Origin of the sequence: Paenibacillus sp. 8b26 (genome assembly GCF_050626875.1) — a bacterium.
Lineage (GTDB): Bacteria > Bacillota > Bacilli > Paenibacillales > Paenibacillaceae > Paenibacillus.
The window spans coordinates 807,401-865,071 of the sequence record NZ_CP192445.1 but is presented as its reverse complement, the minus strand read 5'-3'; the positions used below and the strand labels follow the sequence as shown (position 1 = coordinate 865,071).

Sequence of the window (57,671 nt, the reverse complement as noted above, 5' to 3'; positions counted from 1 at the left end):
GTGATTTTCCGAAATATGTCGAAACGGATGGCAGAAACCTTCAAAGAGGAAATGGAGTATATGGGACCGGTACGGCTGCGTGATGTGGAAGAAGCGCAGACTCGCATCGTATCGACGATCCGCAGATTGGAAGAGGCCGGTGAGATTATAATCGCACGCGGCGGAGGAGATGACATCATTGTCTAACTTGATCAAATCTTTCCAATATGTGCCTGTTGAAGCTTTGAAAACCATTGATGTGGCACATTCGTATGCGCCTGAAACGTCGGAAGAGGAAGTCACAACTGAACATATGGAGCCGGAACCACAGAGAGATTACGAGACTGAACGGCTCCGGGATGAGATGCTGAATGATGCCAAGGATTTTGCTGAACGGCAGGTTCGTGAGGCGGCTGAAGAAGCGGAACGGATGCTTCAGGAGGCGCAGCAGCAGATAGAAGCCTGGTGGCAGGAACGCCGTGAGCAGGACGAGCAGTTAACAGAGTCCTTAAAGGCTGACGGGTTTCAGCAAGGCTATGAGGAAGGTCAGAAATTGGCTGAGGCTGAGCTTCAGGCGAAATCGGAACAGATGATGGTAGAGGCGCAGGACATTTTGCGTCAGGCCTATGAGACCAAGGAACAACTGATTCAGGAGGCTGAGCCTTTTCTGGTCGAGCTGAGTAGTGCTATTGCTGAGAAAGTCATTGAAAAACAGCTTAGCATGGAGCCGGAATATACAATTGAGCTCATTCGTAATAATCTGGCTCGTAAGCGGGAAAAAGGAACAATTACGTTGTGTGTGTCGCCTCAGCATTTCGCATTTGTGCAAGGAGCGCGCGAAGAATTGTCATTAACTGTCGATTCGCAGGCAGAACTGCAAATTATTCCTGATGGTACTGTGAAGGATCGCGGCTGTGTCATTCGTTCTTCCTTTGGAAGTGTGGATGCGCGGATAGATACACAGCTGGCTGAGATCAAAAAGGAACTGCTGCGTCTGGCACACGAGAACGAGGAGCGAAGACATGATGGGGCTTAATGCGCAGCGCTACATGGATCATTTGCGACAACTGGACCCGGTTCGGGTAAACGGCAAGGTGACACAGGTTATCGGTTTGATGGTGGAATCGGAAGGTCCAGACGCCAGTATAGGGGATGTCTGTTACATTTATCCGGGTAAAACAGCTAAGCCACTGCAAGCGGAGGTCGTAGGCTTTAGAGATAACAAGGTACTTTTGATGCCGCTTGGAGAACTGCAATCCATTGGACCCGGTTGTGATGTCGTAGGGACAGGGAAGCCATTGAACGTACAGGTGGGATCGGAGCTGTTGGGCAAAGTGCTGGACGGTTTGGGCCAACCTCTGGACGGCTCGTTGATTCCCTCACGGATGGCGAGATACTCGACCTTCAACATTCCATCCAATCCACTGAGTCGCCCACGTGTACAGGAGCCGATCAGTATCGGTGTACGGGCCATCGATGGATTGCTTACTATCGGTAAAGGACAGCGGGTCGGTATTTTCGCCGGCTCTGGTGTAGGTAAGAGTACCCTGATGGGAATGATTGCCCGTAATACGGAAGCAGATGTGAACGTAATCGCTCTGATCGGGGAACGTGGACGCGAGGTGCTGGACTTTATTGAACGGGATTTGGGTCCTGAAGGGCTTGAACGTTCAGTAGTCATCGTAGCCACTTCCGACCAACCTGCATTGATCCGCATTAAAGGTGCGCTCATTGCAACGACAATCGCTGAATACTTTCGGGACCGCGGCTTGAACGTCATGCTGATGATGGACTCGGTTACCCGGTATGCAATGGCGCAGCGTGAAGTAGGACTGGCTGTCGGGGAGCCACCAGCGATGAGGGGTTATACCCCTTCCGTGTTCGCCAGTTTACCCAAGTTGCTGGAACGTGCGGGAACCGGGCCAACCGGCTCTATAACCGCCTTTTATACGGTACTGGTTGATGGTGACGACATGAATGAACCCATCGCGGATGCGGTGCGCGGGATCTTGGATGGACACATTGTGCTCAACCGGGGAATTGCGAATAAGGGACATTTTCCTGCGATTGATGTGTTAGCCAGCATTAGCCGGGTCATGAAGGACATTGCACCACGTGATCAGATTGACGCTGCCGAAAATATTAAGCGCCTGATGGCGGTTTATAAAGATTCAGAGGACCTGATTAACATCGGGGCTTATCAGCAGGGTTCGAATGCAGAAATTGACGAATCCATGGAGCGTATACGGGATATATGGGATTTTACAAGGCAAAGAACAGATGAAAAGGCTGAGCTGGACGAGGTACGTGAGCGTTTGATTTCTGAATTTACGAGGAGATGAAGGTTGAACGATGAGATTTCAGTATTCCTTTCAGAAAGTTGTAGACTTGAAAACCAACGAAAAGTCACAGGCCGAATGGTTGCTTTCCAGTGCTGTTGGACAATTGCAGGTTGAGGAGCAGACATTGGCACAGCTTGTAGGCGAAAGGAATCGGGTCATATCAGCCATTCAAAAGGCTGCCGAGGATTGCGCGCCGCTCTCTACCATTCAGGAATTACAGGCTTACGTCAACCATCTGGATCAATGTATTACACGCAAGCATAGAGATGTTCAATATGCGCAGCAAAATGTGCAAAGCAAACAAACCGTTTTGACCGATAAAATGCTGGATGAACAAGTTTGGCTGAAAGCGAGAGAGAAGGCCAACGTGAAATTCCAACAGGAAATGCTCCTGCGCGAGCAGAACGAGCTGGATGAAATGGCTTCCGTGAGATTTGCCATGAGAGCCCGGTAAGCGGAAAGTCACAGGATACGCATATCAGCTGCCTGAGGAGGAAGACGATGGCACGGAATTTAGCAGAAAATGAACTGGATATGGATTTGGAAAAAGAGTCAGGTGGGGGATTTGAACGGTTTATGTTTTTCCTGATTCCGATTGTTTTTACAATCGTTCTGGTGGGGGTCCTGCTTACGCTGTTCAACGTGGATTTCAGAAGTGAAATGATTTCATTGGGAAACAAGATTCCAATTGTGAAGAATTGGATTCCCGAACCGAAAGACAAGGTTGCCAAGAGCAAAGAGGCAGATCAGAAAGCCCAGTCCGTAAGCTCTGAAGCAACCATCCAGCAGCTTAAGACAGATTTGGCCAAGCAGTCGGAGGAACTCAAAAAGGCTACCGCTGCCAGAACAACTCAGGATAAAAAGGTTACAGAACTGCAAAATCAGGTCAATACGCTACAAACGCAAACGCAACAACAGTCGCAGGACAGTCAGCAGGGACAGCCGGGTACACAAGCGGCAAGCGGAACAGCGAATGAAGACCCATATGTAAAACAGGCTAAAGACCTTGCTTCCATGTATGAAGGAATGACTGCAAGTAAGGCAGCACCGATTATGGCAAACTTGACAACCGAAGAAACGGTGCAACTGCTAAGCTATATGGACCCTGCAAACAGCGCGAAAATTTTACAAAAGATGGATGCTAAAAAAGCAGCCGATATCACTATGGCTTTGAAAAACGTGACACCATCTACTGATTTGTCAGTGGCTGCGTTGCAGTCCCGTCTGAAAAAGGATCAAAGCACTGCAGCGGGGACAACGAGCAAAAGTCTGCAAAACACTCAGATTAGCAGCACATTTGCTTCCATGGACAAGAAAAGCGGTGCCGAACTGATTTTACAAACTTACAAAATCAGTCCGGACAAAGCATTAAACATATTAAATACAGTAGATGATTCGACACGTGCTTCTTTACTGCAAAATATGTCTGCGAAGGACGCTGCACAAACGGCGAAAATTTTAAACAAGCTGATGGGCAGCAAGTGATTTAAATGAAGGGAGGTGAAAAAATAAATGACACTTATTTCTCAAAGTGTATCTCTCAGCAGTTCCAGTCAGACCGCTGGTAGCACAGCTAGTACAGCGACAACCTCAACAGCAGGGACGGCAGCAGCAGGAGCCACAGGCGGTGCTTTTAATCAGACGCTTACGCAAATGATGACTGGCGGGCAAACGGGCTCTACAAGCACAGATGCTGGGAAATCTCCATTAGTTATGGTGATGCCGCTGATTACTGCCGGAGAATCGACAGAAGCTTCAACAGAGCCGCTTGTTGAGACGTTGGCTCCATTACTGCAAAACCTTGAAAAGTTGGATGATCAGGTAGCGTCTGACCCTGCCTTGTTCGCAGCTCTGCAATCGTGGGTCCAGCAAGTACAGCAGTTATTACAAGGTGACAGTGGTGCACAGGAGCAAACAGACGGTGGGGAAACGAATGCGGCGACAGGCTTAACGGCTTTGGCAGCACATCCGGCTACCATTCGGTTTGCATTACAGGATGCTTTGTCACAGCTTGTAAATGTAGCGAATCAGGCTACCGGAGACCAAAAGGCCCAGATTACACAGTTGCTACAATCGCTTCAAAATACGACGGCTGGTACGGGAGCTATTTCCGATGAGCAGTGGACCGGCGTACTGAAAGCGGTGGAGCTTGCTGATGGCGCAGATCCACAAGCAGTTCAGCCTTCCACGAATCGGGCGAATGGCACTCAGACATTAACGGCTGTTTCTACAGATAAACAGATTGTTGCTACTGAGCAGCAGACGAGTCAAGGCGGGACAAACCAACAAGGTGCAGAAGGACAACGTTCATCAGCTAATGTTCATGTTCAAGCTGCAGTTAAAGCAACTCCAACGGATGAAACCGGTGCAGTAGTGGACGTAACCGAGCAGGCTGATCCGTCATCGACCGACAGTCAAACTCCTGTGATTACGACCGCAGGCCAGCTTTCGGTGCAGACGCAAGGCACAACTCCTTCGGCTCCGGCGCAGCCTGTCGTACATGTGCGACAATTTGCTAAGGAAATGACGGACTTTGTAGTGCAAAAGCTGGATATCGTGAAGCATTCTGGATTAACAGAAGCGACTATTATGCTTCGTCCAGATCATTTGGGACAGCTTGAAGTCAAACTGACGATGCAGAATGGGCACTTGGTCGCCCAGTTCATGACTGAGCACAGCGGAGCTAAAGATTTGCTCGAACAGCAAATGTCACAGTTGCGTGCAAGTCTTCAAAGTCAGGGAATTCAGGTAGATAAGGTGGAAGTAACGCAAAATGAATCACTTTCTTCCCACATGTATCAGGATGGCCGTGGATCAGGTGCAAATCAGCAGCAACAATCCGAGCAACGTTCCAAGACGCGGAGCAGAGAAGAAGCCGATGATGCTCTAAAGGTAGCTGAAATGGCGGAAGAACTCCGCAACTGGACAGCAGAACAACGCACAGATGATGTAAATCGGACAGGCTCCTTTACAGCACAAGCGTAGCATGGAGGTGAGAACACAATGACGACTGCGGACAATAATGTATCCACTAGTAACGTCTGGCCGAATTACAACGTGAATAATGTCAAAACGGCAAGCGCTAAGGATACCAAAACGATGGGTAAGGATCAATTTTTGAAAATTTTGATTACCCAGCTCCAAAACCAGGACCCAATGCAGCCTCTGGAAGATAAGGAATTTATCGCGCAAATGGCGCAATTTTCTTCCGTAGAGCAGTTGATGAATATTTCTACCCAGTTGAATACATTGGGACAGTCTTTAGGAATATCCTCCGGTTTGATTGGAAAGGAAGTCAGTTGGATTGAGGCTGGTAAAAAGGATTCGCTTACGGGTGAAACGGGCGCAGGTGCAGTGAAAAGTGGAATCGTGGATTCCATCGTTATTCGTGACGGTGTACAGTATGCCAAAATCGGAAAGTCAGAGGTAGCCCTGAAAGATGTGACATCGGTAAGCCAGGCTCAAACAGCAGCTTCCTCGGCAGGGACATCGGATACTACAATTTCTTCCTCTACTGGAAGTGGTGAGACACATGAATGACCGGATAACGGTCGGACGTCTTTTTCCCGCCAATGTTCCTCCGGCAGCAATCTCGCAGAACCGGGTAAATCCGGTACCGAAGGATGGTAGGCCATTCGGACAGGTGTTGCAGGATCAAGTACTCAAGCTGAGCAATCATGCAGCAAAGCGTTTGGAGCAGCGGGGGATAGAGCTGAGAAGTGACCAGATGGCGAAGATTAACTCCGCTGTGGATAAAGCAGCTGCCAAAGGCGCTAAGGAATCATTGATTTTAATGCAGGATATGGCGTTGATCGTAAGTGTGCCCAACCGGACAGTAGTTACCGCGATGGATAAGCAATCCATGCAGGATAACGTATTTACGCAAATTGATAGTGCCGTTATTATTTCATAGAAAATTTAGCAAGAAGTGGCTGGCCCGAGCAGGAAAGCCATGAAGAAGCCGCGGATCGACTGATGCGGTTAATCGAGCAAGCATTCAGAGGAGGATTTATACTCAATGTTGAGATCAATGTATTCGGGTGTATCGGGTATGAAGGGCTTTCAAACAAAGCTGGACGTTATCGGTAACAACATTGCAAACGTAAATACAACAGGCTTCAAGTCCAGCCGCGTCATGTTCAAAGATATTTTGAGCCAAACGAGTTCGGGCGCAAGTGCACCGGACGGAACGACAACTGCGGGACAAAATGCCAAGCAGGTCGGTTTAGGGGTATCGGTCAGTTCGATTGATACACTTCATCTTCCAGGTAGTGCCATGACTACGAATAATCCGACAGATTTGCGGATTAACGGTGACGGATTTTTCCTGGTCAAAATGAATGATGCACAGGAAGTTCCTTATCTGACTCGCGCGGGTGATTTTCACGTGGACGCAAACCGGAATTTGGTTACCTCAGATGGCTTTTTCGTAGGAGATGCGGGTGGAGATCCAATCACACTGGCTGACAATGTGACATCGTTCTCTATCTCGCAGGACGGTACGATTGTACAGCAATTGGATGATGGCACCGTAGACAATGGCACGCAAATTGGTATAGCCAGAGTGACAAACCCCGAAGGCTTGGAGAAAATCGGAGGTAGCTTGTACCGTACCACGGTTAACTCCAACATTGATGCACTTGAGCCTGGAGTAGCTAATTCGGAGGGCCGGGGCGCTATCATCGCGGGTCAACTGGAAATGTCCAACGTCGATTTGACAGGTGAATTTACCGAAATGATCGTAGCACAGCGCGGTTTCCAGGCGAACTCGCGTATCATTACGACCTCGGATGAAGTGCTTCAGGAAGTTGTAAACTTGAAACGATAATCGCATCTAAACGCGGGGGAGTAAAGGCTCCCCCGTACCTATCAGGAGGATGGTGTTACGATGATCCCGTTAACGCGGCTAAACGGCTCGCCTATGTGGCTTAATGCTCTGCTCATTGAGACTGTGGAGGAAACGCCGGATACATACGTCACTTTAGTGACGGGGAAACGGTTGATTGTATTGGAAAAAGCGGCAGATGTCGTCTCCTTGATCAAGGGTTACAGCCGTGAAATCGGCATACATGCCGCCACGATAAAAGTGCAACAAATGGAGGAAGACGAATGAAAAAGATGCTGCCATGGCTCATTACAATTTTACTCGCGATCACTTTGATTGCAGGTGCGGCCTTTGTACTTGTACCAGCGCTTAGCGGAAAAAAGTCGGAAGCCACTCCAAATGCGCAAGCCGCTCAAGCAGAACAGCTTCCCCGACTGTCAGCAGATGAATTGGTGGAAGTGAGTTCTGAAATTACTGGTATCAAAACCAATCTGGCAGACGCCGATTATATTGTGCAGATGAATCTTGCTTTTCAATTAAACGATGCCAAAGCAAAGGAATCTTTTGAAAAAATCAAGGACATCAGTATTAAGCCAATCGTTATTCAATTACTTGCAGATACCAAGCCTGATGAGCTCAGAACAGCTAAAGGCCGGGACCAGTTCAGTGACAAGCTGACGGATCTCATCAACAAGTCGCTCCCTGAAGGTCACCTGGGGAACGCCAAAATTACAGACTTTTTGCTGGCAGCCATTTGATTCCAGGTGAACTTGTCAGAACATGTAAGGGGGTGAATAACATTGGTGGATGTAATGTCGCAAGGGGAAATTGATGCCCTTTTAGCAGCTCTCTCGTCCGGTGAAATGGATGCGGAAGAACTTAAAAAGGAAGATACCCAAAAGAAAGTTCGCGCTTACGACTTCAAAAGAGCGCTTCGGTTTTCTAAGGATCACATTCGGAGTCTGACGCGGATACACGAAAATTTTGCACGGTATCTGACCACTTATTTTTCAGCACAGCTCCGGACGTTTGTCCAAATTAATGTCGTTCAGGTGGAGCAGCTTCCTTATGATGAATTCATTCGCTCCATTCCGAAAATGACCATTTTGAACATTTTTGAAGCCGAGCCGCTGGAAGGACGTATGGTGCTTGAGGTTCACCCGAACGTAGCTTTTGCAATGCTGGACAGGCTTCTCGGAGGGACCGGATCAGCGCCGTCTAAGGTTAACGCATTGACAGAAATTGAGACGACAATCATGGAGCGGATTTTTAGTCGTACCTTTGACAGCCTGCAAGAGGCCTGGAAAACGGTATTGGATATTGAACCGCGTTTGGAGGCAATGGAAACTAATCCGCAGTTTATGCAGATTGTTTCACCCAATGAAACGATTGCCCTAATCTCGCTTAGTACTAAAATTGGCGATACCACAGGGATGATTAACCTTTGTATCCCGCACGTGGTATTGGAACCGATTATGGCTAGGCTGTCGACGCACCAGTGGTTTACATCCGAAAAGAAATCAAGGGCGCCTGAAGAGATTGACGCCTTGAGATTACGGGTCACGAAAGCACAGCTTCCCATTATTGCCGAGCTAGGTGAATCCCGAATAAATGTGTCCGAGTTTTTAGGCCTTTCGGTGGGGGATGTCATTTCATTGAACAAACCCGTCAAGGAAGGGCTCTCCATCCGGGTGGGCGAAAAACTGAAATTTTTGGGAAGTCCCGGCATGGTAAAAGATCGTGTTGCCGTACAGATTGATGAAATTGTCAGCGAAGGAGTTGAAGAAATTGACGAGTAAAGACTATTTGTCCCAGGAGGAAATTGATGCCCTGCTGAAACAGTCGGAAGCGGGCACGGATTCTACTCCCGCCAACAAGACCGTTGACGATTTTCTGACTCCTCTGGAGCAGGATGCTCTCGGGGAGATCGGTAATATTACGTTCGGCAGCGCAGCGACAGCTCTTTCCACACTGCTCGGTCAAAAGGTTGATATTACGACCCCTAAAGTTTCAATTATTACCCGCTCTGAATTCGAAACAACTTTTCCTAAGCCGCACGTAGCGGTACATGTGAATTATGTAGATGGATTTGAGGGTATTAACTCGCTCGTGATCAAAAAGCGTGATGCGCAGGTCATAGCGGATTTGATGCTTGGCGGTGAAGGAAATCCGGTAGATGAAGAATTAAATGAAATTCATATCAGCGCTGTGCAGGAAGCGATGAACCAGATGATGGGCTCGTCGGCAACCTCAATGTCTACCATGTTTAACCGTTTTGTTAATATTTCTCCGCCTGGAATTGATATTTTGGATCCAATGCATGGTGACGGAGTATCCAGCCTGCCAGATGAACAGACGCTGATTACAGTATCCTTCCGTTTGTTGATCGGTGACCTGATTGACTCTACATTGATGCAACTGTTGCCTGTGCATTTCGCCAAAAAGATGGTGAGCATTCTAATGAATGGCGGAGAGGATGACGAGCAACCGCAAGCGTCCGCACAGCAAGTAGCAGCAACGGCTGCTCCAGAAGTACCACAACAAACCGAGATTCCGCAACAGCAACCCGCATCAACGTATCAACAGCCACCGGTAGCCGCACAGGTGCCCGTACAGCCGTCGCAGGATGCAGGTTCAGGTTATGGACAGCAATCGCCTATGTACCCTCAAGACCCGGGATACGGTCAGCAGGGAGCGCCAGGTTATGGAATGCCTGGAGGTGTACCACCACAGGCCCCTTATGGAGCGCCTCATCATTATGGTTCGATACCGGGACGAAATGTAAATGTGCAGCCTGTACAATTTTCAAACTTGCAGTCCGGTGCATTTGCGCAAGTGGATGAAAACAATTTAAATTTATTGATGGACATTCCCCTTAGAGTCACCGTAGAATTAGGAAGGACCCAAAAGCAAATTAAAGATATTCTAGAGCTCTCACAAGGTTCAATTATTGAACTGGACAAGCTTGCCGGGGAGCCAGTGGACATTCTGGTCAACAACAAACTGATTGCCAAGGGCGAGGTTGTCGTAATCGACGAGAACTTCGGCGTGCGTGTGACGGATATTGTAAGCCAATGGGACCGTATTCAGAAATTACAATAATAGCATAATTTAGGGAGGATTTATTTCAGATGGCAAACCGTATTTTGATCGTGGACGATGCTGCATTTATGAGAATGATGATTCGGGACATCCTGTCCAAAAATGGATATGAAGTAGTAGGAGAGGCCCAGGATGGATCACAGGCTATTGAAAAATTCAAGGAGCTTCGTCCGGACCTGATTACGATGGATATTACGATGCCCGAAATGGACGGCATTGCCGCTCTGAAGGAAATCAAAAAAATTGACGCGAACGCAAAGGTCATCATGTGCTCCGCGATGGGTCAGCAAGCAATGGTTATTGATGCCATCCAAGCAGGCGCAAAAGATTTTATCGTTAAGCCTTTCCAATCGGATCGGGTTATCGAAGCCATCAACAAAACATTGGGTGTGTAAGGCGCATCCGCTATGGATACAAAACAGGGTGCCTCTGACGCATTGAGTACATCCAGCAATATAGGCAACATTGCCTGGGTCCTTTTCGTGCTGATCTTTATCATCGTACTGATCGTGTACTTGATACGGTTTTTGAGTAAAAGAAATCAGAGCTGGTTCAGCAACCGCTCCGTTCGCATACTGGGAGGCGTGGGGCTGGGCCCTAACAAATCCCTTCAGCTTGTTGAAGTTGGTAGCAGTGTGTATCTCATTGGTGTGGGAGAAGATATCCGGCTTGTTGACAAAGTATCCGATCCTGAAGAAGTGGAGCAAATTTTGGCCGCACTGGAGCAGGAAGCTTCTCTGCAGCGCGGCCCGATTGCCCCGCTATTCGCTAAAATTGCGGGTAAGCTTCGCCGGAACACCGCGGCACAGCAGCAGCCTGAAGAGGAAACGTCTTTTCACGAGATGTTCGAATCCAAGCTTCGGCAGATGCCGAATCGCAAGGATAAACTCGAAAAGCTGCGCAATGAGGAGAATACTACAGATCGGTCGGGAGATTCATGAGAAAAAAGATTATACTTGCATGTTTGCTGCTCGTCTTGTTCAGCTTCATTTCGGTGACGGCGGCCTCTGCGGAACCGATTCCGAACATTGATATACAAGTCGGCAACTCGGACAAAGGACAGCCCGGTGCCACCTCGCTGTCTATTATTTTACTTATTACTGTCGTCAGCGTAGCGCCCGCTTTGCTTGTGCTTATGACGAGCTTTACGCGAATCGTGATCGTGCTGGGCTTTGTTCGCACCTCGCTGGGGACCCAGCAGATGCCGCCTAACCAGGTGCTTGTCGGACTGGCCTTGTTTCTTACCTTATTTATAATGGCCCCGACGTTCTCCGCTATGAACGAGACTGCGCTCCAGCCGTATCTCAAGGGGGATTTAACGCAATCTCAGGCGCTGGACAAGGCTGCGGTACCCATCAAGACCTTTATGTTCTCTCATACACGGGAGAAGGACCTACTGCTCTTTATGAAATACACCAAGATGGAAAAACCGAAAGACTATCAGGATATCCCATTAACGGTGATGGTTCCGGCTTACGCTATCAGTGAGTTAAAGACAGCATTTCAGATGGGCTTCATGATATTTATACCGTTTTTGGTCATTGACATTGTGGTGGCGAGTACGCTCATGGCTATGGGGATGATGATGCTGCCGCCGGTGATGATTTCGCTTCCTTTTAAAATACTGCTGTTTGTGCTCGTAGACGGTTGGTATCTGGTCGTCAAATCATTGCTTCTAAGCTTTAACACATGAATATTTCCCACAGGGACAGCAATCAAGGAGGACGGCAATGACTTCGGAGTTTATTATTTCCCTTGCCGGACAAGCGGTGTACACAGTGCTTAAAGTTAGCGCTCCGATGCTGATTTTGGGACTGGTCGTCGGTTTGATTATCAGTATTTTTCAGGCGACAACCCAAATTCAGGAGCAGACTTTGGCATTTGTTCCGAAGATTGTCGCCGTATTACTGGCATTGCTCTTGTTCGGACCATGGATATTGACGACATTAGTGGATTTTACGTTTAACATTCTGGACAATTTGTACAAATATATAGGTTAGGCTGAAGTTATGGACATGTTGTTACAGAGTTTTCCTGTTTTTTTGCTGATTTTTTGTCGGATTACCTCGTTTTTTGTAGTAGCGCCTATTTTTTCAACCCGAGGAGTACCTAATATCTTTAAGGTTGGTATATCGGGATTTCTCGCATTGATCGTGTATCTCACTTATGGTACGCATCAGCAAGTACCGACGGATGCAGCGTATGTGCTGTTGGTGGGTCGCGAGGTGTTGATTGGGTTGTTGCTGGGTTTTACCGCTTATTTATTCATGACAGCGATCCAAACCGCAGGTTCCTTTATTGACCTTCAGGTAGGTTTCGGGATGGCCAGTGTGTTTGACCCGATGACAGGAGCTTCGTCGCCTTTAACGGGAAATTTCAAGTTTGCGATAGCCGTGTTGCTCTTTTTAAGCTTAAACGGGCATCATCACCTGATAAACGCTATTTTATACAGCTATGATTGGGTGCCGCTGACGAATGATTTTTTTGTAAAGCTGTATGGAGGCAGTGTGACGGAATTTCTGATCCGTTCCTTTGCTGAATCTTTTATGCTGGCTTTTCAAATTGCTGCTCCTATAGTAGTAGCTACTTTTTTAACGGATGTGGGACTCGGGTTTTTGGCTAAAACGGCTCCGCAGTTTAACATTTTTGTCATTGGTGTGCCGCTCAAAATTATTGTGGGACTGTTCATGTTATTGCTTCTTATGCCGAGTTTTGCTTTTATCTTTGAAAAATTGTTTACTGTGATGTTCGAATCCATGCGCAACTTGTTGGATATTATGGGTAACCGTCCTTAATGTCTGGTTTGGGGGAACGTAGTTTGTCATTTAAATATGCTATGAACCTGCAGTTGTTCTCAGGGGAAAAAACGGAAAAAGCCACACCCAAAAAGAAACAGGATGCCAGGCAAAAAGGGCAGGTTGCCAAAAGTATGGAGTTGCCCGCAGCAGGTGTCCTACTGGTCACGTTTTTCTGTCTTATGATTTTCGGCGGGTATTTCAAGGATCATGCGGTTCGCTTGTTTCGGGATATTTTTGTAAACCGGTTATCGATGGAGGTAACGCCGAACACGACAATGCTGATGATGGGTGAGTATGGCGTGCAAATCATGATTATGCTGGCGCCTATTTTTATTGGGGCCATTGTCATTGGGGTAGCTGCGAATTACATGCAGATCGGTTTCTTGTTAACTGGAGAGGGGATTACGCCCAAGTTTAGCAAGATTGACCCGATTAAAGGATTTAAAAATATTTTTTCCATGCGGTCACTGGTTGAATTCCTGAAATCTGTTTTAAAAATGACCGTGATCGGTTATCTGGTGTACAGCGTGCTGTGGAAAACAAAAGCAGACTTACCCAAGCTGGCCGAAATGTCCGGTGACCAAATGTTGAGCTTTACGGCTTCATTAACAATGGAGCTGGGACTCAAAATTGGTGTAGTGCTGTTCGTTTTAGCAGTATTGGATTATATGTATCAACGCTATGAGCATGAGAAAAATCTGAAAATGTCCAAACAGGACATCAAGGATGAATACAAGAAAATGGAGGGTGACCCGCTGATCAAAGGGAAAATTCGCGAACGGCAGCGCCGAATGGCTATGCAGCGCATGATGCAGGAAGTTCCCAATGCAGATGTCATCATTACCAACCCTACGCACTTTGCTGTGGCTTTGAAATATGACGGTTCGGAGATGGAGGCGCCGCAGATTATTGCGAAAGGGCAAGATTACGTAGCGCTCCGAATTAAGGAAATTGCCAAGCAAAACGGCGTTATAACGATGGAAAACAAGCCGCTGGCACGGGCGCTGTTTCAAAGAGCCGAAATCGGGGATGCGATTCCAGCCGATCTGTTCCAGGCTGTTGCCGAAGTGCTGGCGTATGTATATAAATTAAAAGGTAAAGTGAAATAAAGGGATCGGAGGCCAAGAGACCCGTGAAAATAAAAGAAATAACCGTCCTTGCAGGCGTCATCGGCATCGTTCTTATGATGATTCTACCGATCCCTTCATGGTTGCTCGACATTTTGCTCGTGATTAACATATCGATTGCTTTGATGATTCTACTCGTTTCTATGAACACGAAGGAAGCTTTACAGTTTTCTATTTTTCCTTCATTGCTGCTCATCACAACGTTGTTTCGTCTGGCGCTTAACATTTCTACGACCAAGCTCATTTTAGGTGAGGGACATGCCGGAGAAGTCGTGGCTACGTTTGGTAGTTGGATTGCAGGCGGACAAATTGCGGTTGGTTTTGTTGTCTTCCTGATTCTCGTGGTTGTGCAGTTTATCGTGATCACCAAGGGCTCCGAGCGGGTTGCTGAGGTAGGCGCAAGGTTTACGCTGGACGCGATGCCGGGTAAACAAATGAGTATTGATGCCGACCTGAATGCAGGTCTGATCAACGAACAGCAAGCCCGTGAACGACGTAGTAAAATCGAACGGGAAGCGGATTTTTACGGAGCAATGGACGGTGCCAGTAAATTTGTAAAAGGTGACGCCATTGCGAGTATTATCATTTTGATTATCAACCTGGTCGGCGGTTTCATTATTGGTATGGCTGTTCAGGGTAAAGGATTTCAGGAGGCGCTGTCGACTTACTCCGTTCTGACCATTGGTGATGGACTGGTTAGCCAGATCCCCGCATTGCTCATATCCACGGCGTCAGGCTTGATCGTTACACGAGCTACGTCTGATGGAAACTTGGCGGATGATTTGACGGGTCAGCTCTTTTCATATCCAAAGCTAATTTACATTGTGGCTGCCACGATTGCTTTGTTGGGCTTGTTTACTCCTATTCATATCATTACGACCCTTCCACTGGCTGTTCTGCTGTTTTTTGCGGCCCGAAGAATGCAGGGCAATATGGAACGTAAGCAGATTGCTGATGAGCAGATGGAAGAAGAGCAACAGATCGAAGAGGTTCGCAGTCCGGAAAGTGTTATTAATTTGCTTCAGGTGGACCCAATCGAATTCGAGTTTGGATACGGGCTGATTCCACTGGCTGATACACAGCAGGGCGGGGATTTGCTAGATCGGATTATTATGATCCGTCGTCAATGTGCGCTGGAGCTGGGATTGGTTGTGCCGGTCATTCGCATACGGGACAATATCCAGCTCAAGCCAAACGAGTATGTAATCAAAATTAAAGGCAATACGGTAGGCGGCGGGGAATTGCTGTTGAACCATTATCTGGCGATGAGCCCAGGATACGACGACGATTCCATTACGGGTATTGAAACGACAGAACCAGCCTTCGGATTGCCTGCGCTCTGGATTGATGAGAATACCAAGGATGTTGCGGAGCTGTCCGGTTATACGGTTGTGGACCCTCCTTCGGTCGTAGCTACTCATTTGACAGAGACGATCAAGAAACACGCCCACGAGTTGCTTGGCAGACAAGAAACGCGGTCGCTGGTCGATAATCTCAAGGAAAATTATCCAGTGCTTGTGGACGATCTTATTCCTTCCGTATTGGCGATTGGAGATGTACAAAAAGTGCTGGCCAAGCTGTTAAAAGAAAAAATCTCCATCCGCGATATGGTGACCATTTTTGAAACACTGGCTGATTACGGCACTTATACAAAAGATCCGGACGTGCTGACTGAATATGTCCGTCAGGCGTTGTCCCGCCAGATTACGCAGCAGTTCGCCCAGCAGGGAGAGACACTACGTGTCATTACCGTGGGACCAGGGCTGGAGAAGAAAATTGCCGAAAGCGTGCAACAGTCGGAGCAGGGCAGCTATCTGGCTCTTGATCCGGTATCAACGCAGACGGTGTATCAAAGGATGATGGAGCAAATCAACCGTCTCATTCAATCTGGGCAGCAGCCTATCGTATTAACGTCACCGACGATTCGTATGTATTTGCGGCAAGTGATGGAACGGACGATGCAGGATGTCCCGGTACTGTCGTACAGTGAGCTAGAGCCGAACGTTGAAATTCAAAGTGTCGGGGTGGTGAACTTATGAGAGTGAAACGATATGTAGTGGATACAATGCCGGAAGCTATGATGCAAATCAGAGGTGACTTTGGAACGGATGCCGTCATTTTGAGCACCAAGGAAATGAAGATCGGCGGATTTATGGGTATGTTCGGTAAAAAGAAAATCGAAGTCGTCGCTGCGGTAGAGGAGCAGCAGCTTCAAAAACCACGACGGACTCAACCGTCGCAGGAACCGTATGTTGAGGCTTTTCCACCCATGAATGCTCCTGAGCAGCAGGAAGCACCGTCGTCACCAGTGGTTCCCAGACAAGCCGCTCCAGAAGCCTATCGACGGGTAACGCAGATGACGAACGGTTCCAAAGAGGGATTGGCTGATTTGATGGCTGCGGCCGAACAAGTTGCCCCAGGCACAGAACGTTCTTCATACGGAGCAGGTTTTAGTGTGGAAGCTGAAAATGAAGCTTTTAACAACAAAGCAGCAGTTCCGAAAAAGGTAACATCCAACGAGTTGTTTAAGCAAGCGTCGGAGGCAAGCATTCCAGACAAGATGGGGGCAGAGGAAAATCAATCCCTGCTTTATGAATTACGGGAAATGAAAGCCATGATGACTCGAATTTCCCGCAATTCTGCGATGGAAAACACTTGGCCGGAACCGTTACAAGAGATTTGTGAGCGTATGCTGGAGCAAGAAGTGGAACGCGATTTGCTGGAGCATTGGCTGGAACGGGTATATGAGCGCCGAAGTGAGCATCCGTCTGATCCTGAATCTTTTGATTGGGAGCAGGCCCTTCGTGCAGAAGTGACCGGATTCATTCGGGAAAGGTTGGACAAGGGCATCTCGAAAGATACCAAAATTGTCTATGTGGCAGGTCCAACCGGAGTAGGAAAAACGACGACCATTGCGAAGTTGGCAGCGGAACAGTTGTTTAAGCATCACCGCAAAGTCGGATTTATTACCTCGGACACGTACCGTATCTCGGCCGTCGAGCAGTTGCGTACATATGCTACGATTTTGAATGTGCCGCTTGAAGTTGTGCAATCTCCCGGAGATGTTCACAGAGCCATTCAACGTCTGGAGCATTGTGACTTGATCCTGATGGATACCGCAGGACGAAATTATCGTAATGAGCTACTCGTTTCCGAATTGCAAAGTCTGCTTTCACCTATTAAGGAAAGTGAGACGTATCTGGTGCTTAGCCTAACATCCAAAAGCAAAGATATGCTCAACATAACTGGACATTTCAGTAAGTTTGGCCTTGGTAAGGTTGTATTTACCAAAATGGATGAGACAGGTAGTTGCGGCGGTTTGTTTAATCTGTTGCACCAGTTTCCAATGCAGTTGGCCTATATTACGAACGGTCAAAATGTGCCTGACGATCTGCTGCATCCAGATACAGAAATGGTGACAAGCCTGCTGTTCGGAGCCACAGAATCGTCAGGAGATACCGGGGATTCTGTATGAGTGACCAAGCCCAATCTCTTAGACAAATGGCTTCTGCCCTGGATAAGTATCGACTACCTGCACGTAATCGCCATGCGAAAATCGTGACAGTCACCAGTGGTAAGGGCGGTGTGGGCAAATCCAATTTCACCCTTAATTTTGCTTTGGCCTTGCAATCGCTTGGGCGAAAGGTACTCGTATTTGATGCTGATATCGGTATGGCCAATATTGATGTGTTGATGGGTGCCAACTCAAGATACAATCTTCTTCATCTGTTAAAACGTGAAAAATCAATGGCCGAAATTGTTCAAACGGGCTTGGGAGGCTTGCCTTATATTGCTGGAGGATCTGGCCTGAGCGAGCTGTTCTCGTTATCCGATGACGATCTGAATTACTTTGCCGATGAGGTGGAGAAAATTGCGGCAGATATGGATTATGTTTTGTTTGACACTGGCGCGGGGTTATCTAAAGAAAACCTGAAATTCATAACATCCGCTGACGAGTGTATGGTCGTAACTACGCCAGAGCCGACGTCTTTGACGGATGCTTATGCGCTGATCAAAGTCGTCAGTGGATTGCAAAAGGATACAGTATTCAAAATTATAGTCAATCGTGCCGATAACGATAATGAGGCCCGTCAAGTTGCCGATAAGATAGCTCTGGTTGCGCGACGCTTTTTGGAGATCGACATTCCGTTGCTGGGACATATCAGTGATGATACGCATGTCATGCAGGCAGTCAAAAGGCAGGTGCCTTTTTCAATTGCTTATCCGGGATGTACGGCATCCAGAGATGTGTTGAATCTGGCGCACCGTTTTGCAGCGATGCCACAGACTCCGCAATCAGGTACTTTGAGCGGAATCAAAGGGTTTATGCAAAAATGGTTGCGGCGTTCGGCACATTGATTTTGACTGAAAGGAAACAGAGGTGTTTAACATGTGTGCTTACCGGGTGCTGGTTGTGGATGATTCGGCCTTTATGCGCAAAATTATTTCAGATTTAATTGTAAAAGATGAGTCGTTCGACATCGCAGGTACAGCCGCCAACGGCAAAGAGGCTGTAGAGAAAGTGAAGGAGTTACAGCCTGACCTAGTCACAATGGATGTCGAGATGCCTGAAATGAATGGCCTTGAAGCGCTTCCTCTTATTATGGCAGCCCATCCGCTTCCGGTCATTATGCTCTCTGGTATTAATGAACAGGGTATGAAGGAGACCATTATGGCTCTGGAAGCAGGAGCTTTCGATTTTATACGGAAGCCCTCCATCTCTCACGCGCAGGATATCAAGCAGGTGGGCAAGGCGCTACTGGAGCAGATGCACACCGCTATGCTAGCAGTCCGCAGCCGATTGGAGCGCAAGGAAGCTAACGAACGAAAAGCAGCGCTGGAGCAGACTACGGAAGGACAAGCTTTAGCTGACATGGGAACGGAAGGTAAAGAAGCTACAGGCAAGGCTCCTATTGCAACTGCTGCACCGGTTCCGCCGAAGCGGGATGCTGGCAAGTCCGTTCCGGAAGCCAAGCCGGAACAGAAACGGCCACAGACGGGCAGCTCTGTGCCTGACAGCCGTTTAAGTAAGCCGGTCGCCCAGCCACGGAAGACGGCGCAAGCGCCTGCTACGCAGAAGAAGGAGGAGCCATCTAAGGCAACTGAACGTACGCCAGGGCAACTGAATATTTCCGATACGACTGCAGCCAAATCGCTGCACGCCACGGATAAGGGAGGGCTAATCAAGCCGGAGCCTCGAAAAACGGTGTCTACGCCGGTTCCTTCGGCTTCAGTTGCTTCTATGGCTGCTACGCCCCCAGTGACGGCACCAATAGTTCCAGCAGCGCCTAAGGGGTTCTCTCTTAAAAAAGGAGGAGTATATTCGCCCAACTTTCGCAAGCTGGTGGCGGTCGGATGTTCTACGGGGGGGCCGCGTGCGCTCAAGACGTTGCTGGAACACATTCCCGGGGATTTTCCCGCCCCGATTGTCATCGTGCAGCATATGCCGCCAAACTTTACCCGTTCGCTGGCACAGCGTCTGAATACGTTGAGTCCGCTCCGAGTGGTTGAAGCTGAGCAGGGGATGACGTTGGAGACCGGAACAGCTTATATTGCTCCGGGAGGATATCAATTGAGAATTGTGCCGGGAGCCAGTGGTAAATACACCGTATCACTGAAGACGGAAGAAGCTCGTAACGGTCACCGTCCTTCTGTTGACACGATGTTCGAATCGTTACTCCCGTTAACCTCTCTGGAACGGCATCTGGTGTTGCTGACTGGCATGGGAAGCGACGGGGCTAAGATGATGAAAAAGCTTTATGATGCAGGGGTACAATCCACATTTGCTGAAAATGAGGAAACTTGCGTAGTGTACGGAATGCCCCGCTCGGCTGTAGAGTTAAAATGTGTGCGCCACCTTCTGCCGATGCAGGAGATCGCCCCCAAGCTTGTACAAGTTGTGAAATAATCGGAGTGTAACTCATGGAGGAGGTGTCTCACAATGGACATGAACCAATATTTAAACATGTTTATTGATGAGTCGAATGATCATCTGCAATCTCTTAACGAAAAAATGCTTCAACTGGAAAGTAATCCTACCGATCTGGGCATCGTTCAGGTGATTTTCCGGTCTGCCCATACCCTCAAAGGAATGGCTGCTACAATGGGTTTTGAAGACCTGGCATCGCTCACTCACCAAATGGAAAACGTTCTTGATCTGGTACGTAACAACAAGCTTGCGATGCAGGAATTTATATTCGATACCTTTTTCAAAGGGTTGGATGCGTTGGAGTCCATGGTACAGAACATTACAGAGGGTGGCGATGGAAAAGCGGATGTATCCTCTATTGTAGCTTCACTGCAATCCATCGTGCGTGGCGATTTCCAAAAATCCGGCACAGATACTGTTACTGAGGCGGTTACGCCGAAAAAAGCGGCTGATAGCGAAAGCGCGGGTCTTGTGCTGGATCAATTTCAGTATTCTGTACTGGAGCAATCTATTTCCGAAGGTCATCGGGTTCACTATATACAGGTAACGATTAGCTCAGAGAGCCAGCTGAAGGCTGCGCGTGCCTTTATGGTATTTAATACGCTGGAGAACACTGGTGAAATCGTAAAAGCTTATCCGTCTGTGCAGGATATTGAGCAGGAGAAATTCGAACAAAATTTCTCGTTATATTACATAACGCAGAAAGAGGTAGGAGAGCTGGAAAAGGAAATCGCCAGTATTTCCGAAATCGAGTCCGTCTCCGTTGTACAGCTGGATCAGGAATCGCTTAAGCAAATGAGCGAAGCCAATGCCGGACTGGCAGAAACTGCTGCGGCGCAGGAAGCCCCGGTAGCTGTACAACAACAGTCCGCTACATCCCAGCCGCAGTCTCCAACTGCGGCCTCCGGCACTAAGCCAGCCGAGGGTAAAGCTCCAGTAGCCAAGCCAGCAGCGCCTACGCACAACCGTACGATTCGTGTCGACATTGAACGTCTGGACGTATTGATGAATTTGTTCAGTGAATTGCTCATTGACCGTGTACGGTTGGAGCAACTGGCGAGTGAGGCTTCCAATCCGGCATTGACGGAAACGGTAGAGCATATGAGCCGTGTAAGCAGTGATCTGCAAAATGTCGTGCTTAAATTGCGGATGGTACCCGTGGACACGGTTTTCAATCGTTTCCCGCGTATGGTGCGCGACCTAGCCAAATCGCTGGATAAAAAGCTGGATTTGGTTATTACTGGCGCGGACACCGAAATGGACCGTACCGTTATTGACGAGATCGGTGATCCGTTAGTGCATTTACTGCGTAACTCTGTGGATCACGGCATCGAGCCAGTAGCGACCCGTATTGCGGCAGGCAAACCGGAGACAGGAACAGTTCATTTACGTGCTTTCCACAGCGGCAATAACGTGTTCATTGAGATTGAAGATGATGGTAGCGGCATTAATCGCGAGAAGGTACTGAAAAGTGCCATTTCCAAAGGGATTATGACGGAGGAACAAGCAGCTGCAATGACCGATGAAGAGGCCCACCAGGTGCTATTCGCTCCGGGATTCAGCACAGCCGAGGTCATTTCGGACGTTTCAGGACGCGGCGTTGGACTCGATGTAGTTAAATCTAAAATCACTTCCCTTGGCGGTAACGTTACGATTCATTCTGTTCTGGGCAAAGGAACCAATTTTTCTGTACAGTTGCCACTGACACTATCCATTATTGCGGCCATGATGATACAGATCGGTTCCGAAAAATATGCGATTCCATTGTCTTCTATTGTGGAGACCGCGATCGTCAAACGGACACAAATCCGTTCTGTTCATGGCAATAAAATGATCGCTTTCCGCGAATCCCATATTCCGCTTATCTCCTTGAGTCAGTTGTTTGAAGTGCCAGACTTCAATGAGGATGAAGAAGAAGAGACAGAGGTTGTTGTTATTCGCAAGGGTGACCGTTTGGCAGCCCTTTCTGTTCAGGACTTTTTGGGACAAAGTGAAATTGTTCTTAAAAACCTGGGCAAATACCTTCCGAACATCCAGGGAATTTCAGGCGCCACGATTTTGGGTGACGGTCAGGTTGCTTTGATCATCGACCCTAATGTTTTCATTAAATAATGTCTTCATTAAATGAAAGAAATGTGAAATTGCTGACATCCATAAGGAGGGTTTTTAGACATGGGAGAAGAAATTAAAGTTATCGTATTTAAACTTGGTGAAGAAGAATACGGTGTCGAAGTAGAAAAGGTCCAATCCATTGAGCGCATGGTGCCGATTACACGTGTTCCAAGAACATACGATTTTGTCAAAGGCGTATTCAATATGAGAGGCGTGGTCATTCCCGTTATTGATCTGCGGGGTCGCTTTGGATTGTCTGAGGCGGAATACACCGATCAAACCCGGATTATCATCGTTGCAGTGGGTGAGATGCAAGTCGGCTTTATCGTTGATTCGGCGAACGACGTAATTGACCTGAATACCGACAACATTGAGACACCACCGGAAGTCGTTGGCGGAGTCAAGGCTAAATATTTGCGTGGAGTCGCTAAAATCGGTGAAGAGCGCTTGCTCATCATGCTGAATTTGTCTGAGGTGCTGAATCGGAGTGAAATGAACCAACTGGAAGGCTTAGAGGATTAGTTTATGGAAAATCTTGAGAATCTTGAAGATTTCAAGTTGGATGTTTTGAAGGAAGTCGGTAACATTGGTTCGGGGAACGCTGCTACAGCGCTCTCCCGACTTCTGAATAAACCCGTTGATATGGGCGTACCTAAAGTACAGATGCTGCCTTTTGAGGAGATTGCCGAAAAGGTTGGCGGGAATGAGCAACTTGTCGTTGCGATATTTTTCAGAGTCGAGGGCGAAGCTCCAGGCAATCTCTTTTTCATATTGCAACCTCATGCGGCAAAAAGCCTGCTTTCCCGGCTGGCGAATATTCCCTCGGATGATGAGCACAGCTTTAACGAAATGGAGCATTCCGCTCTGTCCGAAATCGGAAATATTTTAGCGGGTTCATACTTGTCCTCATTGGCCGATTTCACCCGGTTGTCCATGTATCCGACTGTTCCTGCACTAGCTTTGGATATGGCCGGTGCCATTCTCAGCTACGGATTGTTACAATTTGGTCAGATGGGGGATGCAGCCCTGTTGATTGACACATCGTTTCTGGAGGGGCAGAATCAGATTGAGGGTCAATTTTTCCTGATTCCGGATCCGGAATCGTTTGGTAAAATATTCAGGTCGTTAGGAGTCCCGATGAACGATGATTGAGGATAAAAGCATCATCAAAGTGGGCATGGCAGACTTGAACGTAACCAGCAATCCAAACTCCATTCGCACGACAGGACTTGGTTCCTGCGTCGGGTTGACCCTCTACGATCCTCATTTAAAACTGGCTGGTATGGCACATGTAATGCTACCGTCATCGGACATTGCACGTGAAGGGCAACTTAACATTGCTAAATACGCCGATACCGCGTTGCCAGAGCTATTTGAGCGGATGCTGAAATTGGGAGCCGAACGCCGCAGACTGGTCGCCAAAATGGCAGGGGGAGCGCAAATGTTCGCCTTTGCTGGCAGCGGGGACACCATGCGAATTGGTCCGCGCAATGTGGAATCATGCAAGGAAATGCTCGTAGATCTTGGTATTCCACTGCTTGCGGAGGATACAGGCGGTAGTTATGGCCGAACGATTGAACTGGACTGTGAAACTGGCGTTTTGAATATTCGAAGCGTACAAAAAGGTGTAAAGGAATTATAATTATGTTATTTGGCAGCTTACGCATTAATCTTTGGTCTGGAGTAGTCGGATTTATTCTGACTTTTGTGTTGTCCACTGGCAGCAATCTGCTGACCACGAGCTTAATTCGTGGCTTGGTCGCTTTCGTTTTTTGGTTCCTGCTTGCATTTGTGCTGCGCTGGACACTGGGTGTCGTAGCGCGGCCAGATCTGGGTAATGCCCAAAGCCGGGCAAGCTCTCAGGTGGATGGCGTAGGGGGGAATCTGGACCTGACGACACCGGACGAAGATGAAAACCTAAATGAATTGTTGAAGCCGAAACCAGAGCAGACGGACGGGAAAAACACCGGTTTTGCGCCTTTAAACCCGCCTAAGCTGGTTTCAAACAAGGACCCTGAAGAATTGGCCAAGGCCGTTCGTCACCTGACAGACAAACAAGGAGGGTGAAGCCGATGAACGAGCGAAAAGCCGCTCATTTAAACCATTCCGAACTGTGGGAGCAATGGAAAGAACACGGTGACAAGGAAGCAAAAAAGCAGTTAATTGAAAAGTACCTTCATATTGTGGAGTATGTGTCGGGACGCCTTGCAGTAGGTTTACCTAAAAATGTATCCAAAGATGATCTGGCCAGTAACGGGGTCATGGGCTTGATTGATGCTCTTGAAAAGTTTGACTATGAACGTGGTTTGCAGTTTGAGACTTATGCTTCCTGGCGCGTTCGAGGAGCGATTTTGGATGGTCTTCGCCAAGGAGACTGGGTTCCACGTTCGGTCAGGGAAAAAGCGAAAAAAATTGAGGATGCCTATCAGCATCTGGAGCAGAGATACTTACGCACGGTAAGTGACGAAGAGATGAGCCATTATTTGGACGTCTCTGAAAAAGAGTTTCAAACCATGATCCAGGAGGTCGCCGTTATGTCGATCGTTTCACTGGAGGACCCGATCCGCGAAGAAGAGTCGGAGACACGACTTTCCCTTTTAGTCGATGAAAAAGCGAAAAATCCGGATCACAAGGTCAATGAATTTACACTTCGTGATGCCCTTGCACAAGGCATTGACAAATTGACTGAAAAAGAACGTATCGTTGTTTCTTTATTGTATTACGAGGATTTGTCACTCAGTGAAATCGCTGAGGTCATGTCGCTTTCACCCTCGCGAATTTCACAACTACATTCCAAAGCCATACTGCGGCTGAGAGCGACACTGGACAAACAGCGGGATCTGCTAATGCGTAAAGATTAAACGTACGGGAGGTTACAGTAACAGTTAGACGGAAGGAGCACCCCTGTGGAGAAGCAATATGCTTTGGACCAGTATTTAAAAGTGGTCGTCTCACCCGATAAACTTAGCGCTTATTTGGAGTTTGCCAAACGTGAAGAAGGCTTTTCCTGTTCTGTGGAAGAATTGGAGCGTTTCCTGAATAACCAAAAAATAAGTCATGGTTTGATTACTGATGCGATTCATACGTTTGTGGCAAGATCGGAAGATTATTTCTTCACCAAATTACTGATTGCTGAGGGAACACCGCCGATTCATGGCACGGACGGAAAAATTAATCTTGCTGAAGTTGTGACTGGTGAAGATGCACATAAGCCGCTCGAAACTGTGGATGGACGAGTGGACTATAAAGAATTAACCCGTTTAAAGAATGTAATGCGTGGACAACTGATTGCCGAGCGGGTTGATCCATTGCCGGGTGTACCTGGTATTGCTGTAACGGGAGAGGAAATCCCTTACCTTTCAGGCAAAGAGGCACGGTTTAAAATCGGGAAAAACGTAGTTGTTCATCCAGAGGGCGTTGCAATGTACGCAGCTATCGACGGACTGGTGACTACGACTGAAAAGGGTAAGCTCAATGTGTTTCCTGTATATGAAGTGAACGGTGATGTGGATTATAGCGTCGGCAACATTGACTTTGTTGGAACCGTCGTCATTCGGGGTAATGTCCTGACAGGTTTTCGTATTCGGGCGGCTGGCGACATTCGTGTCATAGGCGGCGTGGAAGGTGCTGAATTGGATGCGGGAGGCTCAGTCGACATCAGTGGCGGTATTATCGGTTACCACAAGGGGTATGTGAAAGCTGCACAAAATGTGAAATGTTCCTTTATCCAGGATGGTAACGTGATTGCGGGTGGCGAAATACTTGTATCCCAAAGCATCATGCACTCCCAGATCAAAGCCAGTAAGAATGTACTTTGCGGAGGGGCTAAAGGACTCATCGTAGGTGGTAGTGTACAAGCTGGCGAAAAGGTAGTGGCGCGCACCATCGGTAATACGATGTCCACGGCCACTATAATCGAAGTAGGTGTACTGCCAGAGTTGCGCGATGAGCTGACTGAACTCCGGGCACGTTTGAAGCAACAGACAGACAGCCAGGATAAGACCAATAAGGCCCTCACCATATTGGACCAGCTTGCTGCTGCCGGACAGCTTGCCCCTGATAGAATGGCGATGCGAATCAAGTTGACATCTACCAAAAAATCAAATGACAACGAGCTTCTGGAAACCAAATCAAGAATGCTTGAGATCGAACGAACCTTGGAAGATACTAGCCGCGCACGGGTAGAAGTCAAAAACGTTATTTACGGTGGCTCTAAAATAGTTATCGGCAGATATACAAAATTTATTAAAGATTCGGTGGAAAGAATGGCGTTTTATTATCATGAGGGTGATATCAGTATGTCCTCCTCCGTGTAATCTGGCACAGGGATAACGAGTTTCCTTATTCCTCGGAAAACAGATACGGATGCCCAATCGGAAAGGGTGTGGTCCAATGAGCCTGAAAGCTGTTGAATTACAAATCGCCGTACCTCGTACCAGTGAAGCGGGTAAGTACCAAAGCGAATACCAGCAACGTCCGATGAATGAGCAAGCGTTGTTAGGGCAAAAGACCGAGCAGGAGACAGAAAAGATTCGTCAGCGAAGCAGTGCGGTGGATGAATCTGCTGAAACATTCGTCGGTGAGAGGGAAACTGGAGGGCAGGGCAGTCATTCTTCTGGACAGAGCCGATCTCGGTCCAGTGAAAATGAACTGCCAAAGGAGCATCCTGCAGAGCATCCATACAAGGGACATCATATAGATTTTTCGCTCTGATCCGACAGGTTGAGAAGCGTTATAAAAGGAGACGATGGGCAGTGGATCAACCATGGATATATATTGTTCTGCTGGGTGCCGCAGCTGTTGTCTACGCCTGGCTGCTGCCCAAGCGGCAGTCAGGCCGGGGAACAGAAGAGGTCGTCGTCCAAAAGGTCGAGGCCACCTTGGAGCAATATATGGCCGATATTGAAAACGACAATGATGAGCTGATTGAGCTCGTATCCGGGATAAAGCAGGAGCATGCGGTTAAACAGGCCTCATTGCAGGAGCAAGTGGCTGAGCTTCGGAACCGGATTGTGGAGCTTGAACGCCAGGCTGCGCTTGCTTCAGTTTCTACACAGTCAGTGTCTGGATCTGAGGTACTACATACAGGTACCCCGCATCAGGTGGTGGCAGCTTATGGTCAGTTCCGCAATACCCAGTCTGCTATTCCCATGCAGGCAGAGCAGTCTGACACCTCTATTGTAGCTGTGGAAGAGCAGGCGCCGTTGCAAGAAGCTGAGCCGGAAGCTCAGCAGGAATCTATCCGTGAGCGATATCAGGAATTGTTCTCGCTGTATGAGCAGGGCAAATCGGTGGATTACATTGCTAAGCAATCAGGCATCCAACGGGGCGAGGTACAGCTCATATTACAACTGGCGGAACGGGAGGATCTGACGTGATCAAAAATCGTTCATTCATGCTGGGTATGGGCACCGGACTTATTACAGGCGCACTGTTGCTGCAACTGGCGATGATCGGTCAGGGTCAATCGCAGCCGTCTTCAGTAGACCCGAAAAACATGACTCGTGAGCAATTGGAGGAGGCGGCAGCCGGACTGAATCTTCAAATAAGTGATAGTTCTGATCCGAAGATGACAGAAGAGGAATGGCGTAACAAGGTGATCAAGGAAGGCAATAAAACACCGGTTGCTCCCAAAAAGGCAGAAGCGGCGCAAATTCCATCGACACCAAAGAAACCTGCAAGTAGCACACCTTCGGCTGCTTCTAAGCCTTCAGCAAGCACGTCTGCACTCCAAAGTCCGGATAAGCCGCAAACTAAAGGTTCGAGTGCTACGACTACTCCAGATATGCCTAAACACCCAGCCACTCCGCAAGTGCAATATAGCATTGCATCGGGAAGCAATCTGAGGAGTGTGGCATCTGGTTTGCAGAAGGCGGGCGTCGTATCGGATGCCAGCGCGTTTGAGGCAGAGGCTAAGGCTCAGAGAATCAATACCAAAATTCGTACCGGCACCTATGAGTTTACCAAGGGTGAGGATTTCGGTTCTATCATTACTAAAATTACAAAGAAGCCGTCCAACTGACCGTGATATCGGGAAGTGGGCGGTTTTTATTTTTCGCTAGAAAGCTCTACGGGCGGGAATAATCAGTCACATTTCGCGCTAATCCTGCTATTGTCGAAAAGTTGGTTGCAACGCTGCGGGTGTTATGGTATATTAATTGACGGTGTTAAAAACGCACGTCGATTAATTTTGTAAAGGGTGCTTTCCCAATGGAAAGTCTTTGCGAGAAATGATGTCGGCGGAGGACACACAAAAAACCAAACTTAGGAGGTGCGTGAAGATGGCAGTAATCTCCATGAAACAGCTTCTGGAAGCTGGGGTTCACTTTGGTCACCAAACACGTCGCTGGAACCCGAAAATGGATCGTTATATCTTCACTGAAAGAAACGGTATTTACATCATTGACTTGCAAAAGACAGTGAAAAAGGTTGAGGAAGCTTACAACTTCGTAAAAAGCATTGCAGCTGAGAATGGTACAATCCTGTTCGTAGGCACGAAGAAACAAGCACAAGATTCCGTTAAAGAAGAGGCAGCACGCGCTGGTCAATTCTATATCAACCAACGTTGGTTGGGCGGTACGCTGACTAACTTCCAAACCATTCAAAAACGTATTGATCGTTTGAAACAATTGGAAGCTTGGGAAGAAGACGGTACTTTCGCAGTTCTTCCTAAAAAAGAAGTTATCATTCTCCGTAAAGAGAAAGATCGTCTTGAAAAATTCTTGGGCGGTATCAAAAACATGAAGGGCCTTCCAAGCGCTCTGTTCATCATTGATCCACGCAAAGAACGCATCGCGGTTGCTGAAGCTCGCAAATTGGGTATCCCAATCGTGGGTATCGTTGATACAAACTGCGATCCAGATGAAATTGACTATGTTATCCCAGGTAATGACGACGCGATCCGCGCTGTTAAATTGCTGACAGGTAAAATGGCTGATGCAGTTATGGAAGCAAACCAAGGCGAAGAAACTACAGCATAATATTTCCTTACGGAAATACCTATATGAATTAAATGAAAAGGGTGGTTGGCAGGTGTATAACCTCTCACTGCCCTTTTTTTAAGGAATAAAGCTTGGGTACGCCACTGAAAATCAAATTTGGAGGGAAATAATATGGCAGTTAATGCTAGCGCAGTAAAAGAGCTTCGTGAAAAAACAGGCGCAGGAATGCTGGATTGTAAAAAAGCGCTTGAAGAAGCAAACGGTGATTTGACAAAAGCAGTTGAAGTTCTGCGTGAAAAAGGACTTGCGGCTGCAGCGAACAAAGCAGGCCGTATCGCTACTGAAGGCGTTGTTGAATCCTACATCCATGCTGGCGGCCGTATCGGCGTACTGGTAGAAGTAAACTGCGAAACAGACTTCGTAGCTAAAACAGACCAGTTCAGAGATTTTGTGCGTGACATCGCTATGCATATCGCTGCATCGAACCCTCGTTATGTTCGTCGCGAAGAAGTGCCACAGGAAGAGATCGAAAAAGAAAAAGAAATCCTGAAAGCACAAGCTTTGAACGAAGGAAAACCAGAAAAAATCGTTGAGAAAATGGTTGAAGGCCGCATCGGTAAATTCTATGAAGAGTTCTGCCTGTTGGAGCAATCTTTCATTAAAGATCCGGACAAAACAATCTCCACACTCATCAACGAAAAAATCAGCACCATTGGCGAAAATATTTCCCTGCGTCGTTTTGTTCGTTTTGAACTGGGTGAAGGTTTGGAGAAAAAAGAAGATAACTTCTACGAAGAAGTTATGTCTCAAGTGAAACAATAATTACCAACGAACGGTAATTGCATACGGAAAGAGCAAAGAATCGGAACACATCAGTGTTCCTTTTCTTGCAACAGGACATCTATCCTGTACATAATATATAGTCGATATTGGAGGGTGATCATTTGGAAAAACCTGTTTTTAAGCGTGTTGTTCTGAAAGTCAGCGGAGAGTCCCTGTCAGGCCCGAACGGTTACGGTATTGATGCGGATACAATTGCGTCGATCGCCGAGCAGGTCAAGGACGTTGTCGAACTGGGAGTAGAAGTTGCTATCGTGTGCGGAGGTGGCAACATTTGGCGGGGTATTGCCGGAAGCGCCAACGGAATTGACCGGGCAACAGCGGATTACATGGGGATGCTGGCAACGGTGATGAACTCACTGGCACTGCAGGATGCTTTGGAGCAAATTGAAGTTCCTACGCGTGTACAGACATCTATTGCAATGCAGCAAATTGCTGAGCCTTACATTCGTCGTAGAGCTATCCGCCATCTGGAAAAAGGCCGTGTTGTTATTTTTGCGGCAGGTACAGGGAATCCGTTCTTCTCAACCGATACTACGGCTGCTTTGCGTGCTGCCGAAATTGAGGCTGAAGTGATTCTGATGGCTAAAAATAAAGTGGACGGCGTGTATTCAGCTGATCCGTTTAAAGACAGCACAGCCGAGAAGTATGAGCAACTTACGTATTTGGATGTGCTCAACAAAAATCTCGGTGTCATGGACTCCACGGCTTCCTCGCTGTGCATGGATAACAATATTCCGTTGATTGTCTTTGCTATTACAGAGCAAGGTAACATTAAACGTGTCGTGTTGGGTGAGAAAATTGGCACGATCGTCAAAGGGAGTGTAAATTAATGCCACAATCTGTGAAAAAGAGCGCTGAAGAGCGCATGCATAAAGCAATTCAGTCGTTGCAACGTGACCTTGCATCTTTGCGCGCTGGTCGGGCGACGCCAGCTCTACTGGATCGCGTTCAGGTTGAGTACTACGGTGCAATGACTCCGGTCAATCAGTTAGCTAATGTAAATACACCGGACAGTAGGACTTTGATGATTCAGCCTTGGGATAAATCCTCCTTGGCCGACATTGAGCGTGCTATCCAAAAATCCGATCTGGGGTTGACTCCTTCCAATGACGGGAATACCATTCGCCTGAGTATTCCTGCTCTGACAGAAGAACGCAGAACGGATTTGGTGAAGCTGACGAAAAAGAACGGCGAAGAAGCGAAGGTCGCCATTCGTAACATTCGTCGCGATGCAAATGATGATATTAAAAAAATGGAGAAAACTGATATATCGGAGGATGAATCCCGTAAATATCAGGAAGAGATCCAGAAAACGACCGATAAATTTATCGCTGAAGTGGATAAAGTTTTGGCTGCAAAAGAAAAAGAAATTATGGAAGTATAAGAGACTGGTAGCCCCTCCCTTACGGTGGGGTTTGTCTCTTTTCAAGCCTGAGGCACATTTTCAGAGAATGCTGGAGGAACTGGAATGATCAAACGGGTTCGGTCTTGGTGGAACGGGGAACAAAAACAGCAAACACCGGCCATTTCAAAAGACAATATTCCGCAGCATGTTGCTGTCATCATGGATGGGAATGGCAGATGGGCCAAACGGATTGGAATGCCGCGGATTGTAGGGCATCAAAATGGAATGAAGGCAGTGAAGCGCACAGCAATTGCTGCGGATGAACTGGGCATTAAATATTTGACCTTATTTGCTTTTTCAACTGAAAATTGGTCGCGTCCCAAGGATGAAGTCGATTTTTTGATGCGGCTGCCGCAAGAATTTTTGGCTATTGAGCTTGACGAGCTGATTGAAAAAAATGTACAAGTACGTATGATGGGAAATAAGGAGCATTTGCCTTCTCATACTGTTGATGCGCTGACTGAAGCGACTCGGCGAACCGAAAATAATACCGGACTTGTTCTTAATTTTGCATTGAATTATGGAAGTCGGCTAGAAATCACTGAATGTATGCAAGCGTTGGGTCGTGAAATTGAGGATGGGAAGCTTAAACCCGGAGATATTACGCCCGAACTCATTGAGAACTCTTTGCTCTCCAGCGGTATGCCGGACCCTGATCTTCTGATTCGGACAAGTGGCGAGCTGAGACTCAGCAATTTTATGCTCTGGCAACTTGCTTACAGTGAGCTATGGTTTACTGATATTTATTGGCCTGAGTTTAAGAAAGAGCATTTATACGAAGCAGTGGTCGAATATCAGCGGAGATCACGGCGGTACGGCGGACTGAAGTAAATGGAGGATGAAAGCCGTTGAGACAGAGATTGATTACCGGTATTGTGGCAGGCGTATTTTTTTTGGCGATGGTCCTGTGGGGCGGCTTGGCCTACCATTTGCTCATTTTGGCCATGGCCCTAATCGGATTCTATGAATTCGCGCGAATGACCAGAGTATCTCCTTTCGGCGTTACGGCGTTAGTTGGCTATGCAGGAATATTAGCTTTTGTATTTCCTTATCAGCCCTTGGGTCTGCACTCACCATTACCGTCTATAAGTCTGCTTTGGCTGCTGATGATTATTTTTATGATCATTACGGTGGGAACGAAAAATAAAATCACAATTCAAACGGTGTCCATACTATTTCTCGGTACCGTTTATATAGGCTTTGGATTTTCGTATATTGCGGAATCACGCCATATGGAACATGGGCTTTTATGGACTTTTTTGTTGCTGGCTTGCATTTGGGCAAGTGATGCAGGGGCTTATTTTGTAGGTAAAATGGCGGGGAAGACAAAGCTATGGCCTGCGATCAGTCCAAATAAAACAGTCGAAGGGTCTATTGGTGGGATTGTTTTAGCGTTGGCTACAGCACTGGTATTTGCCGGATTGTCAGAAGGGCTGCTGCCATGGGACAAAGCTTTCGCTATCGGTTTATCTTGTGCAGTTGTGGGTCAACTGGGCGATTTAGTGCAATCTGCGTACAAACGGGTGTACGACATTAAAGATTCCGGTAATCTGCTGCCAGGGCACGGTGGTATATTAGACCGCTGCGACAGTTGGATTGTCGTTTTTCCATTTGTACATATGCTGATGCTGCTTCCATAACCCTTACCTGGTGGTTACAGATTATGTTCAGGTTAAAATTAGCTGCAGAGTAACGGTTATTTTCAAGATAGGAAGGTGCTTCATGAAAAGAATTACGGTACTCGGTTCAACCGGGTCTATTGGAACACAGACACTGGATGTCGTATCTATGCACCCGGATCAGTTTGCCGTAGAGGCTTTAGCAGGTGGCTCAAATATAAAGTTGCTTGTCGAGCAGGCAAATCTATACCAACCCAAGAAGGTGTCCGTTGGCACCAAGCAATTGGCGGAGGAAATCCGTCCTTTGTTGCCTTCCGGAATGGAACTGCATTGGGGGAATGAAGGACTCGTCGAGCTGGCTGCGAATACGGATGCAGATATGGTTGTGACAGCTGTAATGGGCAGTGTCGGATTGCACTCCACGCTGGCCGCGATTGAGGCTGGAAAACAGATCGGTTTGGCCAATAAGGAAACACTGGTTACCGCCGGTCATCTGGTCACAGAACGGGCCCGGGCGAAAGGAGTGCCGTTGCTGCCGATTGACAGTGAGCATTCAGCTATTTTTCAATGCTTGAATGGTGAGCGTATGAAAGATGTGGCACATATTACTCTCACAGCATCGGGTGGTTCTTTTCGTGATTTGACAAGGGAGCAGCTTCGTGAGGTTACGGTGGAAGATGCGCTCAAGCATCCCAATTGGTCGATGGGTGCCAAAATTACGATTGATTCGGCAACGATGGTAAACAAAGGGCTAGAGGTCATTGAGGCGCACTGGTTGTTCGGACTTGATTATGAGCGGATTCACGTGCTATTGCATCCTGAAAGTATCATTCATTCCTATGTAGAATTTGTGGATACCAGTATTGTCGCTCAACTAGGTAACCCTGATATGAAAGTTCCTATTCAATACGCCTTAACATATCCTGAACGGATGAAGTCTCCCGCCAAGCCGCTGTCATTGGCTGAGGTGGGAAAGCTCCATTTTAAGGAAATGAATTTTAATCGTTTTCCTTGTTTAAGGCTTGCCTTTGAATGTGGTAAAATGGGTGGTACAGCACCAACTGCATTTAATGCGGCTAATGAGATTGCTGTTGACCGTTTTCTGCGTGGAGAAATTCCTTTTCTGCATATCGAAGCCGTTATTGAGCGTGTATTGGAACGGCATGTCAATGTTACTAACCCCGATTTGGCTGCGATTGAAGCCTGTGATCGTGAGGTTCGCAGCATAGCTGCCGGGATATAGGCTGACTTTGGGTTCGGAAGTGAATTGTGATTCTCTTGTGTGGGATCGGAGAATAATGATAATCTAGGAAGACAAACTCGATCTCATTGAAAGGGGAACGGAAACGATTGGAAACGATTCGAATAGTTTTGATGACGGTGCTCATGTTTTTCGTCATAGTGACGGTGCATGAATGGGGGCATTATTATTTTGCCAAACGCGCCGGGATTCTGGTCCGGGAGTTTGCGATCGGTTTCGGTCCGAAACTGTTTTCTTATAAAAGAAACGAGACGCGATTTACACTACGTTTGCTGCCGTTTGGTGGTTTCGCTCGCATGGCGGGAGAAGATCCGGAAATCAATGAAATTGAAACCGGACAAACAATTGCTGTACGCGTAACGGACGGTGTCGTCAAAACCATTTATTTGGACCAGTTGGATAACCGCAAAAATGTGGTGCGCGGTGAAGTGCAGCACATTGATCTAGAGCAGGCGCTGACTGTAAAATTGGATGTGGATGGCGAAGATCAGCAATATACTGTACACCCACAAGCGATGATGGTAACCAAGGGACAATCCATCCAGATTGCGCCTAAGGATCGACAGTATGGCAGCAAAACAGTAGGACAGCGTGCGATGGCTATCTTTGCCGGACCGCTGATGAATTTTATTCTTGCCTTTGTGCTGTTTGGTCTGCATATTCAGATGGTCGGCGTACAAGTGGACAACCCAACTTTTGTTCAGATTAGTGACATTACAGCGGGGATGCCTGCTGCTGAAGCGGATTTGCATAAGGGCGATATCATTGAATCAGTCAACGGGGTTGCAATTGGTGCGAATGTTGAAAATATGATCAAACTGATTGCCGATTCCCAAGACAAGCCGATGAAATGGGTTGTTCGCCGGGATAATAAAACTTTTGATCTGACGATTACACCTCGTGCAATGGAAGGACAAAAGGGCGGTAAAGTGGGCATCGTGCCTGAACTTCCGACACGGCAAGCCGGAGTCGGGGAAACGTTTAAATTTGCCGGACAATCCATGGTACGAACGACGGACATTATTTTCCAGGGATTTAGTCAGCTTATCCAACGTTTCTCCATTAATGATCTGGGAGGTCCGGTACGTACTTTTGAAGTGACAGGACAAATTGCCAAGCAGGGCATTGAGCAGCTTACGTATTGGACTGCTATAATGAGTCTTTATTTGGGGATATTTAATCTATTGCCAATTCCGGCGCTGGATGGAAGCAGACTTGTTTTCCTCGGTGTAGAGGCGGTAAGAGGACGTCCGGTTGATCCGAGTAGGGAAGGTATGGTCCATTTCGTTGGTTTTGCCATGTTATTCCTGCTTATGATTGCGGTCACGTACAATGATATTTTACGATTAATTAACGGTTAATTAGAGACGGACTTATATAAAAGGGTCTGTATGGGAGGACATGCGTTTCTATGTCGAACGATAAACAGTTTGTCGAGGAAATTACGCCACAGAGCGAAGATTTTTCCCGATGGTATATTGATGTTATTAAAAAAGCTGAACTGATGGATTACTCCCCGGTTCGCGGATGTATTGTGTTCCGTCCCGACGGTTTTGAAATTTGGGAACATATCAAGGAAGCCATGGATGTACGTTTCAAAGAAACAGGTCATCGCAATGCCTATTTTCCGATGTTCATTCCTGAGAGCTTTTTCCAGAAGGAAAAAGAGCATGTCGAAGGGTTTAACCCGGAGCTTCCTTGGGTAACCGAGGCTGGCGGGGAAAAGCTGGAGGAGCGTCTTGCGATCCGTCCGACTTCAGAGACAATGATCGGTCATATGTACTCCAAATGGATTCAATCCTATCGTGATCTGCCAGTGCTTATCAACCAATGGGCTAACGTGGTTCGTTGGGAAAAACGTACGCTTCCTTTCTTGCGTACGAGTGAGTTTTTGTGGCAGGAAGGTCACACTGCTCATGAAAATGAAGAAGAAGCACGCGAAGAAACGATGAAAATGCTGGAAGTATACCGCGAGGTTATTGAGGAAGTGCTGGCTATCCCGGTTATTACCGGGCAAAAAACGCCTTCTGAAAAATTTGCAGGTGCGAAGGATACTTTCTCACTGGAAGCGATGATGAAGGATGGGCGTGCGGTGCAGGCGGGAACTTCCCACTACATGGGAACCAATTTTGCCGTTGCTTTTGATATTAAATACTTGAGCCGGGACAATAACCTGGAATACGCTCATACCACTTCATGGGGAACAAGCACGCGTCTGATTGGTGCGCTGATTATGGTTCATGGGGATGACCGTGGTTTGGCTTTGCCTCCTAAGGTTGCGCCTACACAGGTCATTATGGTGCCTATCGGGCCGCCTAAGAAGCGTGAAGCAGTTATTGCCCGTGCAGATGAACTGTTCGCTGAACTGAAACAGGTGGGCGTACGTGTGAAAATGGACGATCGCAGTGATGTGAGTCCAGGTTGGAAGTTTAACGAATATGAAATGCGCGGTGTACCGGTGCGTCTGGAAATCGGACCTCGTGATATGGAAAATGGCGTTTGTGTGCTCGTATCCCGTATCAGTGGCGAGAAAAAGATTGTACAGCAGGATAACCTTGTTGAGGAAGTCCATGCTATGCTGGCACAGGTACAGCAGGAAATGTTTGATCGTGCCAAGAGCTTTATGGATGAAAACTTCTATTCCGTAGATACGCTGGATGAAATGAAGGCGCTCATGGAAGAGAAACGCGGCTTTACTTTGGCAGGCTGGTGCGGATCTGAAGAATGTGAAGACAAGGTTAAAGAAGTGACAGGCGCTACAAGCCGCAATATACCTTTTAAAACTACCGAGCAAAAGACCACATGTCTGTGCTGCGGCAAACCAGCCAAGCATACTGTAGTGTTCGCACGGGCGTACTAATAAAGAAGTAAAGCTATACCACTATACTCACTTCACTTCTCTCCGCTAACGAGCATAATTGTAAGAGGTTGCTATGGCGAAGGATTGAGGGGGGCTACGAAAAGCTTTTGCGGTCGGAGATGTTTTAGACGCAGAAGCTTTTCATGTTTTCAGATGTAGATTTGGAATCCGGGGTACGATTAGAGTAGTTAAGTCAATGGAAAACGGGGGGAGAGCCATGGGCGGAGCTGAAGAAAAGAGAAAACGGCTGGAACTGCTGATGAAGCAGGTAGTGATGCCGGAGGGAGTGGTGGAACCTTATTTCCTGGACGGTTGGATTGAGCAGGTGGAAATAAGCCGTACCAACAAGGATTGGAATATTATTATCGCCAAGGAAACGCTGGTTCCCGCTCAGGTATATCGGGCCTTCTGTATTCAAGTGCAGGAGAAAATGAACCACATCGCTAAAATCACCTTTCGGTTTCATTATAGTGAGCAGGTTCAGTCTGCGGATATCATCAGTGAATACTGGAAGCTTTTTCTGGAATGGGTGCACCGTGAAATCCCATCCGTGAACGGCTGGATGACCCGGGCTGTACATGAGTGGGAGGACGGCTTGTTATTGCTGACGATGAGTGATAGCATGTCACTGGAGCTGGCACGTAAAAAACAGATTGACCAAGCAATCATCAAATTCTACGATAAATATTTTGGTCTCTCGATGCGTATCAAAATCCAGGTGGGTGAAAGTAATCAGGAGGCTTTGCAGCAGTTTCAAGAGAAAAAGATGCAGGAAGAACGTGAAGTTATTCAGCAGATGATGGAAAGCATGGAATCGGAAATGCCGCCAGTGGATGAAGAAGAGGGAGATGTAAGGCTTCAATTTGGCTATGACATCAAGGAACCGCCTGTTCCGATGCAGGACATTCAGGATGAAGAGAAGAAAGTCACATTACAGGGGACGATCTTCGGTCTGGATAGCAAAGAACTACGTAACGGAAGTACGTTGTTTACGTATTATTTGACTGACTTTAGTGATTCGCTGCAAATGAAAATGTTTGCCAAAACAAAAGAAGATCTAAAAATTCTCAGCTTGCTGGCTAACGGTAAATGGGTTAAAGTCCGTGGTCGCGTCGAATATGATCGTTTTATGCAAATTCCTGAGCTGGTTATGATTCCTTCTGATCTGGTAGAGGTGCAGGCTCCTCCTTCCCGTAAAGATAATGCAGAGGAAAAACGGGTTGAGTTTCATCTTCATACGAAGATGAGTGCGATGGATGCTGTAAGCTCCATTGACCAGTATGTTAAAACAGCGGCCAAGTGGGGGCACAAGGCGATTGCGGTCACCGATCATGGTGGAGTGCAATGTTATCCCGATGCCGCTAAGACCGCCAAGAAAAACGGAATTAAAATGATCTACGGTATCGAGGCCAATGTGGTCAACGATGCGGTTGAGGTTGTAATGCAGTCACAGCCGCTTAATTTGAAAACAGCGACTTATGTCGTTTTTGATATTGAAACCACCGGGCTATCAGTTACACAAAATAGAATTATTGAGATTGCCGCTGTTAAAATGCATGAAGGCAAAGAGGTTGACCGTTATGCTACCTTTGTAAATCCACATGAGCGTATTCCTTACAATATCCAGCAATTGACCAACATTAACGATGAAATGGTCAAGGATGCACCTGATGTGGAGCCCGTTATGAAGGAATTCGTGGCTTTTGCAGGCGATGCTGTATTAGTTGCTCATAATGCGCGATTTGATGTCGGCTTTATCCAGGCTACGCTTAGGAACATGGGATTGCCTGAGATGACGAACCCAGTACTCGATACACTGGAATTGGCTCGCTTGTTGTTTCCGACAATGAAGAATCATCGTCTGAACACACTGACCACCAAATATAAGGTTGCGCTCGAAAGTCATCACCGGGCCATTGATGATACAGTTGCGCTAACGGAAGTGCTGAATGGACTTTTGAATGATGCGGAACAAATTAAAGGCTTAAAAATGCTCGACCGCTTGAACGACTATGTGGGTAAGGATTTATCGACCGTTCGTCCTTTCCACTGCTGCATTTATGCGCTTAATCCGATTGGCAAAAAAAATCTGTACAAGCTGGTTTCAATGTCACATACCGAATATTTTAAGCGTGTCCCTTGTATTCCTAAATCGAAATTGTCAGAGATGAGAGACGGGCTGCTTATTATTTCAGGTTGCGAAAAGGGAGAGTTTTTCGAGGCTGTGCTGAACAAGTCGGAGGAGGAAGCCGAGGAAATCGCCCAGTTTTATGATGTGCTGGAGATCCAGCCTTTAACTATGTACATGCATCTGGTGGAAAAACAACTGGTAAGTGGCCCTGATGCTCTGAAAACGGCAGTTCGTAAAGTATGCGAAATTGGGCGGCGGCTTGATAAGCCCGTTATTGCTACAGGCAATGTTCACTATTTGGAAACGCGTGATAAGCTCTACCGAGACATCACGATACATGGAATTACTGGCTTTAGCCCGTTAAAAGATATCCGGAAACCGGATGCGCATTTGCGCACGACAGACGAAATGCTGGCAGAATTCGAGTTTCTGGGCGAGGAGAAAGCCTATGAAGTCGTTGTGAAGAATACCAGCGAGCTGGCGGATCGGTTTGAGGAATTGGAGCTGTTCCCTGACAAGCTGTTTACACCGTTACTGGATGGAGCAGACGAGGAAATCCGCAATACTTGCTACGAGACGGCTAAATCCATTTATGGTGAGGAATTGCCCGAGGTGGTCGTAGCCCGTCTTGAAAAAGAACTGGAGCCGATTATTAAATACGGTTTCTCTGCCAACTATCTCATTTCCGAGCGACTGGTTAAAAAGTCCAATCAGGATGGATACCTGGTAGGTTCGCGGGGTTCTGTTGGATCTTCTGTGGTTGCTACCTTCCTTGGTATTTCCGAGGTTAATCCACTGCCTGCGCATTATATTTGTGGTAATCCTGAATGCAGACATAGCGATTGGATTTTGGATGGCAGTGTGCCGAGCGGATTTGACTTGCCTGACAAAAACTGTCCGAAATGCGGTGGCAAGCTGAAGGGTGAGGGGCAGGATATTCCGTTTGAAACGTTCCTAGGGTTTAAGGGAGATAAGGTTCCCGATATTGACTTGAACTTCTCCGGGGAATATCAGCCAGTCGCACATAACTATACGAAAGTACTGTTTGGTGAGAAAAGTGTATTCCGTGCTGGAACCATCGGCACAGTTGCGGAAAAAACAGCCTTCGGCTTTGCGAAGAAATTTGAAGAGGCACATCATAAAAAATGGCGTGGGGCCGAATTAAACAGGCTGGCTTCCGGCTGTACGGGCGTTAAACGCAGCACTGGACAGCATCCGGGCGGGATTGTCGTCGTTCCCGATTATATTGAGGTCGAGGACATTACGCCGGTACAATTCCCGGCTGATGATACGAGCTCGGAATGGAAAACGACGCATTTTGATTATCATGCTTTTGATGCGAACTTACTCAAGCTCGATATTCTGGGCCATGATGATCCGACCATGATGAGAATGCTTCAGGATTTGACTGGAGTCGACCCAACGACGATTCCGATGAATGATCCGAAGGTTATGAGTATGTTCAATTCCACGGAGGCGCTTGGCGTAACGCCGCAGCAGATCCGTACTCCTGTCGCCACCTATGGTGTACCTGAGATGGGAACCAAGTTTGTACGCCAAATGCTAGTGGAATCACAGCCGACTTCCTTTGCCGATTTGCTGCAAATTTCTGGTTTGTCCCACGGTACGGGCGTATGGCTGGGTAACGCGCAGGATTTGATCAAGAACAATACCTGCAACATTAAGACTGTAATCGGTTGCCGGGATGATATCATGCTATTCCTGATCTACAAGGCGGGGATGGATGCAAGTCTGGCCTTTAAAATTACGGAGAGCGTGCGTAAAGGTAAGGGGCTCAGTGCGGAATGGATCGAGGAAATGAAAAAATGCAAGGTGCCGCAATGGTACATTGATTCCTGTCTCAAGATCCAGTATATGTTTCCAAAGGCGCATGCCGCAGCCTATGTTATTTCAGCAGTGCGGACCGCCTATTTCAAGCTGTATTATCCGATTGAATATTATGCGACCTATTTCTCGGTACGCGCAGCCGATTTTGATATTGAACTGTGTTGTCAGGGGTATGATGCCATCGCGCGGAAAATTGTCGAAATCGAGCAGCTCGGTTTTCAGGCTCCGCCTAAGGAAAAAGGGATGCTTCCGATCCTGGAAATGGCGTTGGAAATGACAGCACGCGGTTTCAGTTTCAAGACGATTGATTTGTATCGTTCTGAAGCTACGCGTTTCAAGGTAGACGGAGATTCGCTCATTCCTCCGTTCGGGGCGCTTCAGGGGATTGGTGACAACGCGGCGCGTAACATCGCAGCCTCCCGTGAGCAGGGTGAATTTTTGTCTGTCGAGGATTTTCAGCAAAAATCGAAGGCCAGTAAAACGATTGTCGAAATGCTATCCCAGATGGGCTGTTTCCGCGGACTGCCAGAGAGCAATCAGTTGTCTCTGTTTTAAACGGAATCCTAGTAGTCAAGCTCTGGCACTTGTCACATAACTACGGTTATGTTATAATTTTTTTGGTAATCATGGAGATAAAACCGTTGCTTAAAGAGTGGGGAAACCCACTCTTTACTGTTTGATATACAGTTACAACGTGAAAAGACGATTTTTGGGCAGGAACCGGTACGCCGGTTTATTTGCAGTGAGCCCAAAATGAACATTACATCAAATGAAAATGGAAAATGCCGGTGATGGAGAAGCATTGTCCATGGCAATGGGGCGTCTCTTTTTCACCACAGGAAAGTTTACTTTTGGAGGTTATAATCTTTGAGCACACCAAAGATCAAGTCAGTAGTAGAAGAAATGGCCCAACCTTACCTCGATGAGCATGGTTTTGAACTGGTCGATGTCGAGTATGTCAAAGAGGGCAGCAATTGGTTTCTTCGCGTTTTTGTAGACAAAGACGGGGGAATTGATCTGGACGACTGTAGTATGATCAGTGAATACCTGGGTCAAAAGCTGGACGAAAATGACCCTGTTTCTACAGCATATTTTCTGGAAGTGTCTTCACCAGGCGCTGAAAGACCGCTGAAAAAAGCGGAAGACGTAACCAAAGCGGTAGGCAAAAATGTATTCGTTACTACATACGAGCCGATCAACGGTCTGAAGGAATTTGAAGGTCGTTTGCTTTCTTTTGAAGATGGGGAACTTACCGTTCAGAGCGGACAAAAGAAGCACGCCATACCTTATGACAAGGTTGCTGGAGCCAGGCTCGCGATCATATTTTAATTCGGATTTGACCGTTGCTGTTTGACATGTACTTCATGTTTTTTTGCCTCGTGTGCCGACCAGGACGCAGGTGCATCATTTGAAAGGGGGAGCAGTAATCCATGAGTATGGATTTTATTGAAGCAATGAACGAGTTGGAACGGGAAAAGGGGATCAGCAAGGATGTGCTGTTTGAGGCCATTGAAGCAGCCTTGATTTCCAGCTACAAACGGAATTTCAACACCGCACAAAACGTGCGTGTCGATATGAACCGCAACTCGGGGGTCATTAAGGTATATGCCCGCAAGCTGATCGTTGAGGAGGTATTGGATCCTCGCACCGAGATTTCGTTGCCAGCGGCTCGTGAGATTAACCCGCATTTTCAGCTGGAGGATATTGCTGAAATTGAAGTTACTCCTCGTGATTTTGGACGGATTGCCGCACAAACAGCGAAGCAGGTCGTAACCCAACGTATCCGTGAAGCGGAGCGGGGATTGATCTACAACAAGTTTGTGGACAAGGAAGAGGATATTGTAACAGGGACCGTACAACGTCAGGACCCGCGTAATATTTATATTGACCTGGGTAAGGTGGAGGCGGTTCTCCCGTTGGGCGAGTTGATGCCTAATGAGAAATTCAGTCATCTGGACCGGATTAAGGCTTATATTACCAAGGTAGAGAATACGACCAAAGGGCCGCAAATCATGTTGTCCCGCTCACATCCAGGTCTGCTTAAGCGTTTGTTCGAACTTGAGGTGCCGGAAATTTTTGACGGTGTCGTTGAGATTCGTTCTGTAGCGCGTGAAGCAGGCTTCCGTTCTAAAATCGCAGTTCATTCCCGCAATGCCGAGGTAGATCCGGTCGGTTCTTGTGTAGGACCGAGAGGAACGCGGGTGCAGACGATTGTGAATGAGTTGCGTGGTGAAAAAATCGACATTGTGCGTTATTCCGATAATGTTGACGAGTATGTGGCTAATGCGCTGAGCCCGTCTAAGGTGCTTGAGGTGCAGGTGTTTGAAGAAGAAAAAATGGCGCGTGTCATCGTGCCGGATTATCAGCTTTCTCTGGCCATTGGTATCAAAGGGCAAAATGCCCGCCTTGCTGCCAAGCTTACTGGCTGGAAAATTGATATCAAGAGCGAAACGCAGGCGGAGGAAGAACTCGGCAGACCGAGAACATCCACCGATGAAATGCATCAGGATTCCGTTTCTGTAGATTAAACGGAGTGTAGGGGGGTTAATGCATGAAACAGAGAAAGATACCTTTGCGCAAGTGTGTGGCCTGTCATGAAATGATGCCTAAGAAGCAGTTGATCCGTGTCGTCAAAACCCCTGAAGACGAAGTGCTGATTGACTTGACTGGCAAAAAGTCGGGACGCGGCGCTTACTTGTGCGGCAAAGCTGCCTGCTTCAAGCTTGCTCAAAAAAGCAAGGCACTGGATCGGGCATTGAAGCACTCGGTTCATCCTGATATTTATGAGCAGCTAAGTCGTGATTTTGCTGCCGTCGAGGAAGAATTCCTGGCGGCACAAGGCAGCGTGCAGGATGAATAAGGCGCTGTCTGGATTGGGCCTTGCTATGAGAGCTGGCAAGCTGCTAACAGGTGATGAGATCGTTTATAAAGCGATCAGGTCTTCAGAAGCCAAGCTGGTCATTCTTGCGAAAGATGCTTCAATGAATACTCAAAAGAAATTCCGCGACAAATGCGGGACGTACAAAATCCCCTTATTGATAGGATTTGACCGGGAAAGCTTGGGAAGCAGCATCGGCAAGCCTGAACGGGTTGTGCTGGCTGTGACGGATCAAGGATTCGCGAAATTGATCAAGAAACATGCGGGGATAATGTCGGAGGTGGAGTATATTGAGTAAACAAGAAAGCAAAGACAAAGTGCGGGTATACGAATACGCCAAATCGTTGAACATGAGCAGCAAAGAAATTATCACCATTCTTAAACGGCTGGATATTCCCGTGAACAACCATATGAGCGTCATGGAACACGATGCCGTGGGTAAAGTGGAAAAATTTTTTAAGGATATTAAATCCAATGCTGCGGCCAAGCAAGGCGGAGCAGGCACGGTGCAAGTAAGCTCGAACCAGGCCGGTTCAAGCCAGAATATTAATCATTCAACTGAGCAAACCAAAAATCAACAGGAAAAGCAGGTAAGTATGAATAGGACAAACAACAACCAAAACAGTAACCGAAGCAGCGCTCCAAAAGCGCAAGGCAGTCAGCAGGGCGGTCAAAACCGCAGTCAACAGAGTACAAGCAGACCAAGTGGACAACAAAGCAGCCAGAACCGCAGTGGCGGTCAGCAACAGGGAGGACAACAGCGCCCAAGCACTAACACGGGTTCACGTCCTCAAGGCAGCCAAAGCACCAACTCACGTCCACAAGGGAGCAGTCAAGGTGGTACGGCAGTAAGAACGGCATCATCCACGGGAGGCAGTAATGCAAACCGTAGCGGTGGTGGCAACCGTACAGGCAGCAATTCCAATAATGGCACTAACCGTTCCGGTCAAGGTCGTTTTGACGATAACCGTCAAGGCGGAGGACGCGGAGGTAACGGTGGTCGTGGTGGCAATAACCGCGGTGGTAGCAATCGTGGTGGGAAATTCAACAATCGTGGCAGAGGTCAACAACAGGAGCGCCGCGAGAAGATCGACAATACGCCTAAGAAGATCATTGTGCGCGGTGAGATGACAGTAGGCGAAACAGCGAAGCTTCTCCACAAGGATGCATCGGAAGTTATCAAAAAGCTGATCACACTCGGAACGATGGCGACCATTAACCAGGAACTGGATATGGATACTATCCTTCTGCTTGCCGGAGATTTCGGTGTAGAAGTAGAAGTGAAAATTCCGGTCGAAGAGGATCGCTTTGAAACAGTGGAAGAAAACGATGATCCAGAGCTTCTGAAAGCACGTCCACCTGTTGTTACCATTATGGGTCACGTCGATCATGGTAAAACAACTTTGTTGGATGCTATTCGCTCCACTAATGTAACGGGCGGCGAAGCTGGTGGTATTACACAGCATATCGGTGCATACCAAGTTGAAATCAACAGCAAAAAAATCACTTTCCTGGATACACCGGGTCACGAAGCATTTACGGCTATGCGTGCTCGTGGTGCTCAAGTTACGGATATGACGATCATTGTTGTTGCGGCTGACGACGGCGTTATGCCACAGACAGTTGAAGCTATTAACCACGCGAAGGCAGCAGGCCTGCCGATTATCGTGGCTGTGAACAAGATCGACAAACCGGATGCAAATCCGGATAAAGTGAAGCAAGAACTGACCGAGTATGAATTGGTTCCTGAAGAGTGGGGCGGCGATACGATTTTCGTTAACGTTTCCGCGAAACAGAGAATGGGACTTGAAGATCTGCTCGAAATGATCCTGCTCGTAGCTGAAGTGAATGAGTACAAAGCGAACCCGGACAAACGGGCACGTGGTACGATTATCGAGGCTGAGCTGGATAAAGGCCGCGGTTCCGTAGCTCGTATCCTCGTTCAGAACGGTACCCTGAAAGTCGGCGATGCTTTCGTAGCAGGTAACTGTTTTGGACGTGTACGTGCCATGGTTAACGACAAAGGCCGCCGTCTTAAGGAAGCGGGCCCTTCCACACCGGTTGAAATCACTGGTTTGACAGAAGTGCCACTTGCTGGCGATCCGTTCATGGTGTTCGAAGATGAGCGCAAAGCTCGTGCTATCGCTGATAGACGTGCGATTACGCAACGTCAGTCCGATCTGGGCAGCAACACCCGCGTAACGCTGGATGACCTGTTCCAGCACATCAAGGATGGCGAGATGAAAGATCTGAACGTCATTATCAAAGGTGATGTGCAAGGTTCCGTCGAAGCGCTGAAAGGCTCCTTGAACAAGATTGAAGTTGAAGGTGTACGTGTTAAAATTCTTCACAGCGGTGCAGGTGCAATTACCGAATCCGATATTATTTTGGCTGCGGCTTCCAATGCCATTGTGATTGGTTTTAACGTTCGTCCGGATAATCAGGCGAAATCTACAGCTGAAGCAGAAAAAGTGGACATTCGTCTGCACCGCGTCATTTACAATGTCATTGAAGAAATCGAGCAAGCCATGAAAGGCATGTTGGATCCTGAATATAAAGAAAATGTAATTGGGCATGCTGAAGTTCGTAACGTGTTTAAAGTAACTAAGGTTGGTACGATTGCCGGTTGTATGGTGACGTCCGGTAAAATTGCCCGTTCAGCAGAAGCACGCCTGATACGTGATGGCATTGTTATTTTTGAAGGTAAAATCGATTCACTGAAACGCTTTAAGGACGACGCAAAAGAAGTTGCCCAAGGTTACGAATGCGGTATTACCCTTGATGGCTATAATGATGTTAAGGAACTCGACATTATTGAAGCGTTCGTCATGGAAACAGTGGAGCGCTAACGGCAGAGAGGTGAGCATCCATGGCTAAAATACGTACAGGTCGGGTTGGCGAGCAGATTAAGAAAGAGCTGAGCCAACTCATACAGACCGAATTAAAAGATCCCCGTATCGGTTTTATTACGGTAACGGGTGTCGATCTGACAAACGATTTGTCCCAAGCGAAAATCTACTTGAGCGTGCTTGGGGATGAGGAGCAAAAAACTTCTTCCCTGAAAGCATTGGACAAAGCGAACGGTTATCTTCGTTCTGAACTTGGCAAACGAATACGGCTCCGCCATATTCCCGAGCTGATTTTCAAAATTGACGAATCTATCGCATATGGCAGCCGGATTGAAAAGCTGTTAAGTGATATCGACAAGGATGAAAAATAGCAAGAGCCAGTTTATCCGAAGGAACCATGAACTGAATGTAAAGGAGACGGCAATGCATACCTATGAACAGGCGCTTCAACAAGCGAAGGAATTTATTCTGGAGCATGATGATTACCTGATCGTATCGCATGTACAGCCGGACGGAGACGCAGTCAGCTCCACCGTAACGGTGGGCTGGCTTCTCTCATGTCTGGGGAAGAAATTTTCCATGCTGAATGAGGGGCCTATCCCGAAGCGCATGGATTTTTTATGGCATGCCGATGAGATTATGGATATGAGCCAGCAACCGCCGGAACGAAAATACAACCGGATTATTTGCGTCGATTGTGCAGATTTCCGTCGTGTTGGTCTGACAGAGCAATTTTTTGCGGAAGATGCTATCATTTTGAATATTGATCATCATCCAACGAATGATGCGTATGGCACAGTTAATGTGATTAAGTCGGATGCAGCGGCAACGGCAGAAATTCTTTTTGATTTACTGGAAAAGTTTGCGATCAACTGGGACGTTGAAGTGGCGACGGCTGTATATACCGGGCTGCTGACGGACACAGGAGGCTTCAGGTATTCGAACACTTCACCCAAGGTTATGTCTACGGTGTCACGATTGCTCGCTTATGGTGTAGACGGTCCTTATCTCTCCGAGAGTCTGCTGGAAGAAATGACCTTCCCGCAAATGAAGGTGCTGACCAAAGCGTTGCAAACGCTTGAAATTTCGAAGGATGGTAAAATCGCCTGGGTGGTTGTAACCCCTGACGATATGAAGGATTGCGGAGCTGTTAATGAGGATTTGGAAGGTATCGTCAATTATCCGAGAAATATTCGCGGCGTTGAAGTAGGCATTTTCTTTAAAGTGATTAGTGATCAAGCGGTCAAAGCCAGCATGAGATCGGCAGGTAACGTTAACGTAGCTGCGCTTGCCCAGTCATTTGGGGGCGGGGGGCATGTACGTGCTGCCGGTTGCCGTCTAGAGGGTAAGTTGGAGGATATTATTGAGATCGTTGTAGGGCGGGTGAAGGCCGAGCTATGAAGCCGATGAAGCAGGAACAGGCAAATTGGGAAGGTGTACTACCCGTTTACAAACCCGCTGGATTCACCTCCCACGATGTGGTGGCCAAGGCTCGCCGTTTGCTGGGAATGAAGCGAATCGGACATACCGGAACACTTGATCCTCAGGTGACGGGCGTGCTGCCGTTGTGTCTAGGACGTGCTACCCGTGTAGTTGAATACATGCAGGAGCTACCTAAGGAATACCATGCAACGTTACGCTTGGGGATTGCCACGGATACGGAGGACCTTACGGGTACGATTACTGAAGAGTGTGACCGTCCGGTAGAGGTTACAGAAGAGGAAGCGAAAGCGGTTCTGGAGCGTTTTGTCGGTACGATTTCCCAAGTGCCGCCAATGTACTCTGCGCTCAAAGTGGATGGCAAACGTCTATATGAGCTGGCCCGAGAAGGCAAAACTGTGGAGCGTAAAAGCCGTGAAGTGACCATTTACGAGCTGGAAATGACGGGATTCGCGGATACGGGATCCCATGTGGATATTTCTTTTCGTGCATTATGCTCCAAAGGAACTTATATTCGCACGCTATGCGTCGATATCGGCCGCGTCTTGGGATATCCTTCGACGATGGTCAAGCTGGAACGTACCATGTCTGCGGGGATTCCTGCAGATCGTTGTTTAACTTTTGAAGAAATTGAACGCTACGTAGCGGATGGTAGCCTGGGTGAGCGGCTTATTTCCACTGATGAGGCCATTGACTATATGCCTGATCATACAGTGGCCGAAGTAAAGGTCGCTGCCGCTCTCCAAGGTCAGCGCTTGTCGCTGAGCATGATTTCTCCACCTGTGACGGACAGCCAGCCCTTCCGGCTGTATAAAGAGGATCGAACGTTTTTGGGCGTATATGGACGGGATGAATCAGGGGCTATTGCGCCAATTAAAGTTTTTTTACCTTGAATTGTGCTATAATTTTGACGAAGTTAGTCAAATGATGTGAAATGCAGGTGAAATAATATGATTACCGTTTCGTTATCTTATCCATTGAGCGATGAGCTTTTGCACCAATGGGGACGTTCACAGGTCACGGCGATCGGTCAGTTTGACGGTCTTCATCTTGGACACGCAAGTGTCATACGAAAGGCTGTCGAGCTGGCTCGGGAACAGAAAGTGCCGGTATCTGTTATGACATTTCATCCTCACCCGAAGGAAGTCATGAAAAAAGGCGACTATGAAGGCTATTTGACCCCGCTTGTGGACAAGCAGGATATTTTGGCCGATATGGGTGTGGACGTGCTTTATATTTTGAGTTTTGACGAGGACTTTTCCAAAGTTAGCCCTGAGGCGTTTATCACGGACATCCTGCTTCCACTGCAGATTCAAACAGCAGTAGTGGGCTTTGATTTCCGGTTTGGCTACCGGGGAGCCGGACATGAGCATACACTTCGGGAGCTGGGAGGAGAACGAATGTCCGTCCACACCGTACCGCCATTCGAGCTGGATGGGGAAAAAGTGAGTAGCTCCGGCATCCGCCGTGCCTTGCATACAGGAGATTTAACGCATGCCTCTCGCTGGCTGGGACGCCCATATCGCATTCGGGGCACCGTAATGGATGGAGAGAAGCGAGGACGTACCATCGGCTTCCCGACAGCCAATCTCAAGCTGGATGATACTTACGTGATTCCAGTCAAAGGCGTATATGCTGTGAGGGCACTGGTAGGTGATCGGTGGGTATGCGGGGTAATGAATGTAGGAGTTAAGCCTACTTTTCATGAAGGTGTGCTGAATCCGTCGTTTGAGGTTCATCTGTTTGATTTTGATCAGCAGATTTATGGTGAGCCTGTGCTTGTTGAGCTTCATCATTACATTCGTCCTGAGCGCAAATTCTCTTCAGTGGACGAGCTGATTACCCAGATTGGCAATGACGTACAAACGGCTAAAAAGCTGTTAGGCTAATTTATTTACATAAGACAGGCGCTGTGTTATACTGACTTATGTTGTGTAAACAACGATGAACCTTGGCTTGGTTGTCTGCTTTCACCGGCGGCTACGAGGCTAATGGCGATTATAATGAAGGAGGTGAACAGGATGGCATTGACTCAAGAGCGTAAACAGCAATTGATCGAGGAGTACAAAACTCATGAATCCGATACAGGATCTGCTGAGGTACAAATCGCTATCCTTACTGAAAACATCGTTAACTTGCAAAGCCACTTTCGTTCGCATAAGAAAGACCATCACTCCCGCCGCGGGTTGTTGAAAATGGTCGGTCAGCGTCGTAAACTTTTGGCTTACCTGAAGAAGACTGATGTTAAACGTTACAGTGCGTTGATCGAGCGTCTCGGACTGCGTCGTTAATTTTCAGACATGTAATGAGAAAAGAAGCCTGGTTGTTCACCGCTTGTCCCTGCTAAGGCGACGGCGGACAGCAGCCGGGTTCTTTTTTGAAGTAAGGAATTATTTTTGACGTACAGATCCTTTAGAAGTGCGAGTCTAGTAAGGTTCTGGTGCTTATAATGCATAGGGCTTCTTATGAATTAGGCCCGCGCAGGAAATACTGGATATGTATAGAACTTTTACAATGGAATGAAATGGAGGGATACCATGGAGCAACGTGTGGAAATGCAGCTCGGCGGAAGAAAGCTGGTGCTGGAAACAGGACGTCTTGCGAAACAGGCGAATGCGGCAGTTAAAGTAAGCTATGGCGAAACGGTTGTTCTCTGTACCGTGACGGCTTCCAATGCGCCGAAAGATTTGGACTTTTTTCCGCTGACGGTGAACTATGAAGAAAGATTGTATGCTGTGGGTAAAATCCCAGGCGGATTTATTAAACGGGAAGGACGCCCGAGTCAAAAAGCGATTTTGTCCAGCCGTCTGACAGACCGTCCGATTCGCCCATTGTTCCCGGAAGGCTTCCGGAATGATGTACAGGTATTAAACCTGGTGATGAGTGTTGATCAGGATTGTGAGCCGGAAATTGCAGCGATGATCGGAACCTCGGCAGCGCTTAGCATTTCGGATGTACCTTTTAATGGACCGATTGGCGGAGTCGCTGTAGGACGTGTGGACGGACAATTCGTGATTAACCCGGACATTGCGCAGCAGGATGCAAGCGATCTGTACCTGGTTGTAGCCGGAACAAAAGATGCTATCATGATGGTAGAAGCGGAAGGTAACGAAATTCCGGAAGAAGTCATGCTGGAAGCAATCATGTTTGGACATGACGAGATCAAGAACATTGTGGCAGTCATTGAGCAACTGGTTCAAGTGGCAGGTAAAGAAAAAATGCAGGTTAAACTGCATGCTGTCGATGAAAAAGTGAACAGCGAAGTTCGTGCTTATGCAGCCGAACGTTTGGTGGAAGCCGTCAAAATTGTAGAAAAACATGCCCGTCAAGAGGCGATTGATGCAGTCAACGAAGAGACGGTTGCACACTTTGAAGCACAATACATAGAGACGCCTGAGCTTTTGAAAGACGTGAGCGAAGTTCTCTATGATATCGTTAAAGAAGAAGTCCGTCGTCTGATTACGCATGATAAAGTGCGTCCTGACGGTCGTAAGCTTGACGAGATTCGTCCGATCGAAAGCGACACGAGCATTCTGCCGCGTACGCATGGCTCGGGCTTGTTCACACGCGGTCAAACGCAAGCGCTTAGCGTTTGTACACTTGGAGCATTGGGTGATGTACAAATTTTGGACGGCATTGATTTGGAAGAAACGAAGCGTTTCATGCATCATTACAATTTCCCTCCATTCAGTGTAGGCGAGGCTCGTCCTTTGCGTGCGCCGGGTCGTCGTGAAATTGGACATGGTGCTCTTGGTGAGCGTGCGCTTTCCAAAGTCATTCCATCTGAAACTGAATTTCCATATACGATTCGTCTCGTTTCCGAAGTGCTGGAATCGAATGGCTCGACTTCCCAGGCTAGTATTTGCGCAAGCACACTGGCTATGATGGATGCGGGTGTACCGATCAAGGCTCCGGTTGCAGGTGTAGCGATGGGATTGATCAAGGACGGGGATCATGTTTCTGTGTTGACCGATATCCAGGGAATGGAAGATCACCTGGGTGATATGGACTTTAAAGTGGCTGGTACAGCAGAAGGCGTAACTGCTATTCAAATGGATATCAAGATTAACGGTATCGACCGTAGCATTTTGCAGGATGCGCTCAATCAAGCCAGAGAAGGACGTCTGTTCATTCTTAGCAAAATGATGGAAGCCATCCAGACGCCACGTGAGCAATTGTCTCCGTATGCGCCGAAAATTATGACGATGCACATTAACCCGGATAAAATCCGTGATGTTATTGGTGCGGGTGGTAAAATCATTAACAAAATCATCGAAGAAACCGGCGTAAAAATTGATATCGAACAAGATGGTCGTGTATTCATCGCTTCCACAAACCAAGAGATGAATGAAAAGGCGCGTTCCATTATTGAAGGTATCGTGAAAGAAGTCGTGATCGGAGAGATTTACATCGGCACAGTGAAACGGATTGAAAAATTCGGTGCGTTCGTCGAAATTTTACCGGGCAAGGACGGTCTGGTTCATATTTCCCAACTGTCTACTGAACGTGTAGCCAAAGTTGAGGATGTAGTTGCTATTGGAGATACGATTACGGTGAAAGTAACCGAAATTGATCAACAAGGCCGTGTCAATCTGTCCCGCAAAGCGGTTCTGACGGCTGAGGCTCCTGCAAAGTCCTAGTACCTGCGTACAGCGGATCGCTATAAAAGGAGTGCTGTTCGTTTTTTACAGAACACTCGGGATTAGAATAGCATCGTTTAAGCTTTTGGAAAGAGGCAGAGCTACGTTTCTGGCTCTTTTTTCATACATAATCACAAGCTGTGTCGAAGTGGGCTTTCAGGCGCTTGCTGCGTCATAGTTCTTGTCCTCCCCGCATACAATGTGGACAAACGGGCGGGAGGATGAAGGGATCATGAGAAAGGCAAAGAGAGCAGCGTGGGTTGTAGCCAGTCTGGCCATTACGCTGGTGATTGGACAGTTTAGCGGGGTACGTGAGTATGTAAGCCAACTACGCGCCGGATACAGCACGGAAACGAGTGAGCCCGAGGCTGCAACAACGATGGCGGTCGCGGCTTTACCTGATAATGCACTCATGCAGCGACTGCGATCAGAGGCTGCCCGGCAAAGACGGGAGCCGGTTGATGCCAAAGTCGATCGGGTATGGAAGGCTATTCCCGGCTATAACGGCTTGGAGGTTGACCTGGATGCGACTTATCGTAAAGCAATTGCGGCTCCAGATCGACCCATACAGTACGTATATCGGCAGCTTGCGCCCAAAGTACATTTGAATCAGCTTGGTAATGTCCCGATTTACCGGGGAAATCCCGAGAAGCCGATGGTTTCTTTCATGATCAATGTGGCCTGGGGAAACGAGTATATCATGCCTATACTGGATACGCTGGACCAGGAAAAGGTCAAGGCTACGTTTTTTTTCGATGGTAGCTGGCTGAAAAAAAATCCTGAACTCGCTAAAGAAATTCAAAAAAGAGGACATGAGCTTTCGAACCATGCATACTCCCATCCGAATATGAGCCGTCTGAGCAGGGAAAGGGCTACACAGGAAATAGAGAAGACACAAGTGCTTCTTCAGGAAATTTTAGGTGTGAAAAATAGCTGGTTTGCACCGCCGTCTGGCGATTTTAATCAGGAAACTGTCGATTTAGCAGCAGGTATGGGGCTTAAAACAGTGCTGTGGACACTGGATACAGTGGACTGGAGGCATCCTTCACCGGAATCGGTAATTGCTAAAATCAGTAGCAAGGTCGAATCGGGATCACTGATTTTGATGCATCCGACAGATTCTTCATCGGCAGCTCTCAAAGGTATGATTCGTGCCATTCGCAGCAAGGGATTGGTACCTGGAACCGTCAGTCAGACGCTTTCCCCTGATCGGCAGCTACCTGCTCCGGTTGAGTGAACGTCTTTTTTCTGTTAGGATTGAACATTATGGCAAAGTTTGCAATTCAGTTTAGGAGGGCCAATCATGGAAAGAATTCAACTCAAAAACGGCCTAAGAGTGGTCATTGAAAAAATTCCAACCGTGCGTTCCGTTTCTTTCGGCATATGGGTTAAAACCGGCTCCCGAAATGAAACTCCGGACAATAACGGTATTTCTCATTTTATTGAACACATGCTTTTCAAAGGAACAGAGCGTTTTGACGCGAAGGAAATTGCCGAGCAATTTGACGCCATCGGAGGAAATGTTAATGCATTCACTTCGAAGGAATATACGTGCTATTATGCAAAAGTGCTGGATGAGCATCTGCCGATTGCCGTTGATGTACTGTCCGATATGTTTTTTAATTCTAAATTAGATCATGAAGAGCTGGCAAAAGAGAAGAACGTGATCCTGGAGGAAATCTCTATGTACGAGGACACACCGGACGATATGGTGCATGATCTCTTATCACGCGCAGCCTATGGCGACCATCCGCTGGCTTACCCCATTCTCGGTACCGAAAAGCATTTATTAGCTATGGACAGCTCCCATCTCAGCAATTATATGAAAGAACACTATACAATCGACAATACGGTCATCAGTGTGGCTGGTAATATTGATGATAGTCTGGTAGAGCTACTGGAGCGTCACTTTGGGCACTTTGATAACCATGGAACAGCTTCGCCCCTGACGGTGCCTGCGTTTAACGGTGAGCTGTTGTATCATGAAAAGGCAACGGAGCAGAATCATATTTGCTTGTCCCTGCCCGGATTTGCAACGGGTGACGATCTACAGTATGCTATGGTATTGCTGAACAACGCGATCGGCGGCGGTATGAGCTCACGTCTGTTCCAGGAAATTCGGGAAAAACGCGGGCTGGCTTATTCGGTCTATTCCTACCATAGCTCCCACGCGGACAGTGGTATGTTTACCCTTTATGCCGGTACAGCTCCCAAGCAGACGAAGGATGTGCTGGATCTGACGCTTGAACTGCTACGTGATGTGGCTGTCAAGGGACTGGACGATAACGAGCTTCGTAAGGGCAAGGAGCAGTTAAAAGGAAGCCTGATTTTAAGCCTTGAGGGCACAGGAAGCCGGATGAATCGTCTTGGGAAAAATGAGTTGATGCTAGGGCAGCATTACACGCTGGATCAAATGATCGAACACATTGAGCAAGTGACAGCCGATGATGTGAACAAGGTACTGGACCGGATGTTCTCGGAGCCGTTTGCCCTGTCGATGGTTGGAGCGAGTGATTCAGCTGTTAAGGATATGAGGAGGGACTATTTTGTTAACTTACGTGGAAATTAACAGACTTGGGGGCAATGAGGATATTGAGCTGCCCCGTAAAATGTCAGAGCTTGCATCCGGGTTTGACCTGTATGCTGCGGTGCAGGAGGACTTAGTTCTGGAACCAGGCAAGCGTTGTCTTGTTCCAACCGGATTCGCTATAGCAATGCCGGCAGGACTGGAGGCACAAATCCGTCCGCGCAGCGGACTGGCTTTCAAGCATGGTATTACCTGTCTCAACACACCGGGAACCATTGATGCGGATTATCGTGGGGAGATTAAGGTACTGCTTATCAATTTGGGCGAGGAACCATTCACGATTACGCGTAATGAGCGAATTGCACAAATGGTATTTCAGGCTGTACCTGAGGTAGAGCTGAAGCAGGTAGACCATTTGTCTGAAACGGTGCGTGGTGCTGGAGGCTTTGGTCATACCGGTCGCTAAGTTCACAGTTTCTTTTTAAACGGTAGAATGTCACGGTATTAATCAGCATTTTGGAGAATGTAACGGAATTGTCCATTTTAAAGCTGGAGCATAAATAACATATGAAAATGGATACACATGAAAGCCGTCCCGAATAGGGGCGGTTTTTTTGTGTTTCTTCACCTATCTATGGGTGCCTGCATAGACTAAAAGCATATCGTGTCTCGGAAAGGAGTGATCCGGATGCTAACAGGAATACGCATTGTTGTATTGGGTGGCGATGCGAGGCAGCTTGAGGTAATACGCAAATGTGTAGACATGGATGCTACCGTCAGCGTGGTCGGCTTTGACCAGCTTGAAGAGCCGCTCAGAGGAGCATCACGGGAGTCGTTGTCTGTCAAGCTTTTGGAATCGGCAGATGCGCTAGTGTTGCCAGTGGTGGGATGCGATGAGGAAGGCAATGTGAATGCACTTTTCGGAGCGCAAAAGTTGCAGTTTCTGAATGAGCACGCAGCTGCTGTTCCGCCACACTGCGTCGTATATACGGGGATGGCGCGGACGTACTTAAAAGAAATTTGTACCAGACATGATTTAAAGCTGGTGGAGCTGTTGGAAAGAGACGATGTGGCCATATATAACTCAATACCTACGGCGGAAGGCGCACTGATGATGGCGATTCAGCATACGGATTTTACGATTCATGGTGCAAATTGTGTGGTTCTGGGCATGGGACGGACTGGATTTACCATGGCGAGGGCGCTACAAGGATTGGGAGCCAGAGTGAAGGTAGGGGTACGTCGGGCGGAGGATGCGGCAAGAGCGGTGGAAATGGGCTGGAAGCCTTTTATGACAAGGGATTTGGCGGATGAGACTCAGGGAGTTGACTTGATTTTTAATACGATACCCTCTATGATTATCACAGCGCAAATCCTGTCTAAATTGCCACAGAACACCGTGATTATTGACCTTGCTTCCGCGCCGGGCGGATGTGATTTCCGCTTTGCGGAAAAGCGTGGAATCACGGCAATGCTCGCCCCCGGCCTTCCCGGTATTGTCGCTCCCAAAACTGCTGGTGCCATTATAGCGAATACGCTGGTGCAGTTGTTAATGGAAGATAATCCTGATCGGGGGGATGCGTAATGAGTTGGCAAGGGAAAACGGTAGGTTATGCAATTACAGGCTCACACTGCACATTTGAAGAAGTTATGCCTGTGATACAACGTTTTGTTGACGAGGGTGCGAAGGTCGTTCCCATTATATCCAATACGGTATTAACAACGGATACCCGCTTCGGTACTTCGCAAAGTTGGCAAAAACAGTTGAAAGATATAACAGGGAATGATATCATTTCTACAATTGTGGAGGCTGAGCCACTGGGTCCCTCCCAAATACTCGATGTACTGGTGATTGCGCCCTTGACGGGGAATTCGATGAGTAAGCTGGCGAACGCCATGACAGACAGTCCGGTTCTGATGGCCGCCAAGGCGCAATTGCGCAACGGTCGTCCACTTCTTTTGGCCATATCAACCAATGATGGGCTTGGCTTGAATGCTGCGAATATCGCTAAGTTACTGGTAGCCAAAAATATATTTTTTGTGCCGTTCGGACAGGACAATCCAGTTAAAAAGCCCAATTCACTTGTGGCTGACATGGAGCTGATTCCGGAAGCCGCTTACGCTGCTATGCAGGGCAAACAGCTTCAACCGATGATTGTGGAACGCAAGACCCCATGATGTACTATAGTTAACTGCTGAGCATCCCTCGCCTAGA

Annotated in this window: 59 protein-coding genes (1 of these 59 cut by a window edge); all 59 read left to right on the top strand. The window is 47.6% G+C overall.

Translation table 11 applies throughout. The annotated features are described in order from the left end of the window. Nucleotides 1-186 carry the 3' portion of a flagellar motor switch protein FliG gene (gene fliG / locus ACQ4MX_RS03630; RefSeq protein WP_431089410.1) on the top strand. The gene continues 831 nt to the left of window position 1, outside the view, so 186 of the gene's 1,017 nt are visible here — the last part of the coding sequence; its start codon lies beyond the left edge, outside the window; its stop codon occupies nucleotides 184-186. After that, complete coding sequence (locus ACQ4MX_RS03625) at nucleotides 179-1,015, top strand: FliH/SctL family protein (RefSeq protein ID WP_431089409.1); 837 nt, start codon at nucleotides 179-181, stop codon at nucleotides 1,013-1,015. The genes fliG and ACQ4MX_RS03625 overlap by 8 nt, the downstream gene beginning before the upstream one ends. After that, nucleotides 1,002-2,321 (top strand): flagellar protein export ATPase FliI, encoded by a 1,320-nt coding sequence (fliI, locus tag ACQ4MX_RS03620; protein ID WP_431089407.1) that lies wholly within the window; start codon nucleotides 1,002-1,004, stop codon nucleotides 2,319-2,321. Before ACQ4MX_RS03625 ends, fliI begins: the two co-directional genes overlap by 14 nt. Before the next feature lie 10 nt (nucleotides 2,322-2,331). Beyond that, nucleotides 2,332-2,775 carry a flagellar export protein FliJ gene (fliJ, locus tag ACQ4MX_RS03615; protein ID WP_431089405.1) on the top strand — a complete coding sequence of 148 codons (444 nt, stop codon included), beginning with the start codon at nucleotides 2,332-2,334 and terminating at the stop codon, nucleotides 2,773-2,775. Between the two features lie 47 nt (nucleotides 2,776-2,822). After that, nucleotides 2,823-3,806: a magnesium transporter MgtE N-terminal domain-containing protein gene (locus ACQ4MX_RS03610; protein WP_134910139.1), complete on the top strand. Its 984-nt coding sequence runs from the start codon at nucleotides 2,823-2,825 to the stop codon at nucleotides 3,804-3,806. Between the two features lie 27 nt (nucleotides 3,807-3,833). Next, nucleotides 3,834-5,306 carry a flagellar hook-length control protein FliK gene (locus ACQ4MX_RS03605; protein WP_431089404.1) on the top strand — a complete coding sequence of 491 codons (1,473 nt, stop codon included), beginning with the start codon at nucleotides 3,834-3,836 and terminating at the stop codon, nucleotides 5,304-5,306. An 18-nt stretch (nucleotides 5,307-5,324) separates the two neighbouring features. Then, on the top strand, nucleotides 5,325-5,861 hold the full coding sequence (locus ACQ4MX_RS03600; protein WP_431089402.1) for a flagellar hook capping FlgD N-terminal domain-containing protein: 537 nt from the start codon (nucleotides 5,325-5,327) through the stop codon (nucleotides 5,859-5,861). After that, nucleotides 5,854-6,234: a TIGR02530 family flagellar biosynthesis protein gene (locus tag ACQ4MX_RS03595; protein ID WP_134910133.1), complete on the top strand. Its 381-nt coding sequence runs from the start codon at nucleotides 5,854-5,856 to the stop codon at nucleotides 6,232-6,234. Before ACQ4MX_RS03600 ends, ACQ4MX_RS03595 begins: the two co-directional genes overlap by 8 nt. A gap of 105 nt (nucleotides 6,235-6,339) precedes the next feature. Beyond that, a complete protein-coding gene (flgG, locus tag ACQ4MX_RS03590) occupies nucleotides 6,340-7,149 on the top strand; it encodes a flagellar basal body rod protein FlgG (RefSeq protein ID WP_134910131.1) in 810 nt (269 codons plus the stop codon). 60 nt (nucleotides 7,150-7,209) lie between these two features. Then, on the top strand, nucleotides 7,210-7,434 hold the full coding sequence (locus tag ACQ4MX_RS03585; RefSeq protein WP_014281086.1) for a flagellar FlbD family protein: 225 nt from the start codon (nucleotides 7,210-7,212) through the stop codon (nucleotides 7,432-7,434). Then, nucleotides 7,431-7,904: a flagellar basal body-associated FliL family protein gene (locus ACQ4MX_RS03580; protein WP_025684933.1), complete on the top strand. Its 474-nt coding sequence runs from the start codon at nucleotides 7,431-7,433 to the stop codon at nucleotides 7,902-7,904. The genes ACQ4MX_RS03585 and ACQ4MX_RS03580 overlap by 4 nt, the downstream gene beginning before the upstream one ends. A 42-nt stretch (nucleotides 7,905-7,946) precedes the next feature. After that, nucleotides 7,947-8,945, top strand: a complete 999-nt coding sequence (gene fliM, locus ACQ4MX_RS03575; protein ID WP_431089400.1) for a flagellar motor switch protein FliM — start codon at nucleotides 7,947-7,949, stop codon at nucleotides 8,943-8,945. Further along, nucleotides 8,935-10,248, top strand: a complete 1,314-nt coding sequence (gene fliY, locus ACQ4MX_RS03570; protein WP_431089399.1) for a flagellar motor switch phosphatase FliY — start codon at nucleotides 8,935-8,937, stop codon at nucleotides 10,246-10,248. Before fliM ends, fliY begins: the two co-directional genes overlap by 11 nt. 29 nt (nucleotides 10,249-10,277) lie before the next feature. Next, nucleotides 10,278-10,643, top strand: a complete 366-nt coding sequence (locus ACQ4MX_RS03565) for a response regulator (RefSeq protein WP_014281090.1) — start codon at nucleotides 10,278-10,280, stop codon at nucleotides 10,641-10,643. Nucleotides 10,644-10,655: 12 nt separating this feature from the next. After that, a complete protein-coding gene (locus ACQ4MX_RS03560) occupies nucleotides 10,656-11,189 on the top strand; it encodes a flagellar biosynthetic protein FliO (RefSeq protein WP_134910123.1) in 534 nt (177 codons plus the stop codon). Continuing rightward, complete coding sequence (gene fliP / locus ACQ4MX_RS03555; protein ID WP_431089398.1) at nucleotides 11,186-11,941, top strand: flagellar type III secretion system pore protein FliP; 756 nt, start codon at nucleotides 11,186-11,188, stop codon at nucleotides 11,939-11,941. The genes ACQ4MX_RS03560 and fliP overlap by 4 nt, the downstream gene beginning before the upstream one ends. Nucleotides 11,942-11,978: 37 nt before the next feature. Continuing rightward, nucleotides 11,979-12,248, top strand: a complete 270-nt coding sequence (gene fliQ / locus ACQ4MX_RS03550) for a flagellar biosynthesis protein FliQ (protein ID WP_014281093.1) — start codon at nucleotides 11,979-11,981, stop codon at nucleotides 12,246-12,248. Nucleotides 12,249-12,257: 9 nt separating this feature from the next. Next, entirely contained in the window at nucleotides 12,258-13,043 is a 786-nt protein-coding gene (fliR, locus tag ACQ4MX_RS03545; protein WP_044644860.1) for a flagellar biosynthetic protein FliR, read from the top strand. Next, a complete protein-coding gene (flhB, locus tag ACQ4MX_RS03540) occupies nucleotides 13,043-14,155 on the top strand; it encodes a flagellar biosynthesis protein FlhB (protein WP_134910120.1) in 1,113 nt (370 codons plus the stop codon). The genes fliR and flhB overlap by 1 nt, the downstream gene beginning before the upstream one ends. A 23-nt stretch (nucleotides 14,156-14,178) precedes the next feature. Beyond that, nucleotides 14,179-16,212 (top strand): flagellar biosynthesis protein FlhA, encoded by a 2,034-nt coding sequence (gene flhA / locus ACQ4MX_RS03535; protein WP_025684940.1) that lies wholly within the window; start codon nucleotides 14,179-14,181, stop codon nucleotides 16,210-16,212. Continuing rightward, nucleotides 16,209-17,648 (top strand): flagellar biosynthesis protein FlhF, encoded by a 1,440-nt coding sequence (flhF, locus tag ACQ4MX_RS03530; protein WP_431089396.1) that lies wholly within the window; start codon nucleotides 16,209-16,211, stop codon nucleotides 17,646-17,648. The genes flhA and flhF overlap by 4 nt, the downstream gene beginning before the upstream one ends. After that, a complete protein-coding gene (locus ACQ4MX_RS03525) occupies nucleotides 17,645-18,532 on the top strand; it encodes a MinD/ParA family protein (protein ID WP_134910116.1) in 888 nt (295 codons plus the stop codon). The genes flhF and ACQ4MX_RS03525 overlap by 4 nt, the downstream gene beginning before the upstream one ends. Nucleotides 18,533-18,563: 31 nt before the next feature. Beyond that, on the top strand, nucleotides 18,564-20,081 hold the full coding sequence (gene cheB / locus ACQ4MX_RS03520) for a chemotaxis-specific protein-glutamate methyltransferase CheB (protein WP_431089395.1): 1,518 nt from the start codon (nucleotides 18,564-18,566) through the stop codon (nucleotides 20,079-20,081). A 33-nt stretch (nucleotides 20,082-20,114) separates the two neighbouring features. Further along, nucleotides 20,115-22,214, top strand: coding sequence for a chemotaxis protein CheW (locus ACQ4MX_RS03515; protein ID WP_431089394.1), 2,100 nt, complete (start codon nucleotides 20,115-20,117; stop codon nucleotides 22,212-22,214). 60 nt (nucleotides 22,215-22,274) lie between these two features. Continuing rightward, nucleotides 22,275-22,736 carry a chemotaxis protein CheW gene (locus tag ACQ4MX_RS03510; protein WP_014281101.1) on the top strand — a complete coding sequence of 154 codons (462 nt, stop codon included), beginning with the start codon at nucleotides 22,275-22,277 and terminating at the stop codon, nucleotides 22,734-22,736. A 3-nt stretch (nucleotides 22,737-22,739) separates the two neighbouring features. Beyond that, nucleotides 22,740-23,366 carry a chemotaxis protein CheC gene (locus ACQ4MX_RS03505; protein WP_431089393.1) on the top strand — a complete coding sequence of 209 codons (627 nt, stop codon included), beginning with the start codon at nucleotides 22,740-22,742 and terminating at the stop codon, nucleotides 23,364-23,366. Continuing rightward, entirely contained in the window at nucleotides 23,359-23,856 is a 498-nt protein-coding gene (locus ACQ4MX_RS03500; protein WP_025684946.1) for a chemotaxis protein CheD, read from the top strand. The genes ACQ4MX_RS03505 and ACQ4MX_RS03500 overlap by 8 nt, the downstream gene beginning before the upstream one ends. A gap of 2 nt (nucleotides 23,857-23,858) precedes the next feature. Continuing rightward, the gene (locus ACQ4MX_RS03495; RefSeq protein WP_283655640.1) at nucleotides 23,859-24,281 is read left to right on the top strand and encodes a hypothetical protein; all 423 of its coding nucleotides are present in this window, start codon (nucleotides 23,859-23,861) and stop codon (nucleotides 24,279-24,281) included. A 5-nt stretch (nucleotides 24,282-24,286) separates the two neighbouring features. Then, the gene (locus tag ACQ4MX_RS03490; protein ID WP_134910108.1) at nucleotides 24,287-25,075 is read left to right on the top strand and encodes a FliA/WhiG family RNA polymerase sigma factor; all 789 of its coding nucleotides are present in this window, start codon (nucleotides 24,287-24,289) and stop codon (nucleotides 25,073-25,075) included. Between the two features lie 45 nt (nucleotides 25,076-25,120). Further along, nucleotides 25,121-26,530, top strand: a complete 1,410-nt coding sequence (locus ACQ4MX_RS03485) for a DUF342 domain-containing protein (protein ID WP_431089392.1) — start codon at nucleotides 25,121-25,123, stop codon at nucleotides 26,528-26,530. Nucleotides 26,531-26,606: 76 nt separating this feature from the next. Next, complete coding sequence (locus ACQ4MX_RS03480; RefSeq protein WP_354450807.1) at nucleotides 26,607-26,927, top strand: hypothetical protein; 321 nt, start codon at nucleotides 26,607-26,609, stop codon at nucleotides 26,925-26,927. Between the two features lie 41 nt (nucleotides 26,928-26,968). Further along, nucleotides 26,969-27,592 carry a DUF6115 domain-containing protein gene (locus ACQ4MX_RS03475; protein ID WP_431089391.1) on the top strand — a complete coding sequence of 208 codons (624 nt, stop codon included), beginning with the start codon at nucleotides 26,969-26,971 and terminating at the stop codon, nucleotides 27,590-27,592. After that, nucleotides 27,589-28,236, top strand: a complete 648-nt coding sequence (locus ACQ4MX_RS03470; RefSeq protein ID WP_431089389.1) for an endolytic transglycosylase MltG — start codon at nucleotides 27,589-27,591, stop codon at nucleotides 28,234-28,236. The genes ACQ4MX_RS03475 and ACQ4MX_RS03470 overlap by 4 nt, the downstream gene beginning before the upstream one ends. A 259-nt stretch (nucleotides 28,237-28,495) precedes the next feature. Beyond that, nucleotides 28,496-29,194 carry a 30S ribosomal protein S2 gene (rpsB, locus tag ACQ4MX_RS03465; protein ID WP_013309916.1) on the top strand — a complete coding sequence of 233 codons (699 nt, stop codon included), beginning with the start codon at nucleotides 28,496-28,498 and terminating at the stop codon, nucleotides 29,192-29,194. A gap of 132 nt (nucleotides 29,195-29,326) precedes the next feature. Then, nucleotides 29,327-29,977, top strand: coding sequence for a translation elongation factor Ts (tsf, locus tag ACQ4MX_RS03460; protein ID WP_013309917.1), 651 nt, complete (start codon nucleotides 29,327-29,329; stop codon nucleotides 29,975-29,977). 122 nt (nucleotides 29,978-30,099) lie between these two features. Then, nucleotides 30,100-30,828: a UMP kinase gene (gene pyrH, locus ACQ4MX_RS03455; RefSeq protein ID WP_013309918.1), complete on the top strand. Its 729-nt coding sequence runs from the start codon at nucleotides 30,100-30,102 to the stop codon at nucleotides 30,826-30,828. Continuing rightward, complete coding sequence (frr, locus tag ACQ4MX_RS03450; RefSeq protein WP_025684954.1) at nucleotides 30,828-31,382, top strand: ribosome recycling factor; 555 nt, start codon at nucleotides 30,828-30,830, stop codon at nucleotides 31,380-31,382. Before pyrH ends, frr begins: the two co-directional genes overlap by 1 nt. An 84-nt stretch (nucleotides 31,383-31,466) precedes the next feature. Beyond that, a complete protein-coding gene (locus tag ACQ4MX_RS03445) occupies nucleotides 31,467-32,234 on the top strand; it encodes an isoprenyl transferase (protein ID WP_134910098.1) in 768 nt (255 codons plus the stop codon). Between the two features lie 17 nt (nucleotides 32,235-32,251). Next, on the top strand, nucleotides 32,252-33,043 hold the full coding sequence (locus ACQ4MX_RS03440; RefSeq protein ID WP_431089388.1) for a phosphatidate cytidylyltransferase: 792 nt from the start codon (nucleotides 32,252-32,254) through the stop codon (nucleotides 33,041-33,043). Nucleotides 33,044-33,125: 82 nt separating this feature from the next. Next, nucleotides 33,126-34,265, top strand: a complete 1,140-nt coding sequence (locus ACQ4MX_RS03435) for a 1-deoxy-D-xylulose-5-phosphate reductoisomerase (protein ID WP_431089387.1) — start codon at nucleotides 33,126-33,128, stop codon at nucleotides 34,263-34,265. A 107-nt stretch (nucleotides 34,266-34,372) separates the two neighbouring features. Beyond that, nucleotides 34,373-35,644 (top strand): RIP metalloprotease RseP, encoded by a 1,272-nt coding sequence (rseP, locus tag ACQ4MX_RS03430; RefSeq protein ID WP_431089386.1) that lies wholly within the window; start codon nucleotides 34,373-34,375, stop codon nucleotides 35,642-35,644. A gap of 50 nt (nucleotides 35,645-35,694) precedes the next feature. Then, nucleotides 35,695-37,143, top strand: a complete 1,449-nt coding sequence (gene proS, locus ACQ4MX_RS03425; RefSeq protein ID WP_149095838.1) for a proline--tRNA ligase — start codon at nucleotides 35,695-35,697, stop codon at nucleotides 37,141-37,143. Between the two features lie 217 nt (nucleotides 37,144-37,360). Then, entirely contained in the window at nucleotides 37,361-41,677 is a 4,317-nt protein-coding gene (locus ACQ4MX_RS03420; RefSeq protein WP_431089385.1) for a PolC-type DNA polymerase III, read from the top strand. A gap of 312 nt (nucleotides 41,678-41,989) precedes the next feature. Continuing rightward, the gene (gene rimP / locus ACQ4MX_RS03415) at nucleotides 41,990-42,451 is read left to right on the top strand and encodes a ribosome maturation factor RimP (RefSeq protein WP_014281118.1); all 462 of its coding nucleotides are present in this window, start codon (nucleotides 41,990-41,992) and stop codon (nucleotides 42,449-42,451) included. A gap of 101 nt (nucleotides 42,452-42,552) precedes the next feature. Further along, nucleotides 42,553-43,650 carry a transcription termination factor NusA gene (gene nusA / locus ACQ4MX_RS03410; protein ID WP_013309927.1) on the top strand — a complete coding sequence of 366 codons (1,098 nt, stop codon included), beginning with the start codon at nucleotides 42,553-42,555 and terminating at the stop codon, nucleotides 43,648-43,650. Nucleotides 43,651-43,673: 23 nt separating this feature from the next. After that, nucleotides 43,674-43,982 carry an RNase P modulator RnpM gene (gene rnpM / locus ACQ4MX_RS03405; protein ID WP_007430067.1) on the top strand — a complete coding sequence of 103 codons (309 nt, stop codon included), beginning with the start codon at nucleotides 43,674-43,676 and terminating at the stop codon, nucleotides 43,980-43,982. Next, nucleotides 43,975-44,298 carry a L7Ae/L30e/S12e/Gadd45 family ribosomal protein gene (locus tag ACQ4MX_RS03400; protein ID WP_013309928.1) on the top strand — a complete coding sequence of 108 codons (324 nt, stop codon included), beginning with the start codon at nucleotides 43,975-43,977 and terminating at the stop codon, nucleotides 44,296-44,298. Before rnpM ends, ACQ4MX_RS03400 begins: the two co-directional genes overlap by 8 nt. Then, the gene (gene infB, locus ACQ4MX_RS03395; RefSeq protein WP_431089383.1) at nucleotides 44,291-46,849 is read left to right on the top strand and encodes a translation initiation factor IF-2; all 2,559 of its coding nucleotides are present in this window, start codon (nucleotides 44,291-44,293) and stop codon (nucleotides 46,847-46,849) included. The genes ACQ4MX_RS03400 and infB overlap by 8 nt, the downstream gene beginning before the upstream one ends. A gap of 20 nt (nucleotides 46,850-46,869) precedes the next feature. Beyond that, entirely contained in the window at nucleotides 46,870-47,220 is a 351-nt protein-coding gene (rbfA, locus tag ACQ4MX_RS03390) for a 30S ribosome-binding factor RbfA (RefSeq protein WP_014281122.1), read from the top strand. Between the two features lie 52 nt (nucleotides 47,221-47,272). Continuing rightward, nucleotides 47,273-48,250 (top strand): DHH family phosphoesterase, encoded by a 978-nt coding sequence (locus tag ACQ4MX_RS03385; protein ID WP_431089382.1) that lies wholly within the window; start codon nucleotides 47,273-47,275, stop codon nucleotides 48,248-48,250. Continuing rightward, a complete protein-coding gene (gene truB / locus ACQ4MX_RS03380; RefSeq protein WP_431089381.1) occupies nucleotides 48,247-49,182 on the top strand; it encodes a tRNA pseudouridine(55) synthase TruB in 936 nt (311 codons plus the stop codon). The genes ACQ4MX_RS03385 and truB overlap by 4 nt, the downstream gene beginning before the upstream one ends. 57 nt (nucleotides 49,183-49,239) lie before the next feature. Next, nucleotides 49,240-50,178 carry a bifunctional riboflavin kinase/FAD synthetase gene (locus tag ACQ4MX_RS03375; protein ID WP_192510513.1) on the top strand — a complete coding sequence of 313 codons (939 nt, stop codon included), beginning with the start codon at nucleotides 49,240-49,242 and terminating at the stop codon, nucleotides 50,176-50,178. A 132-nt stretch (nucleotides 50,179-50,310) separates the two neighbouring features. Further along, a complete protein-coding gene (gene rpsO, locus ACQ4MX_RS03370) occupies nucleotides 50,311-50,580 on the top strand; it encodes a 30S ribosomal protein S15 (RefSeq protein WP_025684966.1) in 270 nt (89 codons plus the stop codon). A gap of 246 nt (nucleotides 50,581-50,826) precedes the next feature. After that, the gene (gene pnp, locus ACQ4MX_RS03365; RefSeq protein WP_431089379.1) at nucleotides 50,827-52,929 is read left to right on the top strand and encodes a polyribonucleotide nucleotidyltransferase; all 2,103 of its coding nucleotides are present in this window, start codon (nucleotides 50,827-50,829) and stop codon (nucleotides 52,927-52,929) included. Nucleotides 52,930-53,161: 232 nt separating this feature from the next. Continuing rightward, a complete protein-coding gene (locus ACQ4MX_RS03360; protein WP_431089377.1) occupies nucleotides 53,162-54,166 on the top strand; it encodes a polysaccharide deacetylase family protein in 1,005 nt (334 codons plus the stop codon). A 66-nt stretch (nucleotides 54,167-54,232) separates the two neighbouring features. Beyond that, nucleotides 54,233-55,498 (top strand): M16 family metallopeptidase, encoded by a 1,266-nt coding sequence (locus ACQ4MX_RS03355; protein ID WP_134910078.1) that lies wholly within the window; start codon nucleotides 54,233-54,235, stop codon nucleotides 55,496-55,498. Beyond that, nucleotides 55,476-55,922, top strand: coding sequence for a dUTP diphosphatase (dut, locus tag ACQ4MX_RS03350; protein ID WP_431089376.1), 447 nt, complete (start codon nucleotides 55,476-55,478; stop codon nucleotides 55,920-55,922). The genes ACQ4MX_RS03355 and dut overlap by 23 nt, the downstream gene beginning before the upstream one ends. 222 nt (nucleotides 55,923-56,144) lie before the next feature. After that, a complete protein-coding gene (gene dpsA, locus ACQ4MX_RS03345; RefSeq protein ID WP_431089374.1) occupies nucleotides 56,145-57,041 on the top strand; it encodes a dipicolinate synthase subunit DpsA in 897 nt (298 codons plus the stop codon). Next, nucleotides 57,041-57,634, top strand: coding sequence for a dipicolinate synthase subunit B (locus tag ACQ4MX_RS03340; RefSeq protein WP_044644831.1), 594 nt, complete (start codon nucleotides 57,041-57,043; stop codon nucleotides 57,632-57,634). The genes dpsA and ACQ4MX_RS03340 overlap by 1 nt, the downstream gene beginning before the upstream one ends. Nucleotides 57,635-57,671: the final 37 nt, after the last annotated feature.

Excerpts from the sequence above, each read along its gene's own strand:
- ACQ4MX_RS03445 (WP_134910098.1), top strand. The coding sequence starts at position 31,467 with ATGATCAAACGGGTTCGGTCTTGGTGGAACGGGGAACAAAAACAGCAA.
- ACQ4MX_RS03600 (WP_431089402.1), top strand. The coding sequence starts at position 5,325 with ATGACGACTGCGGACAATAATGTATCCACTAGTAACGTCTGGCCGAAT.
- ACQ4MX_RS03500 (WP_025684946.1), top strand. The coding sequence starts at position 23,359 with ATGATTGAGGATAAAAGCATCATCAAAGTGGGCATGGCAGACTTGAAC.
- ACQ4MX_RS03385 (WP_431089382.1), top strand. The coding sequence starts at position 47,273 with ATGCATACCTATGAACAGGCGCTTCAACAAGCGAAGGAATTTATTCTG.
- ACQ4MX_RS03400 (WP_013309928.1), top strand. The coding sequence starts at position 43,975 with ATGAATAAGGCGCTGTCTGGATTGGGCCTTGCTATGAGAGCTGGCAAG.
- ACQ4MX_RS03420 (WP_431089385.1), top strand. The coding sequence starts at position 37,361 with ATGGGCGGAGCTGAAGAAAAGAGAAAACGGCTGGAACTGCTGATGAAG.
- ACQ4MX_RS03490 (WP_134910108.1), top strand. The coding sequence starts at position 24,287 with ATGAACGAGCGAAAAGCCGCTCATTTAAACCATTCCGAACTGTGGGAG.
- ACQ4MX_RS03355 (WP_134910078.1), top strand. The coding sequence starts at position 54,233 with ATGGAAAGAATTCAACTCAAAAACGGCCTAAGAGTGGTCATTGAAAAA.
- ACQ4MX_RS03515 (WP_431089394.1), top strand. The coding sequence starts at position 20,115 with ATGGACATGAACCAATATTTAAACATGTTTATTGATGAGTCGAATGAT.
- ACQ4MX_RS03360 (WP_431089377.1), top strand. The coding sequence starts at position 53,162 with ATGAGAAAGGCAAAGAGAGCAGCGTGGGTTGTAGCCAGTCTGGCCATT.
- nusA (WP_013309927.1), top strand. The coding sequence starts at position 42,553 with ATGAGTATGGATTTTATTGAAGCAATGAACGAGTTGGAACGGGAAAAG.
- pnp (WP_431089379.1), top strand. The coding sequence starts at position 50,827 with ATGGAGCAACGTGTGGAAATGCAGCTCGGCGGAAGAAAGCTGGTGCTG.
- rnpM (WP_007430067.1), top strand. The coding sequence starts at position 43,674 with ATGAAACAGAGAAAGATACCTTTGCGCAAGTGTGTGGCCTGTCATGAA.
- ACQ4MX_RS03560 (WP_134910123.1), top strand. The coding sequence starts at position 10,656 with ATGGATACAAAACAGGGTGCCTCTGACGCATTGAGTACATCCAGCAAT.
- cheB (WP_431089395.1), top strand. The coding sequence starts at position 18,564 with ATGTGTGCTTACCGGGTGCTGGTTGTGGATGATTCGGCCTTTATGCGC.
- ACQ4MX_RS03480 (WP_354450807.1), top strand. The coding sequence starts at position 26,607 with ATGAGCCTGAAAGCTGTTGAATTACAAATCGCCGTACCTCGTACCAGT.
- ACQ4MX_RS03435 (WP_431089387.1), top strand. The coding sequence starts at position 33,126 with ATGAAAAGAATTACGGTACTCGGTTCAACCGGGTCTATTGGAACACAG.
- dpsA (WP_431089374.1), top strand. The coding sequence starts at position 56,145 with ATGCTAACAGGAATACGCATTGTTGTATTGGGTGGCGATGCGAGGCAG.
- ACQ4MX_RS03375 (WP_192510513.1), top strand. The coding sequence starts at position 49,240 with ATGATTACCGTTTCGTTATCTTATCCATTGAGCGATGAGCTTTTGCAC.
- ACQ4MX_RS03505 (WP_431089393.1), top strand. The coding sequence starts at position 22,740 with ATGGAAAATCTTGAGAATCTTGAAGATTTCAAGTTGGATGTTTTGAAG.
- flhF (WP_431089396.1), top strand. The coding sequence starts at position 16,209 with ATGAGAGTGAAACGATATGTAGTGGATACAATGCCGGAAGCTATGATG.
- ACQ4MX_RS03595 (WP_134910133.1), top strand. The coding sequence starts at position 5,854 with ATGAATGACCGGATAACGGTCGGACGTCTTTTTCCCGCCAATGTTCCT.
- ACQ4MX_RS03525 (WP_134910116.1), top strand. The coding sequence starts at position 17,645 with ATGAGTGACCAAGCCCAATCTCTTAGACAAATGGCTTCTGCCCTGGAT.
- ACQ4MX_RS03585 (WP_014281086.1), top strand. The coding sequence starts at position 7,210 with ATGATCCCGTTAACGCGGCTAAACGGCTCGCCTATGTGGCTTAATGCT.
- fliR (WP_044644860.1), top strand. The coding sequence starts at position 12,258 with ATGGACATGTTGTTACAGAGTTTTCCTGTTTTTTTGCTGATTTTTTGT.
- fliQ (WP_014281093.1), top strand. The coding sequence starts at position 11,979 with ATGACTTCGGAGTTTATTATTTCCCTTGCCGGACAAGCGGTGTACACA.
- rpsB (WP_013309916.1), top strand. The coding sequence starts at position 28,496 with ATGGCAGTAATCTCCATGAAACAGCTTCTGGAAGCTGGGGTTCACTTT.
- rbfA (WP_014281122.1), top strand. The coding sequence starts at position 46,870 with ATGGCTAAAATACGTACAGGTCGGGTTGGCGAGCAGATTAAGAAAGAG.
- frr (WP_025684954.1), top strand. The coding sequence starts at position 30,828 with ATGCCACAATCTGTGAAAAAGAGCGCTGAAGAGCGCATGCATAAAGCA.
- fliJ (WP_431089405.1), top strand. The coding sequence starts at position 2,332 with ATGAGATTTCAGTATTCCTTTCAGAAAGTTGTAGACTTGAAAACCAAC.
- ACQ4MX_RS03605 (WP_431089404.1), top strand. The coding sequence starts at position 3,834 with ATGACACTTATTTCTCAAAGTGTATCTCTCAGCAGTTCCAGTCAGACC.
- truB (WP_431089381.1), top strand. The coding sequence starts at position 48,247 with ATGAAGCCGATGAAGCAGGAACAGGCAAATTGGGAAGGTGTACTACCC.
- ACQ4MX_RS03565 (WP_014281090.1), top strand. The coding sequence starts at position 10,278 with ATGGCAAACCGTATTTTGATCGTGGACGATGCTGCATTTATGAGAATG.
- flgG (WP_134910131.1), top strand. The coding sequence starts at position 6,340 with ATGTTGAGATCAATGTATTCGGGTGTATCGGGTATGAAGGGCTTTCAA.
- ACQ4MX_RS03495 (WP_283655640.1), top strand. The coding sequence starts at position 23,859 with ATGTTATTTGGCAGCTTACGCATTAATCTTTGGTCTGGAGTAGTCGGA.
- tsf (WP_013309917.1), top strand. The coding sequence starts at position 29,327 with ATGGCAGTTAATGCTAGCGCAGTAAAAGAGCTTCGTGAAAAAACAGGC.
- proS (WP_149095838.1), top strand. The coding sequence starts at position 35,695 with ATGTCGAACGATAAACAGTTTGTCGAGGAAATTACGCCACAGAGCGAA.
- ACQ4MX_RS03610 (WP_134910139.1), top strand. The coding sequence starts at position 2,823 with ATGGCACGGAATTTAGCAGAAAATGAACTGGATATGGATTTGGAAAAA.
- fliP (WP_431089398.1), top strand. The coding sequence starts at position 11,186 with ATGAGAAAAAAGATTATACTTGCATGTTTGCTGCTCGTCTTGTTCAGC.
- ACQ4MX_RS03340 (WP_044644831.1), top strand. The coding sequence starts at position 57,041 with ATGAGTTGGCAAGGGAAAACGGTAGGTTATGCAATTACAGGCTCACAC.
- flhB (WP_134910120.1), top strand. The coding sequence starts at position 13,043 with ATGTCTGGTTTGGGGGAACGTAGTTTGTCATTTAAATATGCTATGAAC.
- ACQ4MX_RS03580 (WP_025684933.1), top strand. The coding sequence starts at position 7,431 with ATGAAAAAGATGCTGCCATGGCTCATTACAATTTTACTCGCGATCACT.
- fliI (WP_431089407.1), top strand. The coding sequence starts at position 1,002 with ATGATGGGGCTTAATGCGCAGCGCTACATGGATCATTTGCGACAACTG.
- ACQ4MX_RS03510 (WP_014281101.1), top strand. The coding sequence starts at position 22,275 with ATGGGAGAAGAAATTAAAGTTATCGTATTTAAACTTGGTGAAGAAGAA.
- rpsO (WP_025684966.1), top strand. The coding sequence starts at position 50,311 with ATGGCATTGACTCAAGAGCGTAAACAGCAATTGATCGAGGAGTACAAA.